At 62.4% G+C, this 56,120-nt stretch carries 55 protein-coding genes and 1 tRNA gene (1 of these 56 running past the window's edge); 44 read left to right on the top strand and 12 right to left on the bottom strand.

Annotation, left to right across the window (positions count from 1 at the left end):
* The 9 genes from AC0L2B_RS20485 to glpK form a co-directional block, all read left to right on the top strand.
* Positions 1-431: the 3' portion of a DeoR/GlpR family DNA-binding transcription regulator gene (locus AC0L2B_RS20485; RefSeq protein ID WP_128172387.1), read on the top strand. Its footprint begins 337 nt before the window's first position; 431 of the gene's 768 nt are visible here — the last part of the coding sequence; its start codon lies beyond the left edge, outside the window; its stop codon occupies positions 429-431.
* A 139-nt stretch (positions 432-570) separates the two neighbouring features.
* Complete coding sequence (glpD, locus tag AC0L2B_RS20480; RefSeq protein ID WP_473520476.1) at positions 571-2,097, top strand: glycerol-3-phosphate dehydrogenase; 1,527 nt, start codon at positions 571-573, stop codon at positions 2,095-2,097.
* Between the two features lie 28 nt (positions 2,098-2,125).
* The gene (locus AC0L2B_RS20475; RefSeq protein ID WP_023801183.1) at positions 2,126-3,208 is read left to right on the top strand and encodes an ABC transporter ATP-binding protein; all 1,083 of its coding nucleotides are present in this window, start codon (positions 2,126-2,128) and stop codon (positions 3,206-3,208) included.
* Positions 3,209-3,220: 12 nt separating this feature from the next.
* Positions 3,221-4,291, top strand: coding sequence for an ABC transporter ATP-binding protein (locus AC0L2B_RS20470; protein ID WP_473746614.1), 1,071 nt, complete (start codon positions 3,221-3,223; stop codon positions 4,289-4,291).
* Between the two features lie 2 nt (positions 4,292-4,293).
* Positions 4,294-5,160 (top strand): carbohydrate ABC transporter permease, encoded by an 867-nt coding sequence (locus tag AC0L2B_RS20465; RefSeq protein WP_091593734.1) that lies wholly within the window; start codon positions 4,294-4,296, stop codon positions 5,158-5,160.
* A 43-nt stretch (positions 5,161-5,203) separates the two neighbouring features.
* On the top strand, positions 5,204-6,082 hold the full coding sequence (locus tag AC0L2B_RS20460; RefSeq protein WP_413468417.1) for a carbohydrate ABC transporter permease: 879 nt from the start codon (positions 5,204-5,206) through the stop codon (positions 6,080-6,082).
* 2 nt (positions 6,083-6,084) lie between these two features.
* The gene (locus AC0L2B_RS20455) at positions 6,085-6,366 is read left to right on the top strand and encodes a DUF2160 domain-containing protein (protein ID WP_023801186.1); all 282 of its coding nucleotides are present in this window, start codon (positions 6,085-6,087) and stop codon (positions 6,364-6,366) included.
* 72 nt (positions 6,367-6,438) lie between these two features.
* Positions 6,439-8,163, top strand: coding sequence for an ABC transporter substrate-binding protein (locus tag AC0L2B_RS20450; RefSeq protein WP_473490229.1), 1,725 nt, complete (start codon positions 6,439-6,441; stop codon positions 8,161-8,163).
* An 88-nt stretch (positions 8,164-8,251) separates the two neighbouring features.
* Positions 8,252-9,745 (top strand): glycerol kinase GlpK, encoded by a 1,494-nt coding sequence (gene glpK / locus AC0L2B_RS20445; protein ID WP_473746613.1) that lies wholly within the window; start codon positions 8,252-8,254, stop codon positions 9,743-9,745.
* An 82-nt stretch (positions 9,746-9,827) separates the two neighbouring features.
* On the opposite strand, the gene AC0L2B_RS20440 is transcribed toward glpK, so the two are convergent.
* Positions 9,828-10,394: a BA14K family protein gene (locus AC0L2B_RS20440; protein ID WP_473746612.1), complete on the bottom strand. Its 567-nt coding sequence runs from the start codon at positions 10,392-10,394 to the stop codon at positions 9,828-9,830.
* Positions 10,395-10,657: 263 nt separating this feature from the next.
* Between AC0L2B_RS20440 and AC0L2B_RS20435 the strand changes: the two genes are divergently transcribed.
* Positions 10,658-10,733 (top strand) — tRNA-Lys (locus AC0L2B_RS20435).
* 118 nt (positions 10,734-10,851) lie between these two features.
* Here the strand turns inward: AC0L2B_RS20435 and dprA are convergent.
* The 4 genes from dprA to AC0L2B_RS20415 all read right to left on the bottom strand — a co-directional run bounded on the left by dprA (position 10,852) and on the right by AC0L2B_RS20415 (position 14,951).
* The gene (gene dprA, locus AC0L2B_RS20430; RefSeq protein WP_473746611.1) at positions 10,852-11,976 is read right to left on the bottom strand and encodes a DNA-processing protein DprA; all 1,125 of its coding nucleotides are present in this window, start codon (positions 11,974-11,976) and stop codon (positions 10,852-10,854) included.
* The gene (gene plsY, locus AC0L2B_RS20425) at positions 11,973-12,560 is read right to left on the bottom strand and encodes a glycerol-3-phosphate 1-O-acyltransferase PlsY (RefSeq protein ID WP_473746610.1); all 588 of its coding nucleotides are present in this window, start codon (positions 12,558-12,560) and stop codon (positions 11,973-11,975) included. Before plsY ends, dprA begins: the two co-directional genes overlap by 4 nt.
* Positions 12,561-12,702: 142 nt before the next feature.
* Positions 12,703-13,989 carry a dihydroorotase gene (locus tag AC0L2B_RS20420; protein ID WP_473746609.1) on the bottom strand — a complete coding sequence of 429 codons (1,287 nt, stop codon included), beginning with the start codon at positions 13,987-13,989 and terminating at the stop codon, positions 12,703-12,705.
* Positions 13,986-14,951, bottom strand: a complete 966-nt coding sequence (locus AC0L2B_RS20415; protein ID WP_128168134.1) for an aspartate carbamoyltransferase catalytic subunit — start codon at positions 14,949-14,951, stop codon at positions 13,986-13,988. Before AC0L2B_RS20415 ends, AC0L2B_RS20420 begins: the two co-directional genes overlap by 4 nt.
* A 158-nt stretch (positions 14,952-15,109) precedes the next feature.
* Here AC0L2B_RS20415 and AC0L2B_RS20410 point away from each other — a divergent pair, with 158 nt between their 5' ends.
* The 3 genes from AC0L2B_RS20410 (at position 15,110) to AC0L2B_RS20400 (ending at position 18,054) form a co-directional block, all read left to right on the top strand.
* Entirely contained in the window at positions 15,110-16,738 is a 1,629-nt protein-coding gene (locus AC0L2B_RS20410) for a DNA alkylation response protein (protein WP_473746608.1), read from the top strand.
* A 153-nt stretch (positions 16,739-16,891) separates the two neighbouring features.
* Positions 16,892-17,311: a UPF0158 family protein gene (locus AC0L2B_RS20405; RefSeq protein ID WP_473746607.1), complete on the top strand. Its 420-nt coding sequence runs from the start codon at positions 16,892-16,894 to the stop codon at positions 17,309-17,311.
* 431 nt (positions 17,312-17,742) lie between these two features.
* The gene (locus AC0L2B_RS20400; protein ID WP_128168136.1) at positions 17,743-18,054 is read left to right on the top strand and encodes a DUF6105 family protein; all 312 of its coding nucleotides are present in this window, start codon (positions 17,743-17,745) and stop codon (positions 18,052-18,054) included.
* On the opposite strand, the gene ruvX is transcribed toward AC0L2B_RS20400, so the two are convergent.
* Positions 18,021-18,506, bottom strand: coding sequence for a Holliday junction resolvase RuvX (gene ruvX / locus AC0L2B_RS20395; RefSeq protein WP_236391830.1), 486 nt, complete (start codon positions 18,504-18,506; stop codon positions 18,021-18,023). The two genes, AC0L2B_RS20400 and ruvX, sit on opposite strands and share 34 nt — an antisense overlap.
* 100 nt (positions 18,507-18,606) lie before the next feature.
* Here ruvX and AC0L2B_RS20390 point away from each other — a divergent pair, with 100 nt between their 5' ends.
* The 4 genes from AC0L2B_RS20390 to AC0L2B_RS20375 all read left to right on the top strand — a co-directional run bounded on the left by AC0L2B_RS20390 (position 18,607) and on the right by AC0L2B_RS20375 (position 21,784).
* Positions 18,607-19,314: a metal-dependent hydrolase gene (locus AC0L2B_RS20390; RefSeq protein WP_473746606.1), complete on the top strand. Its 708-nt coding sequence runs from the start codon at positions 18,607-18,609 to the stop codon at positions 19,312-19,314.
* Between the two features lie 151 nt (positions 19,315-19,465).
* Positions 19,466-19,753, top strand: coding sequence for an Asp-tRNA(Asn)/Glu-tRNA(Gln) amidotransferase subunit GatC (gene gatC / locus AC0L2B_RS20385; protein WP_473746605.1), 288 nt, complete (start codon positions 19,466-19,468; stop codon positions 19,751-19,753).
* A 7-nt stretch (positions 19,754-19,760) separates the two neighbouring features.
* Complete coding sequence (locus AC0L2B_RS20380) at positions 19,761-20,219, top strand: GNAT family N-acetyltransferase (protein ID WP_023801201.1); 459 nt, start codon at positions 19,761-19,763, stop codon at positions 20,217-20,219.
* The gene (locus tag AC0L2B_RS20375) at positions 20,219-21,784 is read left to right on the top strand and encodes an amidase (protein ID WP_473746604.1); all 1,566 of its coding nucleotides are present in this window, start codon (positions 20,219-20,221) and stop codon (positions 21,782-21,784) included. Before AC0L2B_RS20380 ends, AC0L2B_RS20375 begins: the two co-directional genes overlap by 1 nt.
* 35 nt (positions 21,785-21,819) lie before the next feature.
* On the opposite strand, the gene AC0L2B_RS20370 is transcribed toward AC0L2B_RS20375, so the two are convergent.
* Positions 21,820-22,575 carry a DUF599 domain-containing protein gene (locus AC0L2B_RS20370; RefSeq protein ID WP_473746603.1) on the bottom strand — a complete coding sequence of 252 codons (756 nt, stop codon included), beginning with the start codon at positions 22,573-22,575 and terminating at the stop codon, positions 21,820-21,822.
* Between the two features lie 161 nt (positions 22,576-22,736).
* On the opposite strand from AC0L2B_RS20370, the gene AC0L2B_RS20365 reads away from it, so the two are divergent.
* From AC0L2B_RS20365 to AC0L2B_RS20350, 4 genes are all read left to right on the top strand, one after another.
* Positions 22,737-24,140 carry an L-serine ammonia-lyase gene (locus tag AC0L2B_RS20365; protein ID WP_287283966.1) on the top strand — a complete coding sequence of 468 codons (1,404 nt, stop codon included), beginning with the start codon at positions 22,737-22,739 and terminating at the stop codon, positions 24,138-24,140.
* Between the two features lie 122 nt (positions 24,141-24,262).
* Positions 24,263-24,700 (top strand): DUF1489 family protein, encoded by a 438-nt coding sequence (locus tag AC0L2B_RS20360; protein ID WP_473746602.1) that lies wholly within the window; start codon positions 24,263-24,265, stop codon positions 24,698-24,700.
* A 97-nt stretch (positions 24,701-24,797) separates the two neighbouring features.
* Positions 24,798-25,529: a vWA domain-containing protein gene (locus tag AC0L2B_RS20355; RefSeq protein WP_473746601.1), complete on the top strand. Its 732-nt coding sequence runs from the start codon at positions 24,798-24,800 to the stop codon at positions 25,527-25,529.
* Complete coding sequence (locus AC0L2B_RS20350) at positions 25,526-26,227, top strand: DnaJ domain-containing protein (RefSeq protein WP_198032858.1); 702 nt, start codon at positions 25,526-25,528, stop codon at positions 26,225-26,227. The genes AC0L2B_RS20355 and AC0L2B_RS20350 overlap by 4 nt, the downstream gene beginning before the upstream one ends.
* Before the next feature lie 44 nt (positions 26,228-26,271).
* Here AC0L2B_RS20350 and AC0L2B_RS20345 read toward each other — a convergent pair whose 3' ends face one another.
* Positions 26,272-27,702 (bottom strand): D-alanyl-D-alanine carboxypeptidase, encoded by a 1,431-nt coding sequence (locus tag AC0L2B_RS20345; RefSeq protein ID WP_473520464.1) that lies wholly within the window; start codon positions 27,700-27,702, stop codon positions 26,272-26,274.
* Positions 27,703-28,042: 340 nt separating this feature from the next.
* Here AC0L2B_RS20345 and AC0L2B_RS20340 point away from each other — a divergent pair, with 340 nt between their 5' ends.
* The 6 genes from AC0L2B_RS20340 (at position 28,043) to clpA (ending at position 35,735) form a co-directional block, all read left to right on the top strand.
* Positions 28,043-28,372, top strand: a complete 330-nt coding sequence (locus AC0L2B_RS20340; protein ID WP_023801209.1) for a phasin family protein — start codon at positions 28,043-28,045, stop codon at positions 28,370-28,372.
* A 157-nt stretch (positions 28,373-28,529) separates the two neighbouring features.
* The gene (locus tag AC0L2B_RS20335) at positions 28,530-29,594 is read left to right on the top strand and encodes an ABC transporter ATP-binding protein (RefSeq protein ID WP_473746600.1); all 1,065 of its coding nucleotides are present in this window, start codon (positions 28,530-28,532) and stop codon (positions 29,592-29,594) included.
* 115 nt (positions 29,595-29,709) lie between these two features.
* Positions 29,710-30,735, top strand: a complete 1,026-nt coding sequence (locus AC0L2B_RS20330) for an extracellular solute-binding protein (protein WP_473508474.1) — start codon at positions 29,710-29,712, stop codon at positions 30,733-30,735.
* Between the two features lie 134 nt (positions 30,736-30,869).
* Entirely contained in the window at positions 30,870-32,474 is a 1,605-nt protein-coding gene (locus AC0L2B_RS20325) for an ABC transporter permease (RefSeq protein WP_473746599.1), read from the top strand.
* Between the two features lie 462 nt (positions 32,475-32,936).
* Positions 32,937-33,263 (top strand): ATP-dependent Clp protease adapter ClpS, encoded by a 327-nt coding sequence (gene clpS, locus AC0L2B_RS20320; RefSeq protein ID WP_023801212.1) that lies wholly within the window; start codon positions 32,937-32,939, stop codon positions 33,261-33,263.
* Positions 33,264-33,269: 6 nt separating this feature from the next.
* Positions 33,270-35,735 (top strand): ATP-dependent Clp protease ATP-binding subunit ClpA, encoded by a 2,466-nt coding sequence (gene clpA, locus AC0L2B_RS20315; RefSeq protein ID WP_023801213.1) that lies wholly within the window; start codon positions 33,270-33,272, stop codon positions 35,733-35,735.
* Between the two features lie 85 nt (positions 35,736-35,820).
* On the opposite strand, the gene AC0L2B_RS20310 is transcribed toward clpA, so the two are convergent.
* The 4 genes from AC0L2B_RS20310 to AC0L2B_RS20295 form a co-directional block, all read right to left on the bottom strand.
* Positions 35,821-36,255, bottom strand: a complete 435-nt coding sequence (locus AC0L2B_RS20310; protein WP_473746598.1) for an HIT family protein — start codon at positions 36,253-36,255, stop codon at positions 35,821-35,823.
* Positions 36,256-36,373: 118 nt separating this feature from the next.
* Positions 36,374-37,591 carry a GNAT family N-acetyltransferase gene (locus AC0L2B_RS20305; RefSeq protein ID WP_473746597.1) on the bottom strand — a complete coding sequence of 406 codons (1,218 nt, stop codon included), beginning with the start codon at positions 37,589-37,591 and terminating at the stop codon, positions 36,374-36,376.
* A gap of 41 nt (positions 37,592-37,632) precedes the next feature.
* Positions 37,633-38,361: a glycerophosphodiester phosphodiesterase gene (locus AC0L2B_RS20300; RefSeq protein ID WP_473746596.1), complete on the bottom strand. Its 729-nt coding sequence runs from the start codon at positions 38,359-38,361 to the stop codon at positions 37,633-37,635.
* Between the two features lie 7 nt (positions 38,362-38,368).
* Positions 38,369-38,833, bottom strand: coding sequence for a RidA family protein (locus tag AC0L2B_RS20295; protein ID WP_287051899.1), 465 nt, complete (start codon positions 38,831-38,833; stop codon positions 38,369-38,371).
* Positions 38,834-38,971: 138 nt separating this feature from the next.
* Between AC0L2B_RS20295 and AC0L2B_RS20290 the strand changes: the two genes are divergently transcribed.
* From AC0L2B_RS20290 to lpxB, 17 genes are all read left to right on the top strand, one after another.
* A complete protein-coding gene (locus AC0L2B_RS20290) occupies positions 38,972-39,799 on the top strand; it encodes a cell envelope integrity EipB family protein (protein ID WP_023801218.1) in 828 nt (275 codons plus the stop codon).
* Between the two features lie 99 nt (positions 39,800-39,898).
* Positions 39,899-41,197: a hypothetical protein gene (locus AC0L2B_RS20285; RefSeq protein WP_473746595.1), complete on the top strand. Its 1,299-nt coding sequence runs from the start codon at positions 39,899-39,901 to the stop codon at positions 41,195-41,197.
* Positions 41,198-41,298: 101 nt separating this feature from the next.
* Positions 41,299-41,577, top strand: a complete 279-nt coding sequence (locus tag AC0L2B_RS20280) for a DUF4031 domain-containing protein (RefSeq protein ID WP_027151900.1) — start codon at positions 41,299-41,301, stop codon at positions 41,575-41,577.
* A complete protein-coding gene (locus tag AC0L2B_RS20275) occupies positions 41,574-42,185 on the top strand; it encodes a LysE family translocator (RefSeq protein ID WP_473746594.1) in 612 nt (203 codons plus the stop codon). The genes AC0L2B_RS20280 and AC0L2B_RS20275 overlap by 4 nt, the downstream gene beginning before the upstream one ends.
* A gap of 177 nt (positions 42,186-42,362) precedes the next feature.
* Positions 42,363-43,160, top strand: coding sequence for a 30S ribosomal protein S2 (gene rpsB, locus AC0L2B_RS20270; protein ID WP_027151898.1), 798 nt, complete (start codon positions 42,363-42,365; stop codon positions 43,158-43,160).
* Between the two features lie 117 nt (positions 43,161-43,277).
* Positions 43,278-44,201: a translation elongation factor Ts gene (gene tsf, locus AC0L2B_RS20265; protein ID WP_473746593.1), complete on the top strand. Its 924-nt coding sequence runs from the start codon at positions 43,278-43,280 to the stop codon at positions 44,199-44,201.
* Positions 44,202-44,521: 320 nt separating this feature from the next.
* A complete protein-coding gene (gene pyrH / locus AC0L2B_RS20260; protein WP_023801221.1) occupies positions 44,522-45,244 on the top strand; it encodes a UMP kinase in 723 nt (240 codons plus the stop codon).
* A gap of 122 nt (positions 45,245-45,366) precedes the next feature.
* Complete coding sequence (gene frr, locus AC0L2B_RS20255) at positions 45,367-45,921, top strand: ribosome recycling factor (RefSeq protein WP_077384157.1); 555 nt, start codon at positions 45,367-45,369, stop codon at positions 45,919-45,921.
* Between the two features lie 32 nt (positions 45,922-45,953).
* On the top strand, positions 45,954-46,685 hold the full coding sequence (locus AC0L2B_RS20250; protein WP_473508465.1) for an isoprenyl transferase: 732 nt from the start codon (positions 45,954-45,956) through the stop codon (positions 46,683-46,685).
* Positions 46,682-47,512: a phosphatidate cytidylyltransferase gene (locus tag AC0L2B_RS20245; protein WP_473746592.1), complete on the top strand. Its 831-nt coding sequence runs from the start codon at positions 46,682-46,684 to the stop codon at positions 47,510-47,512. The genes AC0L2B_RS20250 and AC0L2B_RS20245 overlap by 4 nt, the downstream gene beginning before the upstream one ends.
* Positions 47,513-47,646: 134 nt before the next feature.
* Positions 47,647-48,789, top strand: coding sequence for an RIP metalloprotease RseP (gene rseP / locus AC0L2B_RS20240; protein ID WP_473516748.1), 1,143 nt, complete (start codon positions 47,647-47,649; stop codon positions 48,787-48,789).
* 217 nt (positions 48,790-49,006) lie between these two features.
* The gene (gene bamA / locus AC0L2B_RS20235) at positions 49,007-51,379 is read left to right on the top strand and encodes an outer membrane protein assembly factor BamA (protein WP_473746591.1); all 2,373 of its coding nucleotides are present in this window, start codon (positions 49,007-49,009) and stop codon (positions 51,377-51,379) included.
* Between the two features lie 180 nt (positions 51,380-51,559).
* Complete coding sequence (lpxD, locus tag AC0L2B_RS20230; RefSeq protein WP_287222067.1) at positions 51,560-52,618, top strand: UDP-3-O-(3-hydroxymyristoyl)glucosamine N-acyltransferase; 1,059 nt, start codon at positions 51,560-51,562, stop codon at positions 52,616-52,618.
* Position 52,619: 1 nt separating this feature from the next.
* On the top strand, positions 52,620-53,078 hold the full coding sequence (fabZ, locus tag AC0L2B_RS20225) for a 3-hydroxyacyl-ACP dehydratase FabZ (protein ID WP_023801228.1): 459 nt from the start codon (positions 52,620-52,622) through the stop codon (positions 53,076-53,078).
* A 13-nt stretch (positions 53,079-53,091) separates the two neighbouring features.
* Positions 53,092-53,925 carry an acyl-ACP--UDP-N-acetylglucosamine O-acyltransferase gene (lpxA, locus tag AC0L2B_RS20220; RefSeq protein WP_236391804.1) on the top strand — a complete coding sequence of 278 codons (834 nt, stop codon included), beginning with the start codon at positions 53,092-53,094 and terminating at the stop codon, positions 53,923-53,925.
* The gene (locus AC0L2B_RS20215) at positions 53,912-54,814 is read left to right on the top strand and encodes an LpxI family protein (RefSeq protein ID WP_473746590.1); all 903 of its coding nucleotides are present in this window, start codon (positions 53,912-53,914) and stop codon (positions 54,812-54,814) included. Before lpxA ends, AC0L2B_RS20215 begins: the two co-directional genes overlap by 14 nt.
* A complete protein-coding gene (lpxB, locus tag AC0L2B_RS20210) occupies positions 54,804-55,970 on the top strand; it encodes a lipid-A-disaccharide synthase (RefSeq protein WP_473746589.1) in 1,167 nt (388 codons plus the stop codon). The genes AC0L2B_RS20215 and lpxB overlap by 11 nt, the downstream gene beginning before the upstream one ends.
* The last annotated feature ends 150 nt before the right edge of the window (positions 55,971-56,120 follow it).

Here is a 56,120-nt window from a genome sequence, read left to right as displayed (position 1 = left end):
ATGCCGGCCTGATGGTCATCACCAACAATATCAATGTTGCCAACAGGATGCGCATATATCCTTCCATCGAAGTTGTTATTGCCGGCGGCGTCGTGCGTGGTTCCGACGGCGGTGTGGTCGGCGAGGCGGCGGTCGATTTCATCAGGCAGTTCAAAGTCGACTACGCGGTGATCGGCGCCTCGGCGATCGACCATGACGGTGCGTTGCTCGATTTCGATTTTCGCGAGGTGAAGGTGGCGCAGGCGATCATCGCCAATGCCCGGCATGTCATCCTCGTTTCCGACCAGACCAAGTTCGAGCGGACGGCGCCGGTTCGCATCGGCCACCTGTCGCAGGTCAACACCTTCATCACCGACCGATGCGACATCCCGTCGGTGCGCAAGATCTGCCAGGAAGCAGAGGTTCAACTGATCGAAACCTCGCTCTCCTAGATGGGACCGTTGATGGTGCCGTTGCGGCAACTCCCGCTGTTTATATTTCGTTTGACATTCGTTCCTATTTCGAAATAATCCCGACACGGTTTCGTAAAAACCTAAAAATGCTGCAATGCGAAATCCGGGAGGACTTTTTGTGAGCGCATCCCCGATCCATGACATCTTCGTCATCGGTGGCGGTATCAACGGCTGCGGCATTGCCCGCGATGCGGTTGGGCGCGGCTTCTCGGTGTTTCTTGCCGAGATGAACGATCTGGCCAGCGGCACGTCCTCGGGCTCGACCAAACTGATCCATGGCGGCTTGCGCTATCTGGAGTTCTATGAGTTCCGCCTGGTGCGCGAGGCGCTGATGGAGCGCGAGATCCTCTGGAAGAACGCGCCGCACATCATCTGGCCGATGCGTTTCGTGCTGCCCTATGCCAAGGGCCTGCGCCCGGCCTGGCTGATCAGGCTCGGCCTTTTCCTCTACGACCACATTGGCGGGCGCAAATTGCTGCCGGCGACCAAGACGCTGGACATGGCAAACGACCCAGCCGGCAAGCCGCTGAAGCCGTTGTTTCGCAAGGCCTTCGAATATTCCGACGGCTGGGTCAACGATGCGCGGCTGGTGGCGTTGAACGCCCGCGACGCCGCCGATCGCGGCGCAACGATACGAACCCGCACGAAAGTCGTCGACGCACGCCGTGAAGGCGAGTTCTGGACGGTCAGGCTGCAAAACACGCAGACCGGCGACACCGAGGAGGTCAAGGCGCGGCTTTTGGTCAACGCCGCCGGCCCATGGGTCGACCACGTGCTGTCGGCTACGGTCGGGTTGAACGACGTGCACAATGTCCGGTTGGTACAGGGCAGCCATATCGTCATCAGCAAGAAATTCGACGATCCGCGCGCCTATTTCTTTCAGAACAAGGATGGCCGCATCATCTTTGCCATCCCCTACGAGGAAGAGTTCACCCTGATCGGCACCACCGACCAGGACTTTTCCGGCGACCCGCGCGACGTGAAGATCAGCGATGCCGAGATCGATTACCTCTGTGCTGCGGCGAGCGAATATTTCGCGCAACCGGTCAAGCGTTCGGACATCGTCTGGACCTATTCCGCCGTGCGCCCGCTTTATGACGACGGCGCCTCGAAGGCGCAGGAAGCGACCCGCGATTATGTGCTGAAGACCGACGGCGGCGAAGGCACGGCGCCGATCGTCAACACCTTCGGCGGCAAGATCACCACCTATCGCCGGCTGTCGGAATCGATGCTCGAGAAGATCGAGGGTTTTCTCGGCAAGCGCGGCAAGCCGTGGACGGCAAACGCGCCGCTGCCGGGCGGCGATTTCCCGGCGAGCGGCTTCGACGCCGAAGTGGCGAAACTGAAAACGGCCTATCCGTTCCTCGATGCGCGTCTGGCGCGCCGCCTGACCCGGCTTTACGGGACTCGCGCAAGGATGCTGCTGGGCCTCGCCAGGTCGAATGCCGACCTTGGCCGCAACTTTGGCGCCGATCTCTACGAGGCCGAGGTACGCTACCTCGTTCAAAATGAATGGGCGATGACGGCCGAAGATGTATTGTGGCGCAGGACCAAGCGCGGCCTGCAACTGAGCCGCGAGCAGGCGGCAGCGCTCGACGAATTCATGCGCGGGATAAGCCGGCGCCATGTCGCGGCTGCCGAATAGTCATGCAGAAAGCCTGGGAGGAGGCATCATGCTGGAACTGAGAAACGTGTCGAAGACGGTCGGCGCGGCGGAGCACATACGCGACGTGTCGCTGACGCTTCAGCATGGCTCGCTCAACGTCCTGCTCGGGCCGACGCTTTCCGGCAAGACCAGCCTGATGCGGCTGATGGCTGGCCTTGACGTGCCGACATCCGGCTCGGTCTGGTTCGATGGCAAGGATGTCACCGGCATCCCGGTGCAGAAGCGCAACGTCGCCATGGTCTACCAGCAGTTCATCAACTATCCGGCGATGACCGTTTACGAGAATATCGCCTCGCCGCTGAGGGTGGCCGGTGCCGAGCGGGCAAAGATCGACAAGGAGGTGCGCAATGCCGCAGCCCTTCTCAAGCTGACGCCCTTTCTCGACCGCACGCCGCTCAGCCTCTCCGGCGGTCAGCAGCAGCGCACCGCGCTGGCGCGCGCCATCGTCAAGAACGCCAGCCTCGTGCTGCTCGACGAGCCGCTCGCCAACCTCGACTACAAGCTGCGCGAGGAATTGCGCGCGGAATTGCCGAAGATTTTTGCGGCAACCGGCACCATCTTCGTCTACGCCACGACCGAGCCGCACGAAGCCTTGCTGCTCGGCGGCAACACGGCGACGCTTTCCGAAGGCCGCATCACCCAGTTCGGCCCGACGATCGACGTCTTCCGCAGGCCGAACGACCTCGTCACGGCCAGGACGTTCGCCGATCCGCCGCTCAACACGATCGTGCTGAAGAAGAGCGGTTCGAGCTTCCTTCTTGAAGGTGGGGTGAGCCTCCCGGTGCCGGCTGAACTCGTCGGTATTGCCGATACGAGTTACACGATCGGCTTCCAGCCCCACCATCTCTCCCTTGCCCGGCCGAGCCCGTCGGCGGTGGCGGTGAGAGCCAAGGTCTCGGTCACCGAGATCACCGGTTCTGAAAGTTTTGTGCATCTCGATTTCGCCGATGTCCGCTGGGTCATGCTTGAGCACGGCATCCTGGTGTTCGAGCCGGACCAGACCATCGAGGTGTTCATCGACCCGCGGCACATCATGGTGTTCGACGCGAACGGCCGCTCGGCCGCGCCGCCACAGATGCTGGCGGCTTGAGGAGGAGGGCACATGGCGCGCATCGACTGCAATCACATCCGCCACGCCTACGGGCCGCATCCGAAGTCGGGCAAGGACTATGCGCTGAAGGAGGTGCATCACGCCTTCGAGGACGGCGGCGCCTATGCGCTGCTGGGGCCGTCGGGCTGCGGCAAGACCACGCTGCTCAACATCATTTCCGGCCTGTTGTATCCGTCGCACGGCGAGCTTCTGTTCGACGGCAAGGACGTCACCAATCTGTCGACGCAGGAGCGCAACATAGCTCAGGTGTTCCAGTTCCCGGTCATCTACGACACCATGACCGTCTACGACAATCTGGCCTTCCCGCTGCGCAACCGCGGCGTTGCAGAACCCGACGTCGACCGCAAGGTGCGTGAAACCCTTGACATGACCGGTCTGGCCGACATGGCCAAGCGAAAGGCGAGGGGGCTGACCGCTGACCAGAAGCAGAAGATCTCGCTCGGACGCGGGCTGGTGCGCTCCGATGTCAACGCGATCCTGTTCGACGAGCCGCTGACCGTCATCGACCCGCATATGAAGTGGGTGCTGCGCTCGCAGTTGAAGCAGTTGCACAGGCGCTTCGGCTTCACCATGGTCTATGTCACGCACGACCAGACCGAGGCGCTCACCTTCGCCGAAAACGTCGTCGTCATGTATGAGGGCGAGATCGTTCAGATCGGCTCGCCAGCCGAACTGTTCGAGCGCCCCAAGCATACATTCGTCGGCTATTTCATCGGCTCGCCGGGCATGAACGTCATGCCGGTCGCGGTCGAAGGCAGGAGCGCGCGGCTCGGCAGCCAGACGATCGAATTGCCGGGCGCGCCCAAGGCCGGGATCACCGGTGCGATCGAACTCGGCATCCGCCCCGAATATGTCAGGCTTGGCGCCAGCGGCATGCCGGTTTCAATCCGCAAGGTCGAGGATATCGGCCGCCACAAGGTGGTGCGCGCCAGTTTCGAAGGCCGCGACATCGCGGCGATTATCGGCGAGGACGAGGACATTCCCGCCGATCCGAAGATCGCTTTCGACCCGGCCGGCATCAACATCTATGCCGATTCCTGGCGCGTCGAGATGGGAGGCTGAGCATGGGAAGGACCTGGAACAACAAGGCCTGGTTCATGGTGCTGCCGGTGCTGTTGCTGGTGGCATTCTCGGCGATCATCCCGCTGATGACGGTCGTGAATTATTCGGTGCAGGACACTTTCGGCAACAACGTCTTCTTCTGGGCGGGCGCGGAATGGTTCGAGGAAATCCTGCATTCCGACCGGTTTTGGGAAGCGATGGGCCGCAACCTGGTCTTCTCGGCCATCATCCTGGTCATCGAGATTCCGCTCGGCATCTTCATTGCGCTCAACATGCCGAAGAAGGGCTGGGGCGTTCCGGTCTGCCTGGTGCTGATGGCGCTGCCGCTGCTCATCCCGTGGAACGTAGTCGGCACGATCTGGCAGGTGTTCGGCCGCGTCGATATCGGCCTGCTCGGATATACGTTGCGCGCGCTCGGCTTCGACTACAACTATGTCAACGACCCGTTCGACGCCTGGATCACCGTCATTGTCATGGACGTCTGGCACTGGACGAGCCTCGTCGTCCTGCTCTGCTACGCAGGATTGGTCTCGATCCCCGACGCCTATTACCAGGCGGCCAAGATCGACGGGGCGTCGCGCTGGGCGATCTTCCGCTACATCCAGCTGCCGAAGATGAACCGCGTGCTGCTGATCGCGGTTCTGCTGCGCTTCATGGACAGTTTCATGATCTACACGGAACCGTTCGTCGTGACCGGCGGCGGGCCCGGCAACACCACCACTTTCCTGTCGATCGATCTGGTGAAGCTGGCCATCGGCGAGTTCAACCTCGGTGAGGCGGCGGCCATGTCGATCATCTATTTCCTGATTGTCATGCTCCTGTCCTGGGTGTTCTACACCGTCATGACAGCCTACGATGCGGAGCGGTGAGATGGCACGCCTCGAGGAAACCACGACCAACGAACGAACGCTGATGCGGCAGACCCCCGCTACAGCGGAAGCGCAGACGGCGAACGCCGCGCTGGCCCGCAAGATGCGGCGGCGCGGCGAGGAGTCGCGGTTCTGGTGGCTGGTGCCGACGATCTACATCATCTTCCTGATGCTGCCGATCTACTGGCTGGTCAATATGAGCTTCAAGACCAATCAGGAGATCCTCGGCGCCTTCTCGCTTTGGCCGAGAAACCCGACGCTTGCCAATTATGCGGTCATTTTCAATGATCCGTCCTGGTACAGGGGCTACATCAACTCGATCATCTATGTGGTTATGAACACGGTGATTTCCGTCGCCGTGGCGCTACCGGCAGCCTATGCCTTCTCGCGCTACCGCTTCCTCGGTGACAAGCACCTGTTTTTCTGGCTGCTGACCAACCGCATGGCGCCGCCGGCGGTGTTCGCGCTGCCGTTCTTCCAGCTCTATTCGGCTTTCGGCCTGATCGACACGCACATCGCCGTGGCGCTGGCGCACTGCCTGTTCAACGTGCCGCTGGCGGTCTGGATCCTTGAAGGCTTCATGTCGGGCGTGCCGAAGGAGATTGACGAGACCGCCTATATCGACGGCTATTCCTTCCCGCGCTTCTTCCTCAGGATATTCATGCCGCTGATCGCGAGCGGTGTCGGCGTGGCCTGCTTCTTCTGCTTCATGTTCTCGTGGGTGGAGCTGCTGATCGCGCGGACGCTGACCACGACCGCGGCAAAACCGATCGCCGCGATCATGACGCGCACGGTCTCGGCCTCGGGCCTCGACTGGGGTGTGCTCGCTGCAGCCGGCGTGCTCACCATCCTTCCGGGCGCGCTCGTCATCTGGTTCGTGCGAAATTATATCGCCAAGGGCTTTGCCCTGGGGAGGGTTTGATCATGAGCTTCTCCTGGATGGCCTGGACCTGGCCGACCGCCGCCTTCTTCGGCACCATCTTCCTGCTGCTCTGCGGCATGGCGGTCTGGGAATATGCCTCGCCTGGCGGCAATCCGCGCATCGGCGTCTTGCGCTTCGAGACGACGCGGGGCGACCGTCTCTTCCTATCGCTGCTTGGCAGCGCCTTTATCCATCTCGCTTGGCTGGGTCTTGTCGGACCCAACCTGTGGTGGGCTCTCGCTCTCTCCGTGGTCTACGCCATCGGCGTGTTCCGCTACGTATAGAGGGGGAAACTGTTGGAGCATCCCCGGGGGCTGCTCCAGATAGCACTTGGAACTGAACAGTGGAGGAAACACATGCGAAGGCAATTTCTGACGTCAACGACTGCTCTGGTCCTGCTCCTCGGAGCCGGCCAGGCCTATGCCGGAATGGACGAAGCCAAGGCGTTTCTCGACGCCGAGATCAAGGACCTGTCGACGCTCGATCGCGCCGGCCAGGAAGCCGAGATGCAGTGGTTCATCGATGCTGCAAAGCCCTTTGCGGGCATGGACATCAAGGTCGTCTCGGAAACCATCGCGACGCACTCTTATGAATCGGCGACGCTGGCCAAGGCGTTCACCGACATCACCGGCATCAAGATCACCCATGATCTGATCGGCGAAGGCGATGTTGTCGAAAAGCTGCAGACGCAGATGCAGTCGGGCGAAAACATCTACGACGCCTATGTCAACGACTCCGACCTGATCGGCACCCATTGGCGCTACCAGCAGGCACGCAGCCTGACCGACTGGATGGCGAACGAGGGCAAGGACGTCACCAACCCGAACCTCGACCTCGCCGACTTCATCGGCACCAAGTTCACGACGGCTCCGGACGGCGACCTTTACCAGCTGCCCGACCAGCAGTTCGCCAACCTCTACTGGTTCCGCTACGACTGGTTCAACGACGAGAAGAACAAGGCGGACTTCAAGGCGAAGTACGGCTACGACCTCGGCGTTCCCGTCAACTGGTCGGCCTATGAGGACATCGCCGAATTCTTCACCGGCCGCGAGATCGACGGCAAGAAGGTCTACGGCCATATGGACTACGGCAAGAAGGACCCGTCGCTCGGCTGGCGCTTTACCGATGCCTGGCTTTCGATGGCCGGCAATGGTGACAAGGGGCTGCCGAATGGTCTTCCGGTCGACGAATGGGGCATCAAGGTCGACGAGAAGTCGCGGCCCGTCGGCTCCTGTGTGGCTCGCGGCGGCGACACCAACGGTCCGGCGTCGGTCTATGCCATCCAGAAATATCTCGACTGGATGAAAGCTTACGCTCCGGCCGCTGCCCAGGGCATGACCTTCTCGGAATCCGGACCAGTTCCGGCGCAGGGCGAAATTGCCCAGCAGATGTTCATGTACACGGCCTTCACCGCCAACATGGTGGAGGACGGCCTTCCCGTCGTGAACGAGGACGGTACGCCGAAATGGCGCTTCGCTCCGTCGCCGCATGGGGTGTACTGGAAGGACGGCATGAAGCTCGGCTACCAGGACGTGGGTTCCTGGACGCTCCTCAAGTCGACGCCCGACGACCGCGCCAAGGCAGCCTGGCTCTACGCGCAGTTCGTCACCTCGAAGACAGTCGACGTTAAGAAAGCCCATGTCGGCCTGACGCTGATCCGCGAGAGCACGATCCAGCACAAGAGCTTCACGGACCGCGCCCCGAAGCTCGGCGGCCTGATCGAGTTCTACCGCTCGCCGGCCCGCGTCCAGTGGTCGCCGACGGGTACGAACGTCCCTGACTATCCGAAGCTGGCACAGCTTTGGTGGCAGGCGATCGGCGACGCCTCGTCGGGTGCCAAAACTCCGCAGGAGGCGATGGACTCGCTCTGTGCCGAGCAGGAAGAGGTGCTTGAGCGCCTCGAGCGCGCCGGCGTGCAGGGCGACATCGGACCGAAACTCGCCGAGGAAAAGACCTTGGAAGAGTGGAACGCCGATGCCGTCGCCAAGGGCAATCTCGCGCCGCAGCTGAAGATCGAGCCGGAGAAGGACAAGCCGCAGACCATCAACTACGACGAGCTGGTCAAGAGCTGGAGCAACTGAGCATCGGTCCGGGCGTTCGCGCCCGCATCGCACCAATCGGGGGAGGCGGCAAATTGCCGTCTCCCCTGTTTGCGCCGAGGGAGTGAGAATGAGTGGCTTTATCCTAGCAATCGACCAGGGGACGACGTCGAGCCGGGCGATCCTGTTCGACGGTGACATGAAGGTCGTGGGCAGCGGACAGAAAGAGTTTACCCAGCATTATCCGGCCTCCGGCTGGGTAGAGCATGATCCGGAGGAAATCTGGTCGAGTGTCGTGGCGACGGCGAAGGCTGCGCTGAAGAGCGCCGGCCGCGATGCATCGGATGTCGCTGCCATCGGCATCACCAACCAGCGCGAGACCGTCGTCATCTGGGACAGGGCGACCGGCAGGCCGATCCACAACGCGATCGTCTGGCAGGACCGCCGCACCGCGCCGCTGTGCCAGAAATTGAAGAAGCAGGGGCTGGAGAAGAAGTTCACCAGGAAGACCGGCCTGCTGCTCGATCCCTATTTCTCCGGCACCAAGATCGCCTGGATGCTGGACAAGGTGAAGGGCGCCAGAAAACGCGCCGAGAACGGCGAATTGCTGGCCGGCACCATCGACAGCTTTCTGATCTGGCGGCTGACCGGTGGCAAGGTTCACGCCACCGATGCCACCAACGCCTCGCGCACGCTGGTCTACAACATCGAAAAGAATGCCTGGGACGACGAGCTCCTGGCCATTCTCGGTATACCGGCAAGAATGGTGCCGCAGGTGAAGGATTGCGCCGACGACTATGGAATCACAGAGAAAAGCCTGTTCGGCGCAGAGATAAGGATCCTCGGTGTGGCCGGCGACCAGCACGCGGCGACCATCGGCCAGGCCTGTTTCGAGCCGGGCATGATGAAATCGACCTATGGCACCGGCTGCTTCGCGCTGCTCAACACCGGCAGCGATCTGGTGCGCTCGAAGAACCGTCTGCTGACGACCATTGCCTACAGGCTGAACGGCAAGACCACCTATGCGCTGGAAGGGTCGATCTTCATCGCAGGTGCTGCCGTGCAATGGCTGCGCGACGGCATCAAGGTGATCGGCAAGGCCGAGCAGAGCGGCGTGCTGGCGGCGAGCGCCGACCCGACCCAACAAGTCTACCTGGTGCCGGCTTTCGTCGGGCTTGGCGCGCCACACTGGGACGCCGAGGCGCGCGGCGCCATTTTCGGGCTGACCCGCAATTCGGGCCCGGCGGAATTTGCCCGTGCCGCACTCGAATCCGTCGCGTTCCAGACGCGCGACCTGCTCGATGCGATGCGCAGGGACTGGAAGAGCGCGTCAGCGAAGACCGTTCTCAGGGTCGATGGCGGCATGGTGGCGTCGGACTGGACGATGCAGCGGCTTGCCGACATCCTCGATGCACCGGTCGACCGCCCGACCATCCTGGAGACGACGGCGCTCGGCGCAGCATGGCTGGCCGGCTCGAAGGCCGGCGTCTGGCCGAAGACAAGGGAATTCGCCAGGAGCTGGGCGCTGGAGCGACGGTTTCGACCGGACATGGATGCGTCGGTCCGTTCCGCAAAGCTGGCGGGTTGGCGCCATGCTGTGCGACGGACACTGAGCACGCTGTAGATTCGCGCTCCGAAAAGAAAAGCCTGCGCCGTTGCCGGCGCAGGCTTTTCAACAAGCTTTATTCAACTCTGCCCCTGGCTTATCAATAGGGCGAGATGCACTGCCGGCGGGGGCCGTAGTAAGGCTTAAACGTGTTGTCGTAGGCCCGGTAAGATCTGTAGCGGCTGTAGCACCACTCCACGTGCGCATCGCCGCGATAGATGCGGCGGCTCTGGTTGTTGATGATTGCGCCGGTGATCAGCGCGCCAGTGGCGAAGGCCGCCAGCGGGAACCAGAAGTCGTTGTAGCGGCGATAGCCAGGACGATAGTAGCGATAGCCGCGATAGCCGCGCCAATACCTGAAATCGTCATTACGGGCGAAACGACGAAAATCGCGGCGGTCAAAATCGCGACGAGAAAAATCGCGGCGGAAATCGCGGCGAGAAAAATCGCGACGGAAATCGCGACGGAACTCACGGCGGAAATCGCGACGGGAGAAATCGCGGTCGAAACCACGCCTCCATCGTCTGTGTTCGACAGTCTGGACATCCGACGAGACATTCTGGCCTAGCGGCACATAGATGGACTGGGCGTTGACGGGCACGATTTGTGCTACAGCGAATGACGCTGACAGCGCAGTCGCCAGCAAGCCCGACATGATCCTGTTCATGGTCTTCTCCTTGAACACGTCGTCCCTTGTAGCGATAAAAACGGGGATGTTGCGCAATTGTTCCGCAAAAAATAGCAAGCTGCTGATTTGTAATAGGTCTCGGCTTTTGTGCGAGACAGCCACTCCGGTCTTGTCGAGACGGTTTGCGAGGCGTCAGCAGACCGCGAAAAGTCCGGCTCGCGAGGCCTCTTTTTCCGGTTGACCGGTCGAGACACTCTCCCTATGTTCCGCGCAATTTCGAGGGCGGCATCCTGAGCCCGCGGGAGCGCGTAGCTCAGCCGGTAGAGCAACTGACTTTTAATCAGTAGGTCCAGGGTTCGAATCCCTGCGCGCTCACCATTTTTTACCTGAAAATCAACAGGTTAGCGTTCCTGTTTCCCGGTCTAAAGCGAGATGCTTCCTGACGCCTTGGGTTTTCTAGCGGCGTCGAGCCGGGTTCTCTCAAGAATCGTCTCGATCACACCAGCGAGACATTGCCGCCGGCGTGGCGCTCCAGCCGGCCGGCTAGGTCGAGTTCCAGCAGCACCATGAAAACCTGGGCGGGATGCAGGCCGGTGTGGCGGATGATTTCGTCGATCGCCACCGGCGTTGGGCCGAGCGCTTCGATGACGCGGGCGCGGTCGCCTTCGCCGGGTGGCGGCGTTGCCGAAAAATCGGGCGGCTCTTCGAACGACGCCGTCCTTGGCGCCAGTGCGCCGACCAGCGGCGCGATCGCACCGGTAATGTCCGATGCCTCGGTGACCAGGGTGGCGCCGTCCTTGAGCAAGGCGTTGGCGCCGGCGGCGCGCGGATCGAGCGGCGAGCCGGGGACGGCGAAGACCAGCCGGCCCATCTCGCCGGCAAGCCTGGCGCTGATCAGCGAGCCGGAGCGCAGCGCCGCCTCGACCACGACCAGCCCCAATGCCGCACCGGCGACAAGGCGGTTGCGGCGCGGGAAATCCTGGGCGCGCGGCTGCCAGCCGAACGGCATCTCTGAAATGATGGCGCCGCCGCGCTCGGCAATCTCGTCGCACAGTGCGGCATTCTCGGGCGGGTAGGGCTGGTCGAGGCCGCCGGCCAGCACACCGATCGTGCCTGACGCAAGGCTGCCCTGATGTGCTGCCGTGTCGATGCCGCGCGCCAGGCCGGAGACGATGCCGAAGCCGTCGCGGCCGAGTTCGGCGGCGAGCGTCCGCGCCATCTTGATGCCGGCCAGCGAGGCGTTGCGGGCGCCGACTATGGCGACCGCCGGCAGCCGGAACACCGCGCCTTCGCCCTTGACCGCGAGCAGCGGCGGCGGATGGTCCATGCTTTTCATCAGCGGCGGATAGTCGGCCTCGCCAATACCGACGAAGCGGGCGCCGGCGCGCCGTGCGGTCTCCAGTTCCGCCTCGGCCTCGGCCATCGTCGGGATGCGGACGGTCTTTCTGGCGCCGCCCGAAACCATCAGCTCGGGCAGCATCTCGAGCGCCGTTTCGGCCGAGCCAAAACGGTTGATCAGGTCGCGAAAGGTGGCGGGGCCGACATTCGGCGTGCGGATCAAACGAAGCCAGCTCAACCGCTGCCGGTCGCTGAGCCGCGTCCCGGCAGCGCGCTGGTTCACTCCCTGGCTCCGATCTTGTTCTCGGTGCCGGCCAGCAGCCGGGTAATGTTGGCCCGGTGTTTTATGATGACGATCAGGCTCATCAGCGCGAACAGCCCGGCAATCTCGGGCGTGCTGAGGACATAGAGCGCGATCGGCACGACGATTGCTGCCGTCAGCGCCGCCAGCGAGGAATAGCGGAACAGGAAAGCCATGGCCAGCCAGACGACGGCAAAGATCAGCGCCACCTGCCAGGCAAGAGCGACCAGCACGCCGAGATAGGTGGCGACCCCCTTGCCGCCCTTGAAACCGAGCCAGACCGGGAAGAGATGGCCGAAGAAGGCGCCTAAGCCGGCCCAGAGCCCGAGCTCCGGGGCAAAGTAACCGGCGATCAGCACCGCCGCCGTGCCTTTCAGCGCGTCGAGCAGCAGCGTGGCGGCAGCCAGGCCCTTGTTGCCGGTGCGCAGCACATTGGTGGCGCCGATATTGCCGGAGCCGATGTTGCGGACGTCGCCAAGGCCAGCGGCACGGGTGATCAGGAGGCCGAACGGGATCGAGCCGAGCAGATAGCCGAACACCAGCGCCAAGACGATGCCGTAAGCCATTGTTCCCCCGGATATGCCCTAAAGCGCGTCGCGTTTGACCGGCCTCATGCGACGCGCTTTAGGTTGTTCTTATGCATGTCGTAATCGCAAAACCGCTGCGCACCCGGGTCAGGTCCGAGGGCATGCTTTTGCGCGACATGCATTAGGCTGAAAACACTGTGCGGCCCGCCACCATCGTTTGCAAGACCTTGCCCTGCAGCCGCGCGCCTTCGAAACAGGTGTTTTTCGAGCGCGAACGGATGCCGCTTTCGCTGACGATCCATGGCTCGTCGAGATCGACCAGCGCAAGGTCGGCGACCGCACCCGGCTTCAGCGTGCCGCCGGGCAGGCCGAACAGTCTTGCCGGCGCAGTGGACAACGTCTCAACCAACCTGAGCAGCGTCATATCGCCATTGTGGTGGAGCCGCAGCGCCGCGCCGAGCAGCGTTTCCAGTCCGATGGCACCGGCCGCGGCGTCGGCGAAAGGCAGCCGCTTGGTGTCGACGTCCTGCGGGTCGTGCGAGGATACGATGATGTCGATGGTGCCGTCCTTGACCGCCTCGATCATCGCCAGCCGGTCCTCCTCGGCGCGCAGCGGCGGCGTCAGCCGGAAGAAGGTGCGGTATTCGCCGACATCGTTCTCGTTGAGCGACAGATTGTGGATCGAGACGCCTGCTGTGACTTTGGCGCCGTCGGCCTTGGCCCTCGTTACCGCGTTTGCCGCCATCGCAGTCGAAATCTTGGCCGCGTGATAGGCGCCGCCAGTCAGCCGCGCCAGCGCAAGGTCGCGCTCCAGCGGAATGGACTCGGCCTCGCGCGGAATGCCGGCAAGGCCGAGCCAGCTGGCATAGAGGCCTTCGTTCATGACACCTGACGAAGCGAGGTCGGCGTCCTGGGTTTCATGCGCGATCACGCCGCCGAAATCGCGCGCATAGGTCAGCGCGCGGCGCATCACCAGCGCGCTTGCTATGGTGTGCCGCCCGTCGGTGAAGGCGATCGCGCCGGCCTCGCGCAGCAGGCCGAATTCGGTCATCTCGCGGCCTTCGAGCCCCTTGGTGATCGCCGCCGCCGGAAAGATGTTGACGACGGCCGTGTCCTTGGCGGTGCGCAGCACGAATTCGACCAGCGCGACATTGTCGATCACCGGGTCGGTATCGGGCATCATGACGATGGAAGTGACGCCGCCGACGGCCGCCGCTACGCTGGCCGAGGCGATGGTTTCGCGGTGTTCACCGCCCGGTTCGCCGATGAAGACGCGCGCATCGATCAGGCCGGGAATGATTGCCTTGCCGGCACAGTCGATAACGGTAGCATCTTGCGGGGCGCCCTGGTTCAAGGCCGCCTTGCTGGCAGCGACGATCTTGCGGCCCTCGACAATGACAGTGCCGACCTCGTCAATGCCGCGCGACGGATCAACGATGCGGGCCCGGCTGAAGACCGTTGTGCTCATGCGCCGCGGCCCTCATAATTGCGGCGGGGATCGAGCAGCGCTTCCATCACCGCCATGCGCACGGCAACACCCATCTCCACCTGTTCCTGGATGACGCTCTGCGGACCGTCGGCGATTTCCGAAGCGATCTCAACGCCGCGGTTCATCGGGCCGGGATGCATGACCAGGGCGCCGTCCTTGGCCGCCTTCAGCTTCTCGGCGTCGAGGCCGAAATAGTGGAAATACTCACGCACCGAAGGCACGAAGGCGCCTTCCATGCGCTCGCGCTGCAGCCGCAGCATCATCACCACATCCGCGTCCTTGAGCCCTTCGGCCATCGAACGGGTGACGATCACGCCCATTTTCTCGATGCCGGCTGGCAAAAGCGTCGACGGCGCCACGACGCGCACCTGCGCGCCGAGCGCATTGAGCAGCATGATGTTGGAACGCGCCACGCGCGAATGCAAGATGTCGCCGCAGATCGCCACGATCAGCTTCGACAGCGGGCCCCTGGCGCGGCGGATGGTCAGCGCGTCGAGCAGCGCCTGCGTCGGGTGCTCATGGGCGCCGTCGCCGGCATTGATCACCGAGCAGCCGACCTTTTGCGCGAGCAGCGCGGCGGCACCCGCCGACTGGTGGCGGATGATCAGGATGTCGGGATGCATGGCGTTCAGCGTCATCGCCGTGTCGATCAGCGTCTCGCCCTTCTTCACCGAAGAACTGGCCACCGACATGTTCATGACGTCGGCGCCGAGCCGTTTTCCGGCCAGTTCGAACGACGATTGGGTACGGGTCGAAGCTTCGTAGAACAGATTGATCTGGGTGCGGCCACGCAGCGTCGAGGCCTTCTTCTCCGACTGCCGCGAGATCGCGACCGACCGGTCCGCCCTGTCCAGCAAAAGCTCGATGTCGGCGGGGGAAAGATCGCGGATGCCCAGAAGATGGCGGTGAGGGTAGAGTGGCAGGGACGAAGCGTCGGTCATCTCAAGGCGCTGCTATAGGGTGGAGGACCTTTGGCTGCAAGCACCAGCTTTGGATTGCGGCCTTTCTCCCCGGTATTTTCGTCGCGCGCGTTGCGCGGCTTGGGCTATATCTAGCTGATGGCTTCGGATTCGTGGCCTTGTGATGATAAGGACAGTGTGTGACCGACGACGTGACGAACCAGCCGCCGCCGCTGGCAGGCGGCAACGCCTGGCGAGGCGATCCGTTGCTGATCCAGCTTGCCGAGCGTTTTTCCGATCCGGTGCGCAAGGATATCGATGGGCTTGGCCGTTTCGTGCTGACGCAGGAGGCGCAGGAACTGGCTCGCCTCGCCAATGTCGAGACGCCGAAGCTCAGGACCCACGACCGCCAGGGCCGGCGCATCGATCTGGTCGAGTTCCATCCAGCCTATCATGCGCTGATGCGCCGGTCGGTGGCGAACGGGCTGCATTCGTCGGTCTGGGAAAATGGCGATGCCGAGATCGGCCGCCGCCATCAGGTGCGCGCCGCCCGTTTCTACCTGACCGCCCAACTCGAAACCGGGCATCTCTGTCCCATCACCATGACCAGCGCATCGCTGGCAGCGCTGATGGCAAGCCCAAAACTGTTTCGCGAATGGGCGCCGCGGGTGACGACACGCAAATACGACCAGAGCCAGAAGCCGCCGGTCGAAAAAGCCGGGCTGACGCTCGGCATGGGCATGACCGAGAAGCAGGGCGGCACCGACGTCCGCGCCAACGTCACCAGGGCCGAGCGCGCCGGCAGCAGCTTCTATCGGCTGACCGGCCACAAATGGTTCATGTCGGCGCCGATGTCGGATGCGTTCCTGGTGCTTGGACAGGCGCCGGAAGGACTTTCGTGCTTTCTCGTTCCGCGCATTCTCGGCGATGGCTCGGGCAACGGCTTTCGCTTCCAGCGGCTGAAGGACAAGCTTGGCAACCGCTCCAACGCCTCGTCCGAAGTCGAGTTCGTCAATGCCATCGGCGAGATGGTCGGCGAGCCCGGGGCAGGCGTCAAGACGATCATGGATATGGTGACGCTGACCCGGCTCGACTGCGCGATCGCCTCGTCGGCGATCATGCGAGCCGGGCTGGCCGAAGCCGTCCACCACACCCGTCACCGCCAGGTGTTTGGAACCAATCTGATCGAGCAGCCGCTGATGCAGCGCGTGCTGGCCGACATGGCGCTCGACGTCGCCGCCGCCACCGCGCTGTCATTTCGACTGGCGCGCTCTTTCGACGAGGCGGCCGGCGATCGCGGCGAGGCGGCTTTTGCGCGCGCCATGACGCCGGTCGTCAAATACTGGGTCTGCAAGATCGCACCGCCGATGCTCTATGAGGCGATGGAGTGCCTCGGCGGCAATGGCTATGTCGAGGAGGCGCCGCTCGCCCGCTACTATCGCGAAGCTCCGGTCAACGCGATCTGGGAGGGATCCGGCAACGTCATGGCGCTCGACGTGCTGCGCGTGCTGGGGCGTGCACCCGGCCTGTTCGAAGAGGTGCTGGCCGGCATCGATCGCGATCTCGGCGCCGGCGGGCGCGGCACCGTCGGTGTGCTCAAGGCAGCAATGCAGGTCGCGGCAACCGATGAGGGCTCGGCTCGTCTGCTCACCGAGCAACTGGCGCTGTCGGCGGCGGCGGCGGAGCTTCGCAGGCTGGGGGCAGGGCGGATCGCCGACGCCTTCGTCGAGACGCGCCTCGCCGGCCAGTGGCGCAACACCTATGGCATGCTCGATTCACGCCATGACGCGCGCATGATCATCGACACGCTGTACCCACCGGTCACCTGAGGCGACTTCGGCAAGGTTTCTCGTCGTCTGTCGCGCCGCTAGATGATTGCGAGCGCGGCGCAAATAATCTGAGACTGTGGGAACTCCCACGTTCGCGCCCGATTAGATAGGGTTGTATACGGCGACGACAGGCTCATGCGCGGCGAGATGGGAATGACAGTCAATTTCAGTGAGCTTCTGGAGGCGTTCGAATTCGTGAATTCCGGCGGAGCCGGCGAAAATGAGGCCTATCTGTGCATGGAGACAGGCAAGATCTACTGGCATTCGGAATGGGTGGACGATGTCGAAGAACTGCCTGACGACCTCGAGGACAGCGAAAGATACATCGCCATCCCGGACAAGCGCGAACTCGATCTCGGCAAACCGGTGGTGCTGTCCTTCGCGCGCCACCACCTGCCCGACGATTACGATAAGGTTCGGGAGATCTTCAGCCGAGCGGGCGCCTATGCCCGATTCAAGGATCTTTTGGAGCACAGGGGCGCCGTTGATCGATGGTACGAGTTCGAGCAAAAAGCCACGGAAGAAGCGTTGAAGACCTGGTGCGCGGATAACGACATCAAGGTCAGCAGCTGAAGCTGAGGGAGAAGGTAAGAAGGGATCCAGCGCGATGCTGATGAGGGCAAGCGCGGTTCTCCCTTCTCCCCTTCTTGTGGGAGAAGGTGGCCGCGAAGCGGCCGGATGAGGGGTGTTCCAGGGAACGCCCACGCCTCATTTCGGCGCTGCGCGCCGATCCACCTTCTCCCACAAGGGGGAGAAGGTAAGAACGAATCCAGCGCCGCTGTCGATGACCGTTAACCTTAACAAATGGTTTCCATTGCAGCGGCAGGCCGCAAAGCCCACTGTCCTGTCTACGGAAGCAGGAACGCTATGCGGCATATTTTGAGGTCCTTGATGGCGAAGGCGGCGGCGCACAACGCGGCGCTCTCGCGCATTTCAGGCAGCCTGGACACGAACCTGGGGCTGGACACGAACTTGAGGCTGGACACGAACTTGAGGGACCGCTGATGCGCACATTGTTCGCGCTATGGGCGACGCCGCTCGCCCTGTTCTGGGGCTGGTTCTTCCTGTCGCTCAACGACATCAATTTCGGCTATGTCATGCTGAGCCGCCAATTGCATGACCTCGTCTTCCAGCTCTATGGCGAGATGCTTGGCATCGATCCGGCGCTCATTCCCGGCATGGTGGCGAAGGCCTGCATCCTCGACAGCCTGCTGCTGATGGCGTTTTGGGCATTTCGCCGCCGCCGGGTGATCGGTGGCTGGATCAGGATTATGCGCGACCGCTATTTCGACCAGGCCTCGACGCCGAGTGTCTGAAGCCGGTCGAGCGCGCCCTGCAGAATAAAGGCCGCCGCGGCCGAATCGATCTTGCCGGCGCGTTTGCGGCGCGAAAAATCCATCTCGATCAGCGTCCGCTCGGCCGCCACCGTCGACAGCCGCTCGTCCCACAAGACGAAGGGCAGATCGGTCACACCAGCCATGTTACGGGCGAAGGCGCGGGATTTCTGGGCGCGCGGGCCTTCCGACCCGTCCATGTTGACCGGCAGGCCGAGCACCACGGCCCCGACATTCTCTTTCTCCAGCAAGGCGAGCAGCACTGCGGCATCCAGCGAGAATTTCCTGCGCATGATGACGGGACGCGGGTGGGCGAAGGCAAAGCCCCGGTCGGAAACCGCCACGCCAATCGTCTTGTCGCCAAGGTCGAGCCCGGCCAGCGTCTTGCCGCCGCCGAGCCGCGCCGGCAACTCCTCGATGGTGATGATGCTCAACGGCTCTCCTCGGACTACACGCCGCAAAGGACGCTGTGGGACTTTAATTTCACTGCCGGCGTTCTATCCTTTGGCGAAGCAAAAATCGAGGAAGGCATTCATGAAACTGACCTGGTACGGACATTCCGCATTTCGCATCGAAACCGCCGACGCGAAAATCCTCATCGATCCCTACCTGATCGGCAATCCGTCATGGACGGGCGGCTGGGAAGAGCCGGCGGAAGGGGTCACGCATGTTCTGTTGACCCACGGCCACAGCGACCACATCAGCGGTGCGCTTGAAGTGCTCGGGAAAAGCGGCGCCATGCTGGTCGCCAATTTCGAGGTCTGCATGTACCTGGTCGGCAAGGGTGTCAGCGACAAGAAGATCAATCCGGGCAATATCGGCGGCACTGTCGATTGCGGCGGCTTCACCACTACCTTCGTCCAGGCGCTGCATTCCTCGTCGTTCCCGGGCGACAAGGGCCAGAACACCTATCTCGGCAACCCCGGCGGGCTGGTGCTGCATTTTCAGGAAGACAAGACGCTCTATCATATGGGCGACACCGACATCTTTTCCGACATGGCGCTGATCAACGAATTGCACGAGCCGAAGATCGGCATCGTGCCGATCGGCGACCGCTTCACCATGGGCGGCGCGGTGGCAGCCCTTGCCTGCCGGCGCTTCTTTCAGTTCGAGACGGTCATTCCCAGTCACTTCGGCACGTTTCCGATCATCGACCAGACCGCCGACAAGTTTGTCGCGGGGTTGGAGGGTTCCGGCGTGAAGGTGGCGTTGCCGGAGATCGGCGGGACGATCACCTTGTAGTGCATGCACCTTGTAGAAGCATGCACCTTGTAGAGCAGCGACGGCGTTGCGCTGCCATCGACCTCCGGGCCGGTTCTCGGCACGATGCATGTTGCGCGGCACGCGCCGCGCCGCTATAGCGCGGACTGGTTTTCCCGAGGCACAAGCAAATATGTCCGTTGATCTGCAGACAGTAAAGCGCGTCGCGCGTCTCGCCCGCATTGCGGTGAGCGAGGCGGATGCCGAGCGCATGACCGGCGAGTTGAACGCCATTCTCGGCTTCGTCGAGCAGTTGAGCGAGGTCGACGTCTCCGGCGTCGAGCCGATGACGTCGGTCATTCCGATGGAGATGAAGAAGCGCCCGGATGCCGTCACCGACGGCAGCAAGGCGGCCGACATCGTCGCCAACGCACCGGCCACCGAAGAGAATTTCTTTCTCGTTCCGAAGGTCGTGGAGTAGCGCGCCGATGGCAATCGAGATCGCCATCGAAACGCCGCTGCAGGACGACGTGCGCGGGCTGGTCAAGGAGCTCAACGACACGCTGCTGGAACTGACGCCGCCGGAGCACTGCTCCCACATGACCGTCGAGCAGATGGCCGACAACGACACGACTGTCTTCATCGCTCGCGACAACGGCCTCGCCATCGGCTGCGGCGCGCTGAAACGCCACGACGGCGCCGTCGGCGAGGTCAAGCGCATGTACACGCGGCCTTCGCATCGCGGGCAGAAGATCGGCGCCGGGATCGTCGAGCGAATCGAGGCGCTGGCGCGCAATGAAGGACTGAAGCGTCTGGTGCTGGAAACCGGCGACCGCCATCCGGCTGCGTGGACCGTCTATGAACGCGCCGGATTTTCGCGCTGCGGCCCGGTGCTGGATTATCCCGATTCCGGGTGGTCGGTGTTTTACGAAAAGAGCCTTGCCTGATGAGCGACCTGACCCACCTGACGATTTCGCAGGCCCGCGCCAAGCTGCGCGCCAGGGAAATCACCGCAACCGAGATCACCGAAGCCTATCTGCAGGCGATCGAGCGGGCCAATCCGGCGCTCAATGCCTATATCGTCGTAACCGATGACAAGGCGCGCGACATGGCCAGGGCCTCGGACGCGAAGCTTGCGAAGGGCGAGGGCGGGTCGCTCGAAGGCATTCCGCTCGGCATCAAGGACCTGTTCGGCACCGAAGGCATCCACACCCAGGCCTGCAGCCATGTGCTGGACGGCTTCAAGCCGCACTACGAATCGACCGTCACCGCCAATCTGTGGGCCGACGGCGCCGTCATGCTCGGCAAGCTCAACATGGACGAGTTCGCCATGGGCTCGTCCAATGAGAGCTCCTACTACGGCCCTGTCGTCAATCCGTGGCGGCGTTCGCGCGTCGACACGATGGTGATGCCGACCACGCATCAGGGCGATGGCGGCTTTGTTTCGGCTGGCGGCACCAGAACCGCGCGCACGCTGGATAACGCCCAACTCGTGCCGGGCGGCTCGTCGGGTGGCTCGGCCTCCGCCGTTTCGGCGTTCCTGTGTGCCGGCGCCACCGCCACCGACACCGGCGGCTCGATCCGCCAGCCCGCCGCCTTCACCGGCACGGTCGGCATGAAGCCGACCTACGGCCGCTGCTCGCGCTGGGGCATCGTCGCCTTCGCTTCGTCGCTCGACCAGGCCGGTCCGATCGCCCGCGACGTGCGTGACGCTGCGATTCTCTTGAAATCCATGGCCTCGGTCGATCCGAAGGACACCACCTCGGTCGACCGCCCGGTGCCGGACTACGAGGCGGCGATCGGCAAGCCGATCAAGGGCATGAAGGTCGGCATCCCCAGGGAATACCGCGTCGACGGCATGCCCGACGAGATCGAGGCGCTGTGGCAGAAGGGCATTGCCTGGCTGAAAGATGCCGGCGCCGAGATCGTCGACATTTCGCTTCCGCATACCAAATATGCGCTGCCGGCCTATTACATCGTCGCGCCCGCCGAAGCCTCGTCGAACCTAGCCCGCTATGACGGCGTCCGCTACGGGTTGCGCGTGCCGGGCAAGGATATCGTCGACATGTACGAGAAGACCCGCGCCGCCGGCTTCGGCCGCGAGGTCAAGCGCCGCATCATGATCGGCACCTATGTGCTCTCCGCCGGCTACTACGACGCCTACTATCTGCAGGCGCAGAAGGTGCGCAACCTCATCAAGCGGGATTTCGAAAACGCATTCACTGCCGGCGTCGACGTCATCCTGACGCCGGCGACGCCGTCGGCGGCCTTCGGCATCGCCGACGAGGACATGGCCGCCGACCCGGTCAAGATGTACCTCAACGACATCTTCACGGTGACCGTGAACATGGCCGGACTGCCGGGCATCGCCGTGCCCGCAGGGCTCGACGCCAAGGGCCTGCCGCTCGGCCTGCAGCTCATCGGCCGGCCGTTCGACGAGGAAACCTTGTTCCAGACCGCCCATGTCATCGAACAGGCTGCGGGTACGTTCCAGCCGGAAAAGTGGTGGTAGTGTCGTCTCCCACCTGAAGGGGTGAGGGGCGTCGCCTACCGGCTGTCGGGCCGCATCGATCGGCTTTTTCCCGGACCGGGTGTCGGCTCGGGCGGCTGACCGATCACGGCTTGCCGCGCCGCCGAGAAGAACTGGCGACGCACCAGAACCGCCAGCAACAGCAGCGTCGACAGCACGAATACTTTTGGGTCGACGAACCAGCCGAGATAGCCGATCGAGAAGAACACGCCGCGCATGCCGGAATTGAAATGTTTTCCGGCCAGCATGTTCATGCGCGCCGCCCGCCATACCGCCGTCTCGCTGACCGGGTTGCGTGAAGCCTCGCCGTGCGGGATCGGCACCGCACCGATCAGAATCGAGCAATAGTTGAACAGCCGGTAGGCCCAGCCGAACTTGAAAAAGGAATAGGCAAGGATCAGCACCAATCCGAACACCTTCATCTGAAAGGCGGAGCGGGACGCCGTCGCGCCGAGCGGCAGGTCGCTCAGCACCGAAACAACCTGATCGGAGGCGCCGAGCAGGGCAAAACAGCCGCCGATCGCAATCAGCGAACTGGAGGCGAAGAAGGCGGTTCCCTGTTGAAGGCCGGCCATGATGGCGGTGTCGACAATGCGGACCTCGCGTTCGGCCATGTTCCGCATCCAGGCTTGACGCTGGACGTTCATCGCCGTCGTCAGCGACATGCGCCTGACCAGCTTTCCGTCGGAGGCGAGCGTATGCAGCACCCACACGAAAACGAAGAAGGCAAGCGCAACGAGGTCTGCCGTCGACAAATGGAAGGAATCGCCCATGCAACCCTCTTACCACAAGCGGTGGCGGCGCTTCGATGGCGGAACGCAACGATGTCGCTGCCGGAGCAAACAAGGTCGGCAGGTGCAGCGCCGCAATCTTCGAAAGAGCGGAAACATCACAGGAATTCCTATATGTAAATTCCAATAGGAGAGAGCGGCGCGTGTTCCTTTCGGTTTTCGACCTGTTCAAGATCGGCATTGGACCATCGAGTTCGCACACGATGGGACCGATGACGGCTGCGCGGCGCTTTCTCGACGAGGTCGCGGGAGATGACTGGCCACGCCCGGCCGGCGCCAAGGTCGACCGCATCGCCGCCAGTCTGCACGGCTCGCTTGCCTATACCGGCATCGGCCATGGTTCAGATCGCGCCGTCGTGCTCGGGCTTGCCGGCCAGACGCCGCAGACGGTAGACCCCGATCAGGCGGACAGCATTGTCGACCGTATCGCCGCCGAGAAGCGGATTTCGCCGCCCGGCCATCCGTCCTATCGCTTCGACCCGGCCACGGATCTGGTGCTGGATCGCAAGACGCCGCTTTCCGGCCACGCCAACGGCATGGCTTTCTCTGCCTATGATGCCGACGACCGCCTGCTGCTCAAGCGTATCTACTATTCGATCGGCGGCGGCTTCGTGGTTTCCGAAGAAGAGCTGCAGCGGATGAAGGCGAAGGGCTCGGTGACGAGCGAGGGCAAGAAGGTTCCATACCCCTTCAAGAACGCTGTCGAGATGCTGTCGATGGCCGCGAAAAGCGGTCTTTCCATCGCCGACATGAAGCGCGTCAACGAAGAGACGCAGATGTCGCGTGAAGAGCTCGACGCCGGCCTCGACGGCATCTGGAGCGCCATGAAGAGCTGCATCGAGCGCGGTCTGTCGCAGGACGGTATCATGCCGGGCGGCCTGAAGGTGCGCCGACGCGCGCGACAATTGCATGACAAGCTGCAGGAGCAGTGGCGGCAGAACCGGCCCAATCCGCTGCTCGCCAACGACTGGCTGTCGATCTATGCCATGGCGGTGAACGAGGAGAACGCCGCCGGCGGGCGCGTCGTCACCGCGCCTACCAATGGTGCTGCAGGCACGCTGCCGGCGGTGCTGCGCTACTGGCTGCATTTCCACCCCGAGGCCGACCAGCCAAGCATCCGCGATTTCCTGCTGACCGCAGCAGCGGTCGGCGGCATCATCAAGACCAACGCTTCGATCTCGGGCGCCGAGGTCGGCTGCCAGGGCGAGGTCGGTTCGGCCTCGGCGATGGCGGCAGCGGGGCTGTGCGCCGTGATGGGCGGCACGCCCGAGCAGGTCGAGAACGCCGCCGAGATCGCGCTCGAGCATCATCTCGGCATGACCTGCGATCCGGTCGGCGGGCTGGTGCAGGTGCCTTGCATCGAGCGCAACGCGCTCGGCGCCGTCAAGGCGGTGACTGCCGCGTCGCTGGCCATCAAGGGCGACGGCGTTCATTTCGTGCCGCTCGATGCCGCGATCGAGACCATGCGCCAGACCGGCCTCGACATGAACGAGAAATACAAGGAAACCAGCCTCGGCGGACTGGCCGTCAATATCGTGGAATGCTGAGCCAAGCCTTGCACCGTGGATTGGCGCCGTGGAGAACAGCGGCACTGTGGAGAAAGTCGGCACTGTGGAGAAAGTCGATTGGGCCAGTTGACGCCTTCGCGCGCCGGACTAAACCTTGATCCATGGCCCTCAATCTCATAAAGCTCTGCGTTGGCTGCGACAGCGTCGAAGATCTCGAAGAGTGGATCGCGTTCCGCCTCGACGAACGGCGGCGCGCCGGTGAACCGGTCGAGCACTACCACACCACCCGCATGACGCCGACGCGCATCGCCGAGGTCACCGATGGCGGTTCCCTCTACTGGGTAATCAAGGGCAACGTGCAGTGCCGCCAGTTGATCACCGAAATCCGTCCTTTCACCGATGACGAGGGTATCGGCCGCTGTCACCTGATCCTCGATCCCGCGGTCGTGCCGACTGAATGGCAGCCGCGCCGCGCCTTTCAAGGCTGGCGCTATTTGAAACCGTCGGACGCACCGGCCGATCTCTCCAAGGGCAAAGCGGGATTGGTCGAAATGCCGCCAAAACTCAGGCGCGAGCTTGCCGATCTCGGCCTTCTCTAGGAAGGCCCCAATATTCAAAGCTGCGGTGATCGCCGGCCCTCCAGATAGCCTCATGCTGGGCTTGCAAGCTGTGCGACAACGCCACATCTTGAATGTCATGAGCGACAAGAAGCAGCCCGTGCCCGCAAAGGCCAATCCTGCGCCGGTCGAATCCCAATCGAGCAGCGGCGAGATCGACGCGTTTATCCGTCAGGCAAGGACGCTGGCTGCGTCCGCGACCGGTACTGGCAGGCTGATCCTTTCCCTCGACGCGACCATGAGCCGCCAGCCGACTTGGGATCTCGCCTGTGCGCTGCAGGGCGAGATGTTCGACGCCGTCGGCAAGGCCGGGGCGCTCAAGGTCCAACTGGTCTATTTTCGCGGTTTTGGCGAGTGCCGCTCATCCGCATTCGTCACCGATACGAACGCGCTGAAGCAGCTGATGACGCGGATCGAATGCCGCAGCGGCCACACCCAGATCGGCAAGGTGCTCGCCCATGCGCTGAAACAGACGGCGGCGGCCAAGGTCAACGCGCTGGTCTATATCGGCGACGCGATGGAGGAAAATATCGACGATCTGGCGGAAAAGGCCGGCAGCCTCGGCCTGCACGGCGTTCCTGTCTTCGTCTTTCAGGAGGGCCATGATGCCGGCGCGGAAAAGGCGTTCAAGGAAATTGCGCGGCTGTCCAAAGGCGCCTGGTTCCGATTTGACCGGCGGGCCGCCGCAACCTTGGCCAACCTGCTATCGGCGGTTGCGGTGTTTGCGACGGGCGGGCTGAAGGCTCTGGAGGCCAGAGGCAGGCCGGAAGACCGGCTGATGATCGAGCATCTGCGGAGCGGCAGGAAATGATGGGCGCGACTATCGCATTCGTGGCGTTGCTTTTGGTGCTGCTCGGCGTGGCCATGGTGTTTCTGCGCTCCGACCCCGCGAAACTCGCAAGCTGGATGAGGACGCTTGGGCCTGTCCTGCTGGCGCTGATCGGCGTCGCCGCGCTTCTGGTTGGACGCGCAGGCATCGGCGGCTTGATCCTGTCGACGGCGCTTGCCTGGTATGGCTCGATGCGGATGAAGCGGCCGACGGCGAAACTGGAGCCGGGCAAGTATTCGACGGTGCGCACCGCGGCCCTCGAAATGGAGCTTGATCACGATACCGGCAATCTGGAGGGGCTCGTGCTCGCCGGCCGCCATGAAGGCAAGATGCTAGGCACGATGAGCCTTGCGGAATTGCAGCAGCTTTATCGCGAACTCCCCGGCGACCCGGAGAGCCGCCAGCTGCTAGAGACGTATCTTGACGGCAGATTTCCCATCTGGCGCAAAGACGCGGAGGCGAATGGTGGCGACGGGCTGGGTGTTTCGCCAGGTTCGGGCGCCATGACTAAGGAGGAGGCCTACAAGATCCTTGGTCTTGAAGCGGGGGCCGCCGCGGCGGATGTCCGCAAGGCGCACCGCCGCCTGATGCAGCGCCTGCACCCCGATCTCGGCGGCACTTCGTTTCTGGCGGCGCGGATCAACGAAGCCAAGGACGTCTTGCTCTCCAATCACAACTAGTCTCCTTCGACGCAGAATTCTTCCGGGAGATGTTTCGACGCCGCCTACTGGTGGACGGCGTAGCACTCGATTTTCTTTTTCTTCAGGGCGTTGCAGGCTTTCGAGGCGGCAGTCTTCGAGCCAAAGCCGAACCGGGCGCGGTAGTAGGTGACGCCGCCCTTCTCGAAGGCGACGGTGAAGCCCACAGCATCGGCCAGGACCGAAGGCGCCTGTTTGCTCGTCTCGTCCAGGAGAGCCTGGGCTTCGGACTGTTTTGGCGAAGAGGCGACCTGGACTGCCCAGCCGGACGGCACCGATGCCGTGTTGACGGGATCGACCTTTGCCGGTTCGCCATAGGCTGCTGCGACCCGTGCGGTCGCCACATCGTCCGCCGTGGCCGCGGCCATTGTCTCGAGCTTTTTGGTCCGAGAGACGGGCGTGGTCTCAACGACGGGGGTGGCTTCTTCAACGACGGGCTCGGCCTCCTCGACCAGGGAGGCAATGGCATCGCCGTCCGGGGCCTCGTTGTACGCCGCATCGTCTTCCGGCCTGCTGTCCGGCGTCGGCGCGTCGCGCTTGGGCAGGAATACTTTCGCCAGAGCGGTGATCGGGTTGCCGCCGCCAGCCTTGGCGATCAGCATGCCGCTGCCGCGCGACGACGCCTTCGGCAGGTAGGCTTTGATCAATGCGGCCATCTGGTTGTCGCGGCTGCCGCCGGATTTCCCGCCTATGACCACCGCGACGATGCGGCGATCGCCGTCGTCGACCGAGGAGACGAGATTGTAGCCGGAGGCGCGGGTGTAGCCAGTCTTAATGCCGTCGACGCCCTTGATGCGTCCAAGCAGCCGGTTGTGGCCGTTGATGCGCCTGCGGCCGTAGAGAAAGGAACGCTGCGAGAAATAGCTGTAATACTGGGGAAAATGCTCCCGCAGCGCGATGCCGAGCACCGCCATGTCGCGCGCGGTGGTGAACTGACCGGGATTTGGCAAGCCGTGGGCGTTGCGGAAAACGGTCCCCTTCATGCCCAGTGCCCGCGCCTTGGCAGTCATCATGTGGGCGAAATTGGCTTCATTGCCGCCGAGAAGTTCGCCGATTGCGGTTGCCGAGTCGTTTGCCGACTTGGTCACCATCGACAGGATCGCGGTCTCGACGGTGATCGCGCCGCCCCGTTTGACGCCGAGTTTGGTCGGCGGTTCGGCAGCAGCATTGGCCGAGAAGACGACGCGGGAGTTCTTGCCGATCTTGCCGTTCGCCATGGCCTCGAAGGCCAGGTAAAGCGTCATCATCTTGGTGAGCGAGGCGGGATAGCGTCGGCCATCGGCGTTCGAAGAGTAAAGCACCTTGCCGGTCTTGGCGTCGATGACGATGGCCGCCGACCTCGCCGCCATGGACGAAGCAGCTCCGGCAACGACGAATGTCATCGCCAAAGCGAGGATCATGATCGTTTTCAAGGAGGACGCGGATTTGGAGAGAATGCCCGACAACGCCTGACGCACCGATGGTTTCCTTTGAATTTTTGTTGCGGTGGAGGCGGCAAAGGGGTCCTGCCTCACTTCAAGCCAAGCTATCGCGGCCAGCGTTACCAATCCGTTTATGGTAACCGCAGCGTTCACCATTTTCTTCGAGCTTGAGCTTTTCTTTATTCGAATCTTAGCCATTTCCCGACGGTTGCGCCGATCTGCTGGCCGGATGGCCGGGGCCGCACCCGGTGAAACCCGCACTCGGTAAAAAACTTGACTTTTGTGCAGTGCACAATATATTATTTGCATTGCACAACGCGGCCCCGGGAAAAGGCCGCGTCCACCGCTCAAGGACAACTGGCAAGGGATTGCGTGAATGACCCAGACCTATGAAGATTTCAGCAAATACGGCAAGGAGTTTGCGGATAGCGGCTTGAAGAGCTTCGCATCCCTTTCCAAGGGCGCGCAGGCCATCGCCACCGAGGCGGGCGAGTACACCAAGAAAAGCTTCGAGGCGGGCAGCGCAGCAGCCGAGAAACTTTTGTCGGCCAAGTCGCTGGAGAAGGCGATCGAGATCCAGTCCGATTTTGCCAGGCAGTCGTACGAAGCCTTCGTCACCGAAGCCACCAAGATTGGTGACCTCTATGCCGAACTCGCCAAGGAAGCCTACAAGCCGTTCGAATCGATCGTCGCAAAGGCGAAATAATCTCGCTACAAGATGTGAACACGGCCCTTGGGCCAGCAAGACGGACCCGGTCGCGAACGTGCGGCCGGGTTTTTTTCATGGCAATTAAGTTTCCAGCCGATCGACGCTGATCTAAACAGCAATGAGCCAGCTTGTCGGTTTAGCTTAAGGGCGAATGATGCATGGGTCGATAAATGATGCCGGCGCTCCGCTAACGCTGGAACACATCAGCCGAAGCTTCGGCGACACCCGGGCGCTGGATGACGTTTCGCTTTCGATTGCGCCTGGAGAGATCGTCTGCCTGGTCGGCCAGTCCGGTTGCGGCAAATCCTCGCTTTTGCGGATCATTGCAGGCGTCGATACGGCCGACAGCGGAAGAATTCTGCTCAATGGCATTGAGATCGCGGGCGCGAACAGCTTTGTCGAGCCCGAAGACCGCAACATCGGATTCATGTTCCAGGATTATGCCCTGTTCCCGCACCTGACCGTCGAGGAGAACGTGGCCTTCGGCCTCAAGCGGCTGTCGCGGCGCGAGGCGAGCGCCCGTGCGGCCGAGGTAATCGCCCGAATCGGCATCCAGGCGCTTTCCGGCCGTTACCCACACACGCTTTCAGGTGGCGAGCAGCAGCGAGTCGCACTGGCGCGGGCGCTTGCCCCAAAACCCGTCATTCTGCTGATGGACGAGCCTTTCTCCAACCTTGATCGTGGCCTGCGGGAGCGGGTGCGCGAGGAGACCATTTCGACGTTGAGAGCCTTGGGGACGACGGCGATCCTCGTCACGCACGACCCGGAGGAGGCCCTTTCCGTCGGTGACCGGGTTGTGCTGATGCAGGAGGGGCGGGTTGTGCAGGTCGGGACGGGCTACGATATCTATGATCATCCCAACTCACTCTACGCCGCCGAATTCTTGTGCCCGTGCAACAGGGTAGAGGGCATCTACCGCGATGGCCGGGTCGAAACGGTGCTGGGCAGCTTTCCAGCCCGGCTCGATCTTCCGGAAGGCGGCAAGGCGTTTGCCTGCATCCGCCCGCAGGCCGTCTCCCTTTCAGGTCCCGAGGAAGGTCTGCCGGCGCTTGTCGTCAACCGCTCTTTTCTGGGTGAGATCGAACAATTGCTGGTCAGGATCGAGGGCGTTGCTGACCTCTTGCGCTTGCGCACCACCAGCCGGATCGATGTAAAGCCGGGTGAGCCGATCCACCTGACCGTAGATCCAGGCGGCGTCCTGATATTCGCTGCGGCATAAGTCGCAAGCGCTTTGGTCGCAAAGTAACTTGACTAAATTAGTCACATATGATCGAGCAATTCCTGGGCTGTCAACCAATGCCGGCCGCACCAATCAATTAATGGAGGACCGCTTCATGAAGAGCCTTTCCACATTGCGACTCGCCCTGGTGGGCGGCGTCTTCGCCCTCGCTGGCGGGGCCAGCGCTATGGCGGCCGAACTGAACATCTACACCACGCGTGAGCCTGGGCTGATCCAGCCGCTGCTTGACGCCTTCACCGCCTCGAGCGGCGTCAAGGTCAATACAGTCTTCATGAAAGATGGTCTGGCGGAGCGTGTGGCCTCGGAAGGGGAAAGCTCACCTGCCGATATTCTCATGACGGTCGATGTCGGCAACCTCGCTGACCTGGCCGAAAAAGGCCTGACGCAGCCGGTCGTATCAGATGTTCTGAAAGCCGCGGTCCCGGAGAACCTGCGTGACCCGGCCAACAACTGGTTTGCTCTGTCGATGCGGGCCCGCGTACTCTACGCGGCCAAGGATCTCGATCTTGCCGCGTTCAACTACGAGGACCTGTCCGATCCAAAATGGAAGGGCAAGGTCTGCATCCGGTCCGGCCAGCATCCCTACAACACCGCTCTTTTCGCCGATTACATCGCACATAACGGCGCCGAGGCGACGGAAGCATGGCTTGCCGCCGTCAAGGGGAATCTCGCCCGCAAGGCGGGCGGCGGCGACCGCGATGTAGCCAAGGACATCCTCGGCGGCATTTGCCAGATAGGCATCGCCAATTCCTACTACGTCGGACTGATGCGCTCCGGCAAGGGCGGTGAGGAGCAGGTCGCCTGGGGCGACGCGATCAAGGTCGTCCTGCCAACGTTCAAGGATGGCGGCACGCAGGTCAACGTCAGCGGCGCGGCAGTCGCAAAGCATGCGCCGAACAAGGGTGAGGCGGTCAAGCTGCTGGAATATCTGGTCTCCGACGACGCCCAGACACTCTATGCCAAGGCAAATTTCGAATACCCGGTCAAGGCCGGCGCTCCGATCGACCCGATCATCGCCTCGTTCGGCGCGTTGAAAGTCGATCCAGTGCCGATGACGGAAATCGTCAAGCATCGCAAGCAGGCAAGCGAACTGGCCGAGAAGGTCGGCTTCGACAACTGATGGGCGATCCGGGCGTGGGCAGTGCTGCGCCCGGTGATCTCCCGATGTCGGATGTCGACCTGCCTAAAGCCTCCACTATGCCTAAAGCCCCCATTGTGAAGGTCGCCCGGTACAGGTCCGGGCGACTGTGGTTCATGGCGACCGTGCTTATCGCTGTGCTGGTGGCGATCCCGGTTCTCGCCCTTGTCTGGCAGGCGCTGCGGGGATCGAGCGGGCTCTGGCCGCATCTTTTCGCCTATGTGCTGCCGCAGGCCTTCCAGCAGACCACGACGCTGCTCGTCGGCGTCGGTGTCCTCGTCACGCTTCTTGGCACCTCGACGGCCTGGCTTGTCACCGCCTATGATTTTCCCGGCCGCAGGTTTCTCGAATGGGCGCTGCTCCTCCCGCTCGCGGTGCCGACCTACATAATCGCCTACGTCTATCTCGATCTTCTCCATCCGATCGGCTTGGTCCAGAGTGCGCTCAGAGTGGCACTTGGCTTCACCAGCCCACACGAATTCCGCCTTCCCGACATCCGGTCGATGGCCGGCTGCATCGTGCTGCTCGGCTTCGTGCTCTACCCCTATGTGTACCTGACGACGCGGGCGATGTTTCTCACCCAGGCGGCCAATCTGGTCGAGGTGTCGCGCACGCTTGGAAGTGGCAAAGGCGGCGTCTTCTGGCGCGTTGCGCTGCCGCTGGCACGTCCGGCGATCGCCGTCGGCGTCAGCCTCGCGCTGATGGAGGCGCTGAACGACATCGGTGCCTCGGAGTTCCTGGGCGTGAAGACACTGACGGTCTCGGTCTACACGACATGGGTGACGCGGTCCGACCTGCCGGGCGCGGCGCAGATTGCGCTCGCCATGCTGTCATTGGTGGTCGCGCTCGTCACTATCGAGCGTTGGGCGCGCCGTCGTCAGCGTTATTGGTCGAGCGCACAAAAGGCGCGGAATTTCACACCGCATCGTCTCGGCACCGTTTCCGGTCTGCTGGTTTTTGCGCTCGGCCTTTTGCCGGTGTTCATCGGGTTCATCGCCCCGGCGAGCTATCTTGCCGTCGAGGCGTGGAAGCGCGTCCGTTTCGCAGGGCTGTCGCCCCGGCTCTTGTCGGAAACGCTCAACACCGTCACCTTGTCGGCCATGGCTACGCTCGCAATCCTGCTCTTCGGCGTGGTCATCGCCTATACGGCGCGCTCGGTTCCCGGCCGTGTCACGGCGGCTTTGCAGCGGATTTCCACGGTCGGCTATGCGATGCCCGGCACCGTGGTGGCCATCGGAATATTGTTGCCCGTCGCGGCCCTCGATCAGATGATCGACCGAACCGCGCTCGCATGGCTGGGCGCGCCAACCGGCCTGCTGCTGATCGGGTCCGGAGCAGCGCTCGGCTACGCCTATGTCGCACGCTTCCTGGCGATTGCGGTCGGATCGGTCGAGGCGGGCTTCAGCCGCATTCCGCGCTCGTTCGATCACGCCGCGCGCAGCCTCGGCCGGAATGTGACTGGCACATTCCGGCATATTCATCTGCCGCTTTCGAAACCGTCGCTCGTCGCTGCGGGCTTGCTCGTGTTTGTCGATTGCATGAAGGAGTTGCCGGCGACGCTTCTGTTGAGGCCGCTTAATTTCGAGACCCTGGCGACGCATCTCTACGGCGAGGCGGCGCGGGGGACCTACGAGGAAGCATCGATCGCGGCACTTGCCATAGTTCTCGTCGGCATCTTGCCTGTCGCTGTTCTCGCTCATGTTGGACGATGGAAATCCTGAGTGTGCCCGGCCTAAACAGTCTCGCTGGCACCTAAAGCGCGCTCTGAAGGGATCATGCGACTCCAGGTTCGTTATTCAGATGCATGTTGTTTCGTTAGCTGACGCATCTACGATAAATCGTAAGTGCTCCACGCCTATCGGATCGTGCCGCCAAAGCGACGGGTCGGAAAACCGCTCAACCTATCGACCGAAGCAGTGGGCAGCATGACAGAGTTCAGGCTTCGTTTTCCCTTGCCGTTGACTAGCGTACTTTCGATGCGATGCCCTCAATTTGAAATCAGGGGCTCTGCTGCCTTCACGATTTCGAAAAATCGGTCAAGTTTGGCCACCTAGCCATATTGTCAGCTAAACAGAAGGGCTTAAAATCGTTCATCGAAGACCTACATGTCGAACTCATATGGGGATTCGAAAAGGCAGGGTTACGTGACGACAGGTTTGACTGCCACAACAGATGTGGTGCGGATGCAAAACGGCAGCGACGGCAACGAGACCGGTCGCGGCACGGCCGTCATCACGCGCACCAAAACCAAGACCAAGAAGCCTAGCCTTTATCGGGTCCTCATTCTCAACGACGACTACACACCCATGGAATTCGTGGTTCACGTGCTGGAGCGCTTTTTCCAGAAGGACCGTGAAGCCGCCACACGCATCATGCTTCATGTTCACAATCATGGAGTGGGCGAGTGCGGGGTCTATACATTCGAGGTGGCCGAGACCAAAGTGTCTCAGGTCATGGATTTCGCCCGACAGAATCAGCATCCGCTGCAATGCGTGATGGAGAAGAAGTGAGGTAACATGCCGGCTTTCTCCCAAGGCCTGGAAAAGGCGCTTCACCAGGCGCTGACGCTCGCCAATGAGCGGCACCACGAATACGCAACCCTTGAGCATTTGCTGCTCGCGCTCATCGACGACACCGAGGCGGCCGCGGTCATGCGCGCCTGCAACGTCGATCTCGACGAGTTGAAGCACACGGTTCTCACCTACATCGATACCGAGCTTGACAATCTCGTTACCGGCTATGACGAGGATTCCAAGCCGACGGCCGGTTTCCAGCGCGTCATCCAGCGCGCGGTGATCCATGTGCAGTCGTCCGGCCGCGAGGAAGTCTCCGGCGCCAACGTGCTCGTTGCCATCTTCGCCGAGCGCGAGAGCCATGCCGCCTATTTCCTGCAAGAACAGCAGATGACCCGCTACGACGCGGTCAACTACATCTCGCATGGCATCGCCAAGCGGCCCGGCGCGTCCGAGACGCGGTCGCCGCGTGGCGCCGATGACGAGCAGGGCCAGAGCGGCGCCGAGCCGCAAGAGGACAGCGGCAAGAAAAAGCAGCAGCAGGACGCGCTGACCGCCTATTGCGTCAATCTGAACAACAAGGCCAAGGCCGGCAAGATCGATCCGCTGATCGGCCGCGAGTCCGAGATCAACCGCACCATCCAGGTGCTGTGCCGCCGCTCCAAGAACAATCCGCTCTATGTCGGAGACCCCGGCGTCGGCAAGACGGCGATCGCCGAGGGCCTCGCCAAGCGCATCGTCGAGGGCGACGTGCCGGAAGTGCTGCACAACGCCACCATCTTCGCGCTCGACATGGGAACATTGCTGGCCGGCACCCGCTATCGCGGTGATTTCGAGGAGCGGCTGAAGCAGGTCGTCAAGGAGCTTGAGGATTATCCGGGCGCGGTTCTGTTCATCGACGAGATCCACACCGTGATCGGGGCAGGAGCGACGTCTGGCGGCGCCATGGATGCGTCGAACCTGTTGAAGCCGGCGCTGTCGTCCGGAACGATCCGCTGCATCGGCTCAACCACCTACAAGGAGTTCCGCCAGTTCTTCGAGAAGGACCGCGCCTTGGTGCGGCGCTTCCAGAAGATCGACGTCAACGAACCGACCATCGAGGACGCTATCGAGATCATGAAGGGTCTCAAGCCGTATTTCGAGGAGTTCCACAAGGTTCGCTACACGGCTGAGGCGATCAAGGCTTCGGTTGAACTGTCGGCGCGCTACATCAACGACCGCAAGCTGCCGGACAAGGCGATCGACGTGATCGACGAGACCGGCGCCTCGCAGATGCTGGTGCCGGAGGCCAAGCGCAAGAAGACCATCGGCATCAAGGAGATCGAAGCGACGATCGCCACCATCGCCCGCATTCCGCCGAAGACGGTTTCCGCCGACGACGAGAAGGTGCTGGCCGGTCTCGACATCGAGCTGAAGCGCGTCGTCTACGGTCAGGACACCGCGATCACGGCTTTGACCTCGGCGATCAAGCTGGCGCGGGCCGGCCTGCGCGAACCGGAGAAGCCGATCGGCTCCTACCTGTTCTCGGGACCGACTGGCGTTGGCAAGACCGAAGTGGCAAAGCAGCTCGCCGCCTCGCTCGGTGTCGAGCTGATCCGCTTCGACATGTCCGAATATATGGAACGCCACACCGTCTCACGGCTGATCGGCGCGCCTCCCGGCTATGTCGGCTTCGACCAGGGCGGCCTGTTGACCGACGGCGTCGACCAGCATCCGCATTGCGTGCTGTTGCTGGACGAGGTCGAGAAGGCGCATCCGGATCTGTTCAACATCCTGTTGCAGGTCATGGACCATGGCAAGCTGACCGACCACAACGGCAAGCAGATCGACTTCCGCAATGTCATCCTGATCATGACCACCAATGCGGGCGCCTCGGATGCGCAGCGCGCGGCTATCGGTTTCGGCTCGACCAAGCGTGAAGGCGACGATGTCGAGGCGATCAACCGGCTGTTCACGCCGGAGTTCCGCAACCGTCTCGATGCGATCATCCCGTTCGGCTCGCTGCCGGTGCCGGTCATCCACCAGGTGGTGCAGAAGTTCGTCATGCAGCTCGAGGCCCAGCTCTCCGAGCGTGGCGTCACCTTCGACCTGTCGCAGGAGGCGATCGCCTGGCTGGCCGAGAAGGGCTATGACGAGCGCATGGGAGCACGGCCGCTCGGCCGCGTCATCCAGGAGCACATCAAGAAGCCGCTGGCCGACGAGGTGCTGTTCGGCAAGCTCAAGAAGGGCGGCACGGTGCGTGTCACCGTCGACAAGAAAGAGACCGGCGAAACCGGGCTGAAGCTCGAGTCGCTCGCCGACGAGGCGCCGGTCAAGCCGAAGAAGGAAGAACCGGACGACACGCCGAAGCCCAGGAAAGCTGCCGGCAAGAAGCCGGCCGCGAAAAAGGCGGTCGCGCAGAAGGCGGAGCCCAAGGGCAAGGACGGCAGCAAGCGCAGCCTGGTGCCGCAACTGCCCCGCAAGGGATGATGGCCTGAAAGCTAAAGAAAGCCCCGGAAACGGGGCTTTTTTTCTTCGAGGGGCTGGTGGGCGGCCGAACGCGCGGCGCCCGGCGTCAGTTTGCCAGCGCCGTCCGTATCTTGCCGGCGTTCTCAGCCAACACTTCCGGCTTCTCCATCTGCCCGCTATGCGGCTTCAAAGGGATGCCCTCGAAGCGTGGAATGACGTGGACATGGAGGTGGTAGACGGTCTGGCCCGAAGCGGGCTCGTTGAACTGCAGGATGGTGACGCCATCGGCGCCGAAGGCCTTCTTCACCGCCACCGCCACCTTTTGCACGACGGCGAAGAGTGGGCCGAATGTTGCCGGATCCGCGTCAAGCAGGTTGCGCGACGGCGCCGTCGGCACAACCAGCGTATGACCCGGACCTTGCGGCATCACATCCATGAAGGCGACAACCGCGTCATCTTCATAGACGCGATGCGACGGGATTTCACCGCGCAGGATTTTCGCGAAGATATTGTTGCTGTCGTATGTGGTTTGTTCGGCCATGGCGTGCGCTCCGGATTGTGTGTTGCTCCTACCGCATCGACCCAACAATCGGAATCGATCTTCGGAAACTACGATGCTTTCGAGCGTACTTTGTGCGTCCAATTGGACGCACGTCGCTCTAATCGTCCGCCAGATCCTTGCGGAACGGGGTGTGCTCTTCGAGATAGCCGGCCATCCGCTCCACTTCGCGGCGCTCGCGCCTGAGATAGTCGGCGACCGCGTTACGCAAGCCGGGATGCGCAATGTAATGCGCCGAATGCGTGGTCACCGGCCTGTAGCCGCGCGCCAGCTTGTGCTCGCCTTGTGCGCCGGCTTCGACCACCTTCAGCTTACGGTCGATGGCGAAGTCGATCGCCTGGTGATAGCAGACCTCGAAATGCAGGAAGGGGTGGTCCTCGATGCAGCCCCAGTTGCGCCCGTAGAGCGCATCGGAACCGATGAAATTGATGGCACCGGCAATGTAGCGTCCATTGCGCCTGGCCATCACCAGCAGGATGTCGTCGGCCATGCGCTCGCCGATCATCGAGAAAAACGCGCGGCTGAGATATGGCCGCCCCCATTTCCTGCTGCCGGTATCCATGTAGAAGGCAAAGAAGTCGTCCCAGACCCTTTCGGTCAGGTCCTTGCCGGTCAGCCAGTCGATCGAGATGCCGTGAGCGAGCGCCTCGCGCCGCTCCTTCCTCATCGCCTTGCGCTTGCGCGACGCCAGAGTGGCGAGAAAATCGTCGTAGGTCGAATAACCCTCATTGAAGAAGTGGAACTGCTGGTCGGTGCGGTGCAAAAAACCCGCCGCTTCCAGCGCCTCGACATCTCTCGGCTGCGCGAAGGTCACATGTGCGGAGGATACGCCGAGTTTTTCCGTCACCGCCTTCAGGCCGGCCACCAGGCCGGCCTTCACGGCACGACTGTCCTCGCCCTTGTTGACCAGCAGGCGAGGGCCGGTGACCGGCGTGAACGGCACGGCGCATTGCAGTTTTGGATAGTAACGCCCCCCGGCGCGCTCGAACGCGTCCGACCAGCCGTGATCGAATACATATTCGCCCTGGCTGTGCGATTTCAGGTAGCAGGGAATGGCACCGAGCAGCTTTCCCTGCGCTGTCTCGAGCCTGAGATGATGGCCCTGCCAGCCGGTGCGCCGCACGGCGCAGCCGGAATCCTCAAGAGCGCTCAGAAAAGCGAATGAAACGAGTGGGTTGTATCCGTTTTCTGTATCGCCGCGTGAGGTCCCGCCGAGGCCATCCCATTCGGCGCAGGTGAAGGCTCCGATGCCGGAGGCAACCCGGATCGCATACGCTCCATTCGCCGTTTGCCCGTCGCCTTCATCGCCTTGATCCATGAGGCCTATTTAAGCTCCGTGCCGGTCCATGCAAGCTCAGTTCAAGCGACCTGCACAAGATCCGGCTCAAATCCTTCGAACGTCATCTGGTCGGCATATCTGAAGGTCAGGTCGACCGCCGGTTGGTCGAGCACGGTCCAGGTGATGACCGGCATTTTGAGCCTTTCGCGCACGAAACTGACAAACTGGTTCGGCAGGTCGCCGGCGGCGTAGGAGGCGAAGGCGATATCGTGCGCCAGCATGGCGAAATGCGCCTCGATCAGCTTGACTTCGTTGCCATAAGCGGTCAGCCCGCCCGGAATGCCGGGCGCGTGTTTTGGGAAGTCGCGGATCAGCCAGTGGTCGAACGACATGATCGCCGCCTTGCCCCTGTAGTTCTTGAGCATCTTGCCGACGCTTTCCACCAAGCCTTCGTCACGGCCGGGAACCCCTTTCAGTTCGACGATCACCGGCACGCGGCCATCGACCAGGTCGAGGGCCTGCTGCAGCGTCGGCAGACGATCTGATGTGCCGCCGATCTTGAGGGCCGTCATTTCTGCTGCCGTGCGCTGCCAGACGAAACCGTCCTGGCCGGTCAGCCGCTTCAGATCGCCATCGTGGATGATCACCGGGATGCGGTCTGACGACAGATGCACATCGCATTCGATCGCATAGCCGCGTTCAGCCGCAGCGGCAAAGGCGGAAAGCGTGTTCTCCCAGCGCGTCTTGTTCATGTCGTGGAGGCCGCGATGGGCAATGGGTCGGGCGGTCAGCCAGGAAAGGTCGGTCATGCCGGGCTCATTCGACTTCGAAGATGGCTTCGATTTCCACTGCGGCATTAAGCGGCAGGGAGGCGGCACCGACGGCGGCGCGAGCATGCTTGCCGGGATCGCCGAGCACTGCAACCAGTAGATCCGAGGCGCCGTTGGCAACCAGGTGCTGCTCGAAAAAATCCGGCGCCGAGGCGACGAAGACGGTGATCTTCACCACGCGGCGGATTTTCTCGAGATCGCCAAGTGCTGCCTTGGCCTGCGCCAATATGTTGATCGCGCAGTATTTTGCCGCTTCCTGGCCGATTGCGATGTCGACGTCACGGCCGAGCAGGCCACTCGCCTGCAGCTTGCCCTGCTTGAGCGGCAGTTGTCCGGCGATGAACAGCAGATTGCCTGATCTGCAATAGGGCACGTAGTTGGCGGCGGGCGCGGCAGCGACCGGAAGCGTCACGCCGAGATCGCTTAGCCGCTTTTCGATTGTTTCACTCATGGTATTTCCCTATTGCTTGATGACGCTGCGCAGGCCGGGCCGAAATTGCAATTTTTGCCTCGCTTCCGCCACGACTTTTTTTAAGCTGGACCCTCTTTCCCTGCGGCCTGCCATCAGGCGCGATGATCGGAGCCCCTCATGCGCGCAACACGCCTCGCATTCCACGCTGTCCTGCTGCCAGCGGTGTTCTCGATGGCGCCGGCTTTTGCCGTACCGGCGCTGCAGGCGCATCGCGCGGTTTACGATCTGACCCTGGACAAGGCCTCCGACCGCTCCGGCATCACCGGCATTTCCGGCCGCATGGTCTATGAGTTCAACGGCTCGCCTTGCGAAGGTTATACGGTGAAGTTCCGTTTCGTCACCCAGATCGTCACCAACGAGAATACAAGGCTGACCGACCAGCAGACGACCACTTTCGAGGACGCCGAAGGCAAGACCTTCTCGTTCGTGACAAAATCCTTTGTCGACCAGACTCTCGACAAGGAGGTCAAGGGCACCGCGACGAAGGAGACAAACGGCCTCAAGGTCGACATCGACAAGCCGGAGAAGAGCAGCGTCGAACTGCCGGCCACACAGTTTCCGACGCAGCATCTGGCCGAACTGATTGACAAGGCCGAAAAGGGCGAAAATTTCTACGAAACCAACCTGTTCGACGGTTCGGAAGATGCCAACAAGGTGATGACCACCACCGTCGTCGTCGGCAAGAAAGCCGATGCCGACAAGACCGATCCGGAAGTGCCGGCACTGGCAAAACTCGCCACCGACAAATACTGGCCAGTCGACATCGCCTATTTCGACAGCACCGACAAGTCAGGCGAGGAGGTGCCGGAATACCGGATCAGCTTCAAGCTGCATGAGAACGGCATCACGCGCGACCTGCTCATGGACTACAACGACTTCTCGATGACCGGCAAGCTGGTCAATCTTTCGCTGTTCGATCAGACGAAACCCTGTCCGCCGAAATAGAGCCCTGGGTTAGCCACGCCCGCAAGGCGGCGGCGAATGACTTGAACACGCCGCAATTGCATTTCAACCTCTACGCCGAGGGATCGATCGGGGGGTGGGTTGAGCAAAATCGATGTGTTCGTGGCGCCGACGCCCAATCCGGCGCTGATCAGGATCATGACTGGCGTCAACCGGGTCGTCATGCTGCGTGGCATTCCCGGGTTTCGCGACCTGTTGCCGTTCAACCGCGTGGCCGGATTGCGCGGTGTCGCCAATGTCCGCCATATCGACTTTCCCGACGACGACCGGCAGCGGCTGAAGGCCTGTTGCGGCGCAGGCAAGGCAACGTTCATCACGCCCAACCATCCGGAATTCTTCACCGACTGGATGATCGACAAGGAGATCGTCTCGAGGGTCAGTCCGCTCGCGGCATCCTGGGCCACGCATGGCGTCGTCAACGGCCTCGGCCGGATCATGCAGAAATTCTGGCTGGCCAACAATCTGATCGCCCAGATACCCGGCAACAGCGGCGCTGCCAAGGAACACTCGATCGCCTGGGCGCTGAAAGGGCATGGCGTTCTCTTGCATCCCGAAGGCGGCGTCGGCTGGCATGGCAATGTCGTCGCTCCGCTTCTTCCGGGGGCTGTCGAGATGGGGTTCGAAGCGCTCAAGCGCGGTCGCGTCACGGATCAGGATTTCAAAGTCTGGATCGCGCCGGTTGTCTGGAAGCTCGCCTTCACCAAAAATGTCGAGCCGGCGCTGGCGCAGGAATGCGCCTATGTCGAGAAGAGCCTGAAGATTGAGCGTCGTGCCGTCGATACGCTGCCGGAGCGCGTCCACCATATCTATGCGACGCTGCTGTCGCGCGATGAGATTGCCTGCGGCATGGCGCCCGACGAACGGGCTACGTATGCTACGCGGCACAAGCAATTGCTGCGCGAATTGAGCCGGCGCCTGGGGGAGGGTATTTCGGTCGATCCCGGCGCCAGCGAGATCGCCGAGCTTTTGCGCCGGGCGCGCCGCTGGCTGCGGGAAGGCACCGGCGACGCCGAGCGACAAAAACAGATCCGCTCGCTGGCGGACACGATCCAGCGTCTCCAACGCGTCGGACCGTGGGCCTCAGCCAATCCGCGCATTGCGCAAGAGGAGATCGCAGAGCATCTGAAGCGTATCCGCAACGATTATTGCAAGGGCACGCTGCGCGACACGGTCAATTGCTTCGTACCGCAACCGGCCGGGCCGCGCTGCGCGCATATCCGGGTGCCGGAGCCGTTGGGATTGCACGCCTTTCCGGGCTCTATCGACGATGCCCTCGCCGAACTGCACCGGCGCATGCAGGAGACCATCACCACGACCGTGGCCGAACTCGAAGCCGCCGGCAGCTTCATTTTCTATCCGAATCCCTTCTATCATCGCTAGGATTGGCATCTCTAGCATTGGCATCGCTGACGTTGGATTTCGGCTGCGGGTGAGCTGCGGCTCCGCTGGTCGGCGCAAGATGAAGGAGTGCGGCAAGCCTCATGGCGGTCTATGTCGACGCGGCGATCTGGAAATGGGTCGGCCACCGCTGGTGTCACCTGCTGGCCGACGACACCGATGAGCTGCATCGTTTTGCGGCACAGCTCGGCGTCAAGCGCTCGTCCTATCAGGGGCCGCCGAAGACATCGGCGCCGCATTACGACATAACCGGCTTCGAGCGCGACCGCGCGGTGCGGCTAGGCGCCGTCGAATGCAGCCGCGAGGAGATCGTTGCTGTTTTCCGGCGGGTCCGGGTGCCGAAGGGGAAGATACGACCATGACGTTGACGGCATTTCTGGCTTACTGCGCTGCGATCACATTTGCCGCCGCCACGCCTGGCCCGGCGGTATTCACGGTCATTGCCAACGGCGTTTCGCGCGGGTTCGTTCGCGCGTTCCTGGTTGGCCTCGGTATCGCCGCCGGCGACGCGGTGCTGGTGACTTTGGCGCTGCTCGGTCTGGTGGCACTGGCACAGACCTTCGAATGGGTTTTTCTCATCCTGAAATATGCGGGTGCAGCCTATCTGATGTTTCTTGGCGTCAGGATGTGGAGATCGGCTTCCGCGCGATCGAATGGACTGGAGGTTACGCAGGCAAGACTGTCTCGATCGTTTTACCTCGGCATCTCCATCGCATTGGGCAATCCCAAGGCGATCCTGTTCCACGCCTCCATCATGCCATTGATCCTCGATCTCAATGCAATGAACTTCGCTGAGGGGCTGCTCGTGGTTACGGTCGTGATCGGCGTCAACATTATCACTATGGGCGTCTATGCGGTGCTTGCCGGGCAGGCTTCGGGCTGGTTCAAAACGCCAAGGCGGATGCGCTTGATGAACAGGTTTGCCGGCGGCGCCATGATCGGCACCGGTGCGCTGATCGCCGCACGCTGAGCGGCAAGACACCGCAGCGCTTGCGTTTGCCGCGCATCCCCTCTATATGCGCGCTCATTCCACACACGGACTTTGGTGTCTGCCCGGGAGAAATCCGGCTGAAACCTCCGGTGGCGTTCGAGGACAAAGTCCAGAAATGCCTGTGTCCGTGGAGGCTAACCGGAAAAGGACATAAGAATGGCTCTGCCTGATTTCAGCATGCGCCAGCTTTTGGAAGCTGGCATTCACTTCGGCCACCAGACCCACCGCTGGAACCCGAAGATGGCGCCCTATATCTATGGCGCCCGCAACAACATCCACATCATCGACCTCTCGCAGACGGTGCCGCTGCTGCACCAGGCGCTGAAGCAGGTTTCCGACACCGTCGCCAAGGGTGGCCGCGTGCTGTTCGTCGGCACCAAGCGCCAGGCGTCCGACATCGTCGCCGACGCCGCACAGCGCTCGGCCCAGTACTATGTCAACTCCCGCTGGCTCGGCGGCATGATGACCAACTGGAAGACGATCTCGAACTCCATCCAGCGCCTGCGCAAGCTTGACGAGATGCTGGCTGGCGAGGCCCAGGGGCTCACCAAGAAGGAGCGCCTCAACCTCGACCGCGAGCGCGAGAAGCTCGACAAGGCGCTGGGCGGCATCAAGGACATGGGCTCGACGCCAGACCTGATGTTCGTGATCGACACCAACAAGGAAGCGATCGCCATCCTCGAGGCCAAGCGTCTCGGCATCCCGGTCGTCGCCATCATCGATTCCAACTGCGACCCGGACAAGATCGATTTCCCGATTCCGGGCAATGACGACGCGGCCCGCGCCATCCAGCTCTATTGTGATCTGATCGCCAAGGCTGCAATCGACGGCATTGCTCGCCAGCAGGGCGCGCTTGGTGTCGACGTCGGCGCTTTGGCCGAGGCTCCGATCGAGCCGGCACTCGAGCCGACGCCGGCCGCCGAGACACCGGCCGCCCAGACACCGGAAGCGTAACAGCGAAGGCCGGTTTCGGCCTTCATCTTTCTCATATTTTGGCGCGCTGAGCGCTGGCGCCAGGCGCATCATCGAGGACCGGTGGTGCGTCGGTGCATTTTAAACGAAGAGGCGACAATGAGCATTTCGGCTGCACAGGTCAAAGAACTCCGCGACTTGACCGGCGCGGGCATGATGGACTGCAAGATGGCGTTGAACGAGACCAACGGCAACATGGAAGAGGCCGTCGACTGGCTGCGCAAGAAGGGCATCTCCAAGGCCGACAAGAAGGCCGGCCGTACCGCGGCCGAAGGCCTCATCGGCGTCGATTCCGGCGTGCGTGAGGCGGCGGTCGTCGAGGTCAATTCCGAGACCGACTTCGTTGCCCGCAACGCTGCCTTCCAGGAGATCGTCGCCAACGTCGCCAAGGTGGCGCTCGCCTATGGCGGCAAGACCGAGGCCGTCGCAGCAGCCCCGTATCCGGGTTCCGACAAGTCGGTTGCCGACACCATCAAGGACGCTGTCGGCACCATTGGCGAGAATCTTGGCTTCCGCCGTTCGGCCAAGCTCACCGTCGAGCAGGGCGCCGTCGCAACCTACGTCCACAATGCGGTTGCCGACGGCCTTGGCAAGCTCGGCGTGCTGGTCGCCATCGAGACGTCAGGCAACGCGCAGGTCGCCAACGCCTTTGCGCGTCAGGTCGCCATGCATGTCGCCGCCACCAACCCGATGGCGCTGACCGCGGAAGAACTCGACCCGGCGGCGGTCGAGCGCGAGAAGGCGATCTTCGCCGACCAGGCGCGCCAGTCCGGCAAGCCGGAAGCGATTATCGAGAAGATGGTCGAGGGCCGCCTGCGCAAGTTCTACGAAGAGGTCGTGCTGCTCAAGCAGGCTTTCGTGCTCAATCCCGACATCACCGTCGAGAAGGCGCTGCAGGATGCCGAGAAGGAAATCGGCGCACCGGCCAAGATCACTGCCTATCTGCGCTTCGCGCTCGGCGAGGGCATCGAGAAGGACGAGACCGATTTTGCGGCGGAAGTCGCGGCGGCGGTCAAGAAGTAAAACGCACTCTATCTTTCTGAAAGACTTTACGGCTGGGTGTCCGCGAGGATGCCCGGCCGATTTCTTGCGCGGTATCGATGAAGGCCAGGCGTCGGCGACAGGCCGGCTGGCTATCTGCTCATGCCCGGATCTGCTCATGCAAGGATCTACACGCACAAGTGGCATTTGCCGGTGTAAGCCAATGGCTGGAAGAGCGTTTGCCGGTTCCGGCGCCGCGTGACATCGCAGCGCCCTTCGTGTATCGGAACGCCAAATGTTTCGGGGCAGCGCCTGCGCGGGAAGCCGCCCCGGCGCGTCACACGCATAATGATGAGGACCAGATGACGGTGAAGCCCCTCTACCGACGTGTCTTGCTGAAAGCGTCGGGCGAAGCGCTGATGGGTGAGCAGCATTTCGGCATCGACGTGTCGGTGGTCGATCGCATCGCCGCCGACATCGCCGAGGCCCGTACCCTGGGCATCGAGGTTGGGGTCGTCATTGGCGGCGGCAACATCTTTCGCGGCGTCGCCGTTGCCTCCAAGGGCGGCGATCGCGTCACCGGCGACCATATGGGCATGCTCGCCACCGTCATCAACTCGCTGGCGCTGCGCACCTCGCTGAACAAAATCGGCGTCGACGCTGTGGTGCTGTCTGCAATCGCCATGCCTGAGCTTTGCGAGAGCTTTTCGCAGCGCCAGGCGACCGCCTACATGAACCAGGGCAAGGTCGTCATCTTTGCCGGCGGCACCGGCAATCCGTTCTTCACCACCGATTCGGCCGCGGCGCTGCGCGCGGCGGAAATCGGCGCCGACGCGCTGTTCAAGGGCACCCAGGTCGATGGCGTCTATTCCGCCGATCCCAAGAAGGACCCGCATGCGACCCGCTTCGAGCGCATCAGCCATGGCGAAGTCATAAAACGCGGTCTTTCGATCATGGATACGGCCGCGATTGCACTTGCGCGCGAAAACAACATCCCGATAATCGTCTATTCGATCCACGAGAAGGGTGGTTTCGGTGATATTCTGAGGGGCGGCGGACGTTGCACGGTCGTCACGGACGACTGATCGGGAGCCCGATGCCGAACCGAGGTTTTCCGTAGGCGAAAAACGGGAACCGGTTTTCGGATCGAGGCTTGAAATACGGGTTACCCTGAAGTGAACCCGGCTAACGGGTCGAGGAGACGATGATGAGTGGCGAATACGATGATCTCAAACGGCGCATGGACGGGGCGATCGCTGCGTTCAAGCACGATCTGGCTTCGCTGCGGACCGGCCGCGCGTCGAGCAACCTGCTCGACGCGATCCAGGTGCAGGCCTACGGCACCACCATGCCGATCAACCAGGTGGCAAACGTGTCGGTGCCGGAGCCGCGCATGATTTCGGTTTCGGTCTGGGACAAGTCGATGGTCGGTGCGGTCGATCGCGCCATCCGTGAATCCAATCTCGGCTTCAATCCGATCGTCGACGGCACCAATCTCAGGATTCCGCTGCCCGAGCTCAACGAACAGCGCCGCAAGGAGCTGGTCAAGATCTCGCATGGTTATGCCGAGAATGCGCGCATCGCCGTGCGCCACGTGCGCCGGGACGGCATGGAATTCCTCAAAAAGGCGGAAAAGGACGGCGATATCAGCGAGGACGATCATCGCAAGCGGTCCGACCAGGTCCAGAAGCTCACCGACGAGATGATCGGCACCATCGACCATCTGCTTTCCGATAAGGAAGCTGAAATCATGCAGGTTTAGGGTCTGGCCACTGCTGGCTCGAAAGCGAGAACATGACAAGCCCCGCGCATGTCGCAATCATCATGGACGGAAACGGACGCTGGGCCAAGGCGCGTGGCTTGCCACGGCTTGCTGGGCATCGTGCCGGCGTCGAGGCGCTGCGCAACACGGTGCGCGCCGCTCCTGGCCTTGGCATCTCGTTCCTCACCGTCTACGCCTTCTCGTCGGAAAACTGGTCGCGGCCGAAGTCCGAAGTCAGCGACCTGATGGGCCTGTTGAAAATCTTCATCCGCCGCGACCTCGCCGAACTGCACCAAAATGGCGTGCGGGTCAGGATCATCGGCGACAGGGCAGGGCTGCAGCCTGACATCAGGAGCCTGCTTGAAGAGGCCGAAACGCTGACCGTCCGCAACGAAGCGCTGACCCTGGTCATCGCTTTCAACTATGGCGGACGCGACGAGATCGTGCGCACCGCGCGCAAGCTTGCCTCGGCGGTGGCGCGCGGCGAGCTCGACAGCGAGGCGATTACGGCCGAATCCTTTGCCGGCTCTCTCGACACCCGGGGTATTCCGGATCCGGAACTGGTCATCCGCACCAGCGGTGAGCTCAGGCTGTCGAATTTCCTTCTGTGGCAAGCGGCTTACAGCGAACTTGTCTTCCTGCCTTGCTACTGGCCCGATTTCAGCCGCGAGCATCTGGCTGACGCATTGCGCGACTTTGCCGGTCGCGAGCGCCGTTTCGGCGGGCTTGGCGCTGAAGGCGTCGCCGTGACAGCCAAGGGATGAGCAACCTCCAGCTTCGCGTTATTTCTGCCGTCGTGCTTGCGGTCGTCACGCTCGGCCTGACCTGGCTCGGCGGACTGCCCTTCCGGCTGCTTTGCGCCGCCATGACGATTCTGATCTTCTACGAATGGACGCGAATGTGCCGCCCGGTCGCCGCCACGGGTCTTGGTCTTCTGCCGGAAGCGTTGCTTCTGGTTTTCGTCGGCGCCTTGGTCGCCGGCCTGCCGGCGTCCTGGCTGCTGCTTCTTGTGGCGGTGATGGTCGTTGTCACCGTGGTCGTGGCTTCGATGCACCAGACTTCGATGCGTCAAACGGGACAGTGGGACGCGTCCGGCCTTGCCTATGCCGCCATTTCCGGACTGTCACTTGCTCTTTTGCGCGACGGCGACCATTCCGGCCTCGTCGCCATTCTCTTCCTGTTCGCGGTGGTTTGGGCGACCGACATAGCAGCTTATTTCGTCGGCCGCGCTGTCGGCGGGCCGAAGCTGGCGCCGTCGATCTCACCCGGCAAGACGCAGAGCGGTGCGCTCGGCGGCGCCGTCGGCGGCGTGGTTGCCGGGCTGCTTCTGGCCGCTGCGGCCGGAGCCGGCAATCTCGCAGTGCTCGGCGTCGTCGCGCTGGTGCTTTCGCTCGTCTCCCAGGCCGGCGACCTTTTCGAATCATGGGTGAAGCGGCGCCACAACCGCAAGGATTCGGGCACGCTGATACCGGGCCATGGCGGCGTCATGGACCGGGTCGACGGGCTTGTCGCGGCGGCTTTCGCCCTGTACGTCATCGGCTGGATTTCGGCGACCGCCGACCATCCGGCACAGGGGCTGTTTCCAGCTTGATCGGCATTGGCTCTTTATCGGCATTGATTCGGGGGCCTGGTTTCTTGACCTGCGCAGGATGCGCCATGGATTCGCCTGGATTGATGCCACAGTCGCGGTACCACCGTGCTGCGGACGAATTTTGAGGACATGAATTGAACGAGATTCTTCACGCGGTTTTCAGCACGGAGGGCTTTGTCCTCGGCACGCTGGTGCCTTTCCTGTTCGTGCTGACCGTCGTCGTGTTCGTTCACGAGATGGGCCATTATCTCGTCGGCCGCTGGTGCGGCATCGGCGTGAAGGTCTTTTCGATCGGCTTCGGCCCGGAACTCTTCGGCTTTAATGACAGCCATGGCACGCGCTGGAAGCTCTGCGCCATTCCACTCGGCGGCTACGTCAAATTCGTCGGCGACATGAACGCCACCTCGAGCCAGCCCAGTTCGGAGGAGATCGAAACGCTGACGGCTGCCGAACGCAAGATCGCTTTTCACACGCAGCCGGTCTGGAAGCGCGCGGCAACTGTGGTGGCTGGCCCGCTGTTCAATTTTCTGCTGACGATCGCCGTCTTCGCGGTGCTGTTTTCCGCCTATGGCCGGCCCGTGCTGGAGCCAATGGTGGCTGAAGTCACCGCGGGCAGCCCAGCGGCCAGGGCCGGCATCCTGCCCGGAGACCGCTTCGTCAGCGTCGACGGCAGCAAGGTCCAGACCTTCGCCGACGTCCAGCGCCGGGTCTCGGGCCGCGGTGGCGACCCCATCACCTTCGTCATGCTGCGCGACGGCAAGGAGATCACCGTTACGGCGACGCCGGAATTGATGGAGCAGCAAGACGGGCTGGGCAACAAGGTCAAGGTGGCGGTGATCGGCGTCGTCAACAACCAGGAATTCGGCCAGCCCAGGCTGATCACTTACAGCCCGGTCGGAGCGGTAGGGGCGGCGGTCGAGGAGACCGGATACATCATTCAGCGCACCGGTCAGTTCCTGCAGCGTTTCGTTGTCGGTCGCGAAGACAAATGCCAGCTGGGCGGCCCAATCAAGATCGCAAAGATGTCGGGGCAGGCAGCAAAACTCGGCTTCGACTGGCTTGTGCAACTTGTCGCGCTGCTGTCGGTCGGGATCGGTATTCTGAACCTTTTGCCGATTCCTCCGCTCGACGGAGGCCATCTCCTGTTCTACGGCGTGGAGGCCGTCATTCGGCGACCGGTGTCGGAACGGATGATGGAGTTGGGCTACAGGGCTGGCCTGCTTCTCGTCTTGGGCTTCATGGGGTTTGTTTTCTGGAACGACCTGTTTGGATGCTGAAATCATGAAGAAATTTGGCTTCAGCACAGCCAATGTTGAGACGCCGTTTACCATGCGTGGGGATATGCGTGACGCGAAAGCCACGCAATTGGGTTAAGTAAATACAAATTAACCAGGAGCCTTGCGTGTAGGGAAAATCCGGTTAATACGGTAGGGGAAATTACCGCACGTCCGGTTTTCTCGCCGTGGGGACTTCGAGAAAAGGTACAAAAGCCCGATGAAGGCAGCATCCAAGTTTCTGAGCGCCGCGTCCGCGGTGGCCCTGTCCGCCGCCCTGGTCGTACCAGGTGCGCTCGCAGTGCAGTTCGTTGCCACATCGGCGGCCGAGGCCGCTGTTGTTTCAAGAGTTGAAGTCAGCGGCAATCAGCGTGTCGACGCCGAGACGATCCGCAACTACGTCACGATCAAGCCCGGCAGGCCGTTTTCCAGCGCCGATATCGACGAGGCGGTCAAGGCGCTGTTCGGCACCGGGCTGTTCTCGGACGTTCAGATCAACCAGGTCGGTTCGACGCTGGTCATCAAGGTTTCCGAATATCAGGTCGTGAACCAGGTGCTGTTCCAGGGCAACAAGAAGCTCAAGGACAACGCGCTGGCGGCCGCGGTCCAGTTGAAGCCGCGTGGAACGTTCTCGCAGCAGGCGCTCGATGCCGATGTCGAGGCGGTCAAGGCCGCCTACAGGCGTATCGGCCGCGACGACGCCGCCGTGACCACCCAGATCATGGATCTTGGCGACAACCGCGTGAACGTGGTGTTCAACATCAACGAAGGCGGCCGCACACAGATCGCCGCGATCAATTTCGTCGGCAACAGCGCCTATTCGAGCCGTCGCCTGTCCGATGTCATTTCGACCAAGCGCTCGACCATCCTTTCGTTCGTGCTGCGCGACGACGTCTATGACGAAGACAAGCTCAACGCCGACCAGGAGTTGCTGCGCCGTTTTTATTACAATCACGGCTATGCCGACTTCCAGGTGATTTCCGCGGTCGGCGAGCTCGACGAAACCACCAACAAATACACGGTGACCATCACCGTGCAGGAGGGCGAGCGCTACACCTTCGGCGACATCAGCGTCGAGAGCACGATTCCCGAGGTCGACGGCGCATCGCTGCAGTCGGTGGTCGAAACCCACAAGGGCGATGTCTACAACGCCGAGAACGTGGAAGACACCATCATCGCATTGACCGAGAGGGTCGCCGGTTCCGGCTATCCCTTCGCCCAGGTGACGCCGCGCGGCGACCGCAATTTCGAGAACCACACCATTTCAGTGGTCTATACGATCGACCAGGGCACCAAGGCCTATGTCGAGCGCATCGAGATTCGCGGCAACGACCGGACACGCGACTATGTCATTCGCCGAGAATTCGACGTGAGTGAGGGCGATGCCTTCAACCAGGTTCTCATTCAGCGCGCGAAGAGACGGCTGGAAGCACTCGATTTTTTTGAGAAAGTCGAGGTTTCGACCGTGCCCGGTTCTGAGCCGGACCAGGTGGTGCTGGTGGTCGACGTGGTCGAGAAGTCGACCGGCGAGTTCTCCGTCGGCGCCGGCTATTCGAGCGGTGGCGACACCGAAGGCCCGACCGTCGAAGGATCGATCAGCGAACGCAACTTCCTCGGACGCGGCCAGTTCATCAAGCTCTCGGCGGGCGGCGGCAAGAATTCGCGCGACTACAGCTTCTCCTTCACCGAGCCCTATTTCCTCGGGCGGCGCATTGCCGCCGGTTTCGATGTCTTCAACCGGACCAGGGAACGCGACGACTACAAGAGCGAGACGCTAGGCGCGACAGTGCGCTTCGGCCTGCCGATCACCGACGACATCTCGACGCAGCTGGCGTACAATATCTCCCAGGAGAAGTACGAGCTCGACGAAGACTGCGAGACCAACGGCGACTACGACCCCCTCAAATGCAACATTTCTACGGCTATCCTGGACGGCATCGCGGAAAGCCCGTGGCTGAAGTCGTCGGTCAGTCTCGGCCTGGTTTACAACACCATCGACGACATGAAGAACCCGCATGAAGGCATCTTCGCCAATGTCACCACGGAATTCGCCGGCCTCGGTGGCGACGCCAAATTCGTCAAGGTGACAACGCGTGGCAGCGTCTACCAGACATTGTCCGAGCAGCTTGATCTGGTGGCGGTGATTTCCGGCGGGGCTGGCCATATCCAAGGCTACGGCGGCGATGGCGACCTGCGCATCTTCGATCATTTCCAGAGCAACGACCGCATGATCCGTGGCTTCGCTTACGGCGGTATCGGCCCGGTCGACAATGAAGACGCCAACGACCATCTTGGTGGCACCACCTATTTCAATGCTTCGGCGGAAGCCCAGTTCCCAATGCCGGTCATTCCAGAAAGCTTCGGCCTGCGCGGCGCGGTGTTCGCCGACGCGGCGACGCTCTATGGCAGCAAGATCGATGCTTCACTGGTCGATCAGTCGACGGTCGACATGCAGTGGCGTGCCTCTGTCGGCGTCGGCCTGATGTGGGCGTCGCCCTTTGGTCCGATCCGCATCGACTATGCGATCCCGGTCCTCGAGGAGGACACCGACGACGTGCAGGAATTCAACTTCGGCATATCGTCCCGCTTCTGATCGGCGGGCAACGATACTTCCGGGCCTTAGCGGTCCGGAAGAGAGTAATTCGACACTACGGCGCCGCGCATCCTCCTGGACGCGCATAGGACGCTGCAGGACTTTGATTTTGCGCATTATCCTTTCCGAAAATCGATTCCGATTTTCGGGGTCATGCGCTAACTGGATATAGCTTCTGGAATGACCGATCCGGTGTTCTTCGCGCCATCACGCCGGTATACGGCTGGCGAAGTCGCGAATCTGACCGGCTCGGTGCTTGTCGATTCCGACCTCTCCGACAGATCGATCGAAGCCTTGGCGCCGGCAAGCGAAGGCGGCGAGCACGCGCTTGTCTTTGTCGATGGCAGACGCAACTTCGCGCTGATGCAATCGCTGCGAGCAGCGGCGGTTCTATGCCCCGCCGAATTTGCCGGCAAAGCGCCGGCGGGTATCGCGGTTCTGATCCATCCGCGCCCGCAACAGGCTTTCGCGATGGTCGGCCGCCTGCTTTTCCCGGCGGCTGCGACACCGGCGCCGATGACCGGCGAAACCGGTATCTCGCCGCATGCCCATATCGATCCATCGGCGCGCGTCGAGGTCGGCGCGATCGTCGAGGCCGGCGCGATCATCGGCCCTCGCGCTTCTATCGGCAGCGGAACCGTCATTGCTCCTCATGCCGTTATCGGTCCCTCCTGCCAGTTCGGCCGCGACGGCTATGTCGGCCCAGGCGCCAGCATCCAGTACGCGCTGATCGGCAACCGCGTCATCATTCATGGCGGCGCCCGCATCGGCCAGGACGGTTTTGGCTTCGTGGCCGGCGCCAAGGGTCCGGAGCGTGTGCCGCAAATCGGCCGGGTCGTCATCCAGGACGACGTCGAGATCGGCTCCAATACCACCGTCGATCGCGGCGCCATGTCCGACACGATTATCGGTCAAGGCACCAAGATCGACAATCTGGTCCAGATCGCTCATAACGTCCGCATCGGCCGCAATTGCATAATCGCCGGCCTTTCGGGTATTTCCGGTTCCGTAACGGTGGGCGACAACGTCACCATGGGTGGCGGTGTCGGTCTTGCGGATCACCTGACGGTAGGGACAGGGGCCAAGCTTGCTGCAAGAAGCGGGTTCATGAGCAACGTCCCCGCAGGCGAGATTTGGGGAGGGTACCCGGCGCAGCCGATGGCGGAAGCCATGCGGGAGATCGCGGCTCTGCGAAGACTGGCCAGGGCGCGCAAATCGGGCGACGGAGGGAAGAGCTGAGATGGTTGCGGCGACAACGCTCGAGGCGGTGGACATATTGGGGCTGATGAAGCTCCTGCCGCATCGCTATCCGTTCCTGATGATCGACCGCATCATCGATATCGATGGCGACGAGTCCGCCACCGGCATCAAGAACGTGACCATAAACGAGCCGCATTTCCAAGGTCATTTCCCGGATCAGCCGGTCATGCCCGGCGTGTTGATCGTCGAGGCGATGGCGCAGACGGCCGGCGCCATCTGCATCCGCAGCCTAGGCACCGAAAAACCGTCGCTGGTCTATTTCCTGACCATCGACAACGCCAAATTCCGTAAACCGGTCGTTCCCGGCGACCAGTTGAAGATCCATGTGAAGAAAATCAAGAAACGCGGCAACCTTCTCAAATTCGCCTGCGAGGCTCTCGTCGACGGCGTCAAGGCCGCGGAAGCCGAGATCTCGGCGATGATGGTCGCGAGCGACTGACGATCGAATGCTTATGAAAATCCAGACAGTCATCCATCCATCGTCGGTCATCGAGGCCGGCGCAAAAATCGGCGAAGGCGTCCGCATCGGGCCATTCTGCCACATCAGCGCCGACGCGGTGCTCGGCGACCGCGTCGAACTGGTCAGCCACATTTCGGTGATGGGCGCGACCACCATCGGTGCGTCGACCAAGGTGTATCCGATGGCGACACTGGGCGCGCCGCCGCAGAACAACAAGCACAAGGGCGGCCGCACCACGCTGGTCGTCGGTGAGAACTGCACGATCCGCGAAGGCGTGACCATGCACGTCGGCACCGATTCCAGCCGCGGCGAGACGACGATCGGTGACAACGGCAACTTCCTTGCCTACGCCCACATCGCCCATGATTGCATCGTCGGCAAGAACGCCACCTTCGCCAATCAGGCGACGTTGGGCGGCCATTGCGAGATCGGCGACAACGTCTATATCGGTGGTCTCAGCGCCGTTCATCAGTTTGTCCGCGTCGGCGACAACGCCTTTCTCGGCGGTTGCTCGGCATTCGTCGGCGATGTCATTCCCTACGCCATCGCCGTCGGCAATCGCGCCAGCCTTCGCGGCCTCAACATCATCGGCCTGAAGCGCGCCGGCCTGCCGCGCTCCGAGATCCACACGCTGCGCAAGGCCTACAAGACGATCTTCGATCGCTCCCGAACCGTCGGCGAAAACATCGAGTTCGCCAAGGCGGAATTCGCCTCGTCACCGACCGCCATGAAGATCATCGATTTCATCGCCAGTCGCGGTAAGCGGCACTATGCCGTCCCGTCGCTCAAGGCCGGCGGCGGCGACGATGCCGATGACGAAGATTGAGGGCACCCGGACGGGCCTTGATCTCGCGCCAGACGCCAAAGTCGGCATCATTGCCGGCGGCGGCAGTTTACCGGTCGAAGTCGCCAGGGCGCTTGCTGTGCAAGGCAAGTCTCCCTTCGTGGTAATAGTGGCGGGCGAGGTCGACCGCATAGCCGACTTCGACGCCTATGAGCAGGCGACGTTGAGGCTGGAGGATGTCGGCTCTCTGCTGCCGACGCTCAAAAATAGTCATGTTACCCATCTGGTGACAGCGGGCCATATCACACGGCGCCCCAGGCTGAGCGCCATGCGCCTCAATCTCGGCCTGCTCGCCTGGGTACCCAGCCTTCTTGTCGGCGTAACCCAAGGCGACGACACCGTGCTGAAACTGTTCGTGCGAAGGGTCGAGCGCAGCGGCATCAAGGTGGTCGGCGCCCATGAGATCGTGCCGGAACTGGTCGCCGCCGAAGGCGCGCTGACCAAGGCAGCGCCGCGGAAATCCGACTGGCGCGACATCAAAGCGGCCCACGCAGCTGCAATGGCCATCGGCGCGCTGGATATCGGCCAGGCGGCTGTTGCGATCGGCGGCCGCGCCATCGCGCTGGAAGGCATCGAGGGCACCGACGGATTGCTCGATCGAACACGGCAGTTGCGCGGCCATGGCAGGCTGGCCGGCAGAACGCGCGGCGTCCTGGTCAAATGCGCCAAGCCTGGCCAGGAGTTGCGCGCCGATCTGCCCTCCATCGGCCCGCAGACGATCGAGGCGGCGCATGCCGCCGGACTTGCCGGCATTGCCGTCGAAGCCGGCCGCTCGCTGGTTCTTGAAGGCCCGACAGTCGTCGCTCGCGCCAACGCGCTCGGCCTGTTCGTGATCGGCCTGCCTGCTGCGGAGCCGGTGCATGGCGACTGAGCGACCGCTGAAGATCGCCATCGTCGCCGGCGAGGAATCCGGCGATCTGCTTGGCGCCGACATCGTAGAGGCGCTCAAGCGCGTGACCGGCCGCGAGGTCCGGCTCGTCGGCATCGGCGGCCGGCATTTGCAGGCGCTCGGCCTCACGCCGCTGTTCGACGGCGGCGAGATCGCGCTGATGGGATTGAGCGCCATCCTGCGCGATCTGCCGCGCCTGATACGACGGATCAGCCAGACGGCCGGTGCGGTCGCCAATGAAAAGCCCGACTGCCTCATCACCATCGACAGCCCGGATTTTTCGCTGCGCGTGGCGAAAAAGGTGCGTGCCGCCGATCCGGCAATCCCGATCGTCCACTATGTCTGCCCGAGCGTCTGGGCATGGCGGCCGGGCAGGGCGGTGGCGATGAAACCGTATGTCGACCACATCCTCTGCATACTGCCTTTCGAAGTGAGGGAACTCGCCCGCCTCGGCGGTCCGACCGGCACCTATGTCGGCCATCGCCTTACCCACGAACCAGGCGTGCTCGGCGCCGCCAAGGCGCAAAGCCTGCCGCGCGACCTGTCCGACGATCGTGTGAAGACACTGCTTGTGCTGCCCGGCTCGCGTCGCGGCGAGGTGCGACGGCTGGCCGGCCCGTTCGGCAAGACGATCTCGATCCTGCGTGCGCGCGGACACCGCTTGCGCCTGCTGTTGCCGACGGTGCCGCATGTCGCCGACCTGATCAGGGCTTCGGTGGCAAGCTGGGACGAGAAGCCGGAGATCATCCTTGATCCCGAGCGCAAATGGCAGGCCTTCGGCAAGGCCGATGCAGCGCTGATCGCATCGGGAACGGTGTCGCTGGAACTGGCGCTGTCGGGTGTGCCGATGATCTCCTGCTACCGGCTCGATCCGGTCATGCGGATGGCCCAACGCCTGATCACCGTATGGAGCGCCTCCTTGCCCAATCTCATCGCCGACCGCCCGATCGTGCCGGAAAGCTACAACGAATATGTGCGACCGCACTACCTGGCGCGGCAGTTGGAGGCGTTGTTTTCCGACACCCCCTATCGCGCATGGCAGAAGGACGGTTTTGCCGAGGTGGCCAGACGCATGGCCGTCGACAGACCGTCCGGCGACATCGCTGCGGGGGTCGTGATGAGGTGTATCAAGCGGTGAATGGTGAAGTGGTGAATAGTGAATGGTGAATAGTCAAAATCGTGCTTGACCACAGGCCACAAAGAGACCCTGCTTCACTATTCACTATTCACTATTCACTATTCACTATTCACTATTCACTATTCACTATTCACTATTCACTATTCACTA

It is taken from the genome of Mesorhizobium sp. WSM4815 (assembly GCF_055811575.1).
The sequence above is the reverse complement of the archived record's forward strand: the minus strand, read 5'-3'. Positions and strand labels throughout refer to the sequence as shown.

Bases quoted from the DNA above. Each gene is read 5' to 3' on its own strand.
- AC0L2B_RS20475 (WP_023801183.1), top strand. From the start codon at position 2,126: ATGCTGGAACTGAGAAACGTGTCGAAGACGGTCGGCGCGGCGGAGCAC.
- AC0L2B_RS20470 (WP_473746614.1), top strand. From the start codon at position 3,221: ATGGCGCGCATCGACTGCAATCACATCCGCCACGCCTACGGGCCGCAT.
- AC0L2B_RS20465 (WP_091593734.1), top strand. From the start codon at position 4,294: ATGGGAAGGACCTGGAACAACAAGGCCTGGTTCATGGTGCTGCCGGTG.
- AC0L2B_RS20460 (WP_413468417.1), top strand. From the start codon at position 5,204: ATGCGGCAGACCCCCGCTACAGCGGAAGCGCAGACGGCGAACGCCGCG.
- AC0L2B_RS20455 (WP_023801186.1), top strand. From the start codon at position 6,085: ATGAGCTTCTCCTGGATGGCCTGGACCTGGCCGACCGCCGCCTTCTTC.
- AC0L2B_RS20450 (WP_473490229.1), top strand. From the start codon at position 6,439: ATGCGAAGGCAATTTCTGACGTCAACGACTGCTCTGGTCCTGCTCCTC.
- glpK (WP_473746613.1), top strand. From the start codon at position 8,252: ATGAGTGGCTTTATCCTAGCAATCGACCAGGGGACGACGTCGAGCCGG.
- AC0L2B_RS20440 (WP_473746612.1), bottom strand. From the start codon at position 10,394: ATGAACAGGATCATGTCGGGCTTGCTGGCGACTGCGCTGTCAGCGTCA.
- plsY (WP_473746610.1), bottom strand. From the start codon at position 12,560: ATGGCTTACGGCATCGTCTTGGCGCTGGTGTTCGGCTATCTGCTCGGC.
- AC0L2B_RS20420 (WP_473746609.1), bottom strand. From the start codon at position 13,989: ATGAGCACAACGGTCTTCAGCCGGGCCCGCATCGTTGATCCGTCGCGC.
- AC0L2B_RS20415 (WP_128168134.1), bottom strand. From the start codon at position 14,951: ATGACCGACGCTTCGTCCCTGCCACTCTACCCTCACCGCCATCTTCTG.
- AC0L2B_RS20405 (WP_473746607.1), top strand. From the start codon at position 16,892: ATGACAGTCAATTTCAGTGAGCTTCTGGAGGCGTTCGAATTCGTGAAT.
- AC0L2B_RS20400 (WP_128168136.1), top strand. From the start codon at position 17,743: ATGCGCACATTGTTCGCGCTATGGGCGACGCCGCTCGCCCTGTTCTGG.
- AC0L2B_RS20390 (WP_473746606.1), top strand. From the start codon at position 18,607: ATGAAACTGACCTGGTACGGACATTCCGCATTTCGCATCGAAACCGCC.
- gatC (WP_473746605.1), top strand. From the start codon at position 19,466: ATGTCCGTTGATCTGCAGACAGTAAAGCGCGTCGCGCGTCTCGCCCGC.
- AC0L2B_RS20380 (WP_023801201.1), top strand. From the start codon at position 19,761: ATGGCAATCGAGATCGCCATCGAAACGCCGCTGCAGGACGACGTGCGC.
- AC0L2B_RS20375 (WP_473746604.1), top strand. From the start codon at position 20,219: ATGAGCGACCTGACCCACCTGACGATTTCGCAGGCCCGCGCCAAGCTG.
- AC0L2B_RS20370 (WP_473746603.1), bottom strand. From the start codon at position 22,575: ATGGGCGATTCCTTCCATTTGTCGACGGCAGACCTCGTTGCGCTTGCC.
- AC0L2B_RS20360 (WP_473746602.1), top strand. From the start codon at position 24,263: ATGGCCCTCAATCTCATAAAGCTCTGCGTTGGCTGCGACAGCGTCGAA.
- AC0L2B_RS20355 (WP_473746601.1), top strand. From the start codon at position 24,798: ATGAGCGACAAGAAGCAGCCCGTGCCCGCAAAGGCCAATCCTGCGCCG.
- AC0L2B_RS20350 (WP_198032858.1), top strand. From the start codon at position 25,526: ATGATGGGCGCGACTATCGCATTCGTGGCGTTGCTTTTGGTGCTGCTC.
- AC0L2B_RS20340 (WP_023801209.1), top strand. From the start codon at position 28,043: ATGACCCAGACCTATGAAGATTTCAGCAAATACGGCAAGGAGTTTGCG.
- AC0L2B_RS20335 (WP_473746600.1), top strand. From the start codon at position 28,530: ATGCATGGGTCGATAAATGATGCCGGCGCTCCGCTAACGCTGGAACAC.
- AC0L2B_RS20330 (WP_473508474.1), top strand. From the start codon at position 29,710: ATGAAGAGCCTTTCCACATTGCGACTCGCCCTGGTGGGCGGCGTCTTC.
- AC0L2B_RS20325 (WP_473746599.1), top strand. From the start codon at position 30,870: ATGGCGACCGTGCTTATCGCTGTGCTGGTGGCGATCCCGGTTCTCGCC.
- clpS (WP_023801212.1), top strand. From the start codon at position 32,937: ATGCAAAACGGCAGCGACGGCAACGAGACCGGTCGCGGCACGGCCGTC.
- clpA (WP_023801213.1), top strand. From the start codon at position 33,270: ATGCCGGCTTTCTCCCAAGGCCTGGAAAAGGCGCTTCACCAGGCGCTG.
- AC0L2B_RS20310 (WP_473746598.1), bottom strand. From the start codon at position 36,255: ATGGCCGAACAAACCACATACGACAGCAACAATATCTTCGCGAAAATC.
- AC0L2B_RS20305 (WP_473746597.1), bottom strand. From the start codon at position 37,591: ATGGATCAAGGCGATGAAGGCGACGGGCAAACGGCGAATGGAGCGTAT.
- AC0L2B_RS20300 (WP_473746596.1), bottom strand. From the start codon at position 38,361: ATGACCGACCTTTCCTGGCTGACCGCCCGACCCATTGCCCATCGCGGC.
- AC0L2B_RS20295 (WP_287051899.1), bottom strand. From the start codon at position 38,833: ATGAGTGAAACAATCGAAAAGCGGCTAAGCGATCTCGGCGTGACGCTT.
- AC0L2B_RS20290 (WP_023801218.1), top strand. From the start codon at position 38,972: ATGCGCGCAACACGCCTCGCATTCCACGCTGTCCTGCTGCCAGCGGTG.
- AC0L2B_RS20280 (WP_027151900.1), top strand. From the start codon at position 41,299: ATGGCGGTCTATGTCGACGCGGCGATCTGGAAATGGGTCGGCCACCGC.
- AC0L2B_RS20275 (WP_473746594.1), top strand. From the start codon at position 41,574: ATGACGTTGACGGCATTTCTGGCTTACTGCGCTGCGATCACATTTGCC.
- rpsB (WP_027151898.1), top strand. From the start codon at position 42,363: ATGGCTCTGCCTGATTTCAGCATGCGCCAGCTTTTGGAAGCTGGCATT.
- tsf (WP_473746593.1), top strand. From the start codon at position 43,278: ATGAGCATTTCGGCTGCACAGGTCAAAGAACTCCGCGACTTGACCGGC.
- pyrH (WP_023801221.1), top strand. From the start codon at position 44,522: ATGACGGTGAAGCCCCTCTACCGACGTGTCTTGCTGAAAGCGTCGGGC.
- frr (WP_077384157.1), top strand. From the start codon at position 45,367: ATGAGTGGCGAATACGATGATCTCAAACGGCGCATGGACGGGGCGATC.
- AC0L2B_RS20250 (WP_473508465.1), top strand. From the start codon at position 45,954: ATGACAAGCCCCGCGCATGTCGCAATCATCATGGACGGAAACGGACGC.
- AC0L2B_RS20245 (WP_473746592.1), top strand. From the start codon at position 46,682: ATGAGCAACCTCCAGCTTCGCGTTATTTCTGCCGTCGTGCTTGCGGTC.
- bamA (WP_473746591.1), top strand. From the start codon at position 49,007: ATGAAGGCAGCATCCAAGTTTCTGAGCGCCGCGTCCGCGGTGGCCCTG.
- lpxD (WP_287222067.1), top strand. From the start codon at position 51,560: ATGACCGATCCGGTGTTCTTCGCGCCATCACGCCGGTATACGGCTGGC.
- fabZ (WP_023801228.1), top strand. From the start codon at position 52,620: ATGGTTGCGGCGACAACGCTCGAGGCGGTGGACATATTGGGGCTGATG.
- lpxA (WP_236391804.1), top strand. From the start codon at position 53,092: ATGAAAATCCAGACAGTCATCCATCCATCGTCGGTCATCGAGGCCGGC.
- AC0L2B_RS20215 (WP_473746590.1), top strand. From the start codon at position 53,912: ATGACGAAGATTGAGGGCACCCGGACGGGCCTTGATCTCGCGCCAGAC.
- lpxB (WP_473746589.1), top strand. From the start codon at position 54,804: ATGGCGACTGAGCGACCGCTGAAGATCGCCATCGTCGCCGGCGAGGAA.